Source organism: Streptomyces sp. B15, assembly GCF_018070605.1.
Classification (GTDB): Bacteria; Actinomycetota; Actinomycetes; order Streptomycetales; family Streptomycetaceae; genus Streptomyces; species Streptomyces smyrnaeus.
In genome coordinates this window covers 1-49123 of record NZ_JAGPXJ010000057.1, presented here as the reverse complement: position 1 = coordinate 49123, position 49123 = coordinate 1, and the positions used below count along the sequence as shown (strand labels likewise).

The following is a 49123-nucleotide window of genomic DNA, read 5'->3' as shown; positions in this document are numbered from 1 at the left end:
TGGCCGTGCTGTCTGCTCTCCGCGGTGAGGGCGGCCAGCAGCGCGGTCAGCTTCTCCTCGGTGCAGCCGGGGAACCCGGCCGCCCGAACCGTCTCGGCGGCCGTCTCGCGCGCGGCGCGCGCGTCCGAGCCGCCCGCGGCCAGTACGGCGAGCGCCACGCTGTGCACCGCCTCGCGCAGCATGCCGGCCAGCCGGGAGGTGGTGGGCCGGTCCAGGGTGTCGGCGCCGAAGTGGCCGCGGCAGGCGACGCATTCGACGACGGGCCCGGCCGGACCGCGCGGGAGCAACGGGACGCCCAGAACGACGAAGCGGCGCCGCCCGGTCCGTCTGCGGTAGCGGCGGTCGCCTCCGCAGTCGGGGCAGAAGAAGTCGCCGTCATCGAGGGTGCGCCAGCTCGTGCGGACCCCTGCGAGACGTACACGGAAGGGTCGTTGGCGCATGACCTCGCACCTCCATCACGATTCGGCAACGTCGCCGGGTGACGTGATATTAACCACAGCCGGGCGTCGGAGACAGCCCCTGGAGAGTTTTTCGGCCTCTCGCAAGTCGCGTGTCGCCGACGCCCGGTGAGTGGTTTCGGTACGGAAATCCGTTACCTGTCCGTACGGAACCGCCTACCGCGGGCGCTGTTCACCGCCGTGGACGCGGTTCACCACCGGTGGGCGGCTCATGGCCGGTAGGCGCGGTTCACCGCCGAGACCGCCGCCTTGATGGAGGCCCGGACGATGTTGGCGTCGATGCCCACGCCCCACAGCACCTGCCCGCCGATGGCGCACTCGATGTAGGCGGCGGCCTGGGCGCCGACGCCCTCGCTCATGGTGTGCTCCACGTAGTCGAGCAGCCGTACGTCCACGTCGATGGCGTGCAGCGCGTCGAAGAAGGCCGCCAGCGGACCGTTCCCGGTGCCGCTGAGCACCACCGGCTCGCCGTCGACCACGGCCTCGACGGTCAGCGCGTCGGCGCCGTCGCTGGTGGTGGAGGTCTGCGCGCCGCGCAGCGCGATGCGGCCCCAGCTCTTCTCGGGGGTCGGCAGATACTCGTCCTGGAAGGCGGCCCAGATGTCGGCGGGCGTGACCTCGCCGCCCTCCGCGTCCGTCTTCTCCTGAATGATCTTGGAGAACTCCACCTGCATCCGGCGGGGCAGGTCCAGGCTGTGCTCGCCCTTGAGGACGTAGGCGATGCCGCCCTTGCCGGACTGCGAGTTGACGCGGATGACGGCCTCGTAGGAGCGGCCCACGTCCTTGGGGTCGATCGGCAGGTAGGGGACGGCCCACTCGACGTCGTCCACGCTCTTGCCGGCCTCGGCCGCGCGGGCCTCCATGGCGTCGAAGCCCTTCTTGATGGCGTCCTGGTGGGAGCCGGAGAAGGCGGTGTAGACCAGGTCGCCCACGTACGGGTGGCGCGGGTGGACCTCCATCTGGTTGCAGTACTCGTAGGTGCGGCGGATCTCGTCGATCTGCGAGAAGTCGATCATCGGATCCACGCCCTGGCTGAACAGATTCATGCCCAGCGTCACCAGGTCGACGTTGCCGGTGCGCTCGCCCTGCCCGAACAGACAGCCCTCGACACGGTCGGCGCCCGCCATCACGGCCAGCTCGGCGGCGGCCACCGCGGTGCCGCGGTCGTTGTGCGGGTGCACGGACAGACACACGTGCTCCCGGCGGGACAGCTGGCGGCCCATCCACTCGAACCGGTCGGCGTGGGTGCTGGGCGTGGAGCGCTCCACGGTCGCGGGCAGATTGAGGATGATCTCGCGGCCGTCCTCGGGCTGCCATACGTCCATGACGCCCTCGCAGACCTCCAGCGCGAAGTCCAGCTCGGTGTCGGTGAAGATCTCCGGGCTGTACTGGTAGCCGAAGACGGTGCGGTCGTCCAGCAGCTTCTCGGCGTACTCCAGCACCAGCCGGGTGCCGTCGACCGCGATCTGCTTGACCTGGTCGCGGGTGCCGCGGAAGACGACCTCACGGAAGACGGGGGCCGTCGCGTTGTACAGGTGCACCGTGGCGTGGTGGGCGCCCTTCAGCGACTCGACGGTCCGCTCGATCAGCTCCTCGCGGGCCTGGGTGAGGACGGAGATCGTCACGTCCTCGGGGATCGCGTCCTGCTCGATGATGGAGCGCACGAAGTCGAAGTCGGTCTGGCCGGAGGAGGGGAATCCGACCTCGATCTCCTTGTAGCCCATCCGGACCAGCAGGTCGAACATCTCCCGCTTGCGGGCCGGGGACATCGGGTCGATCAGCGCCTGGTTGCCGTCCCGCAGATCGGTCGACAGCCAGCGCGGCGCCTTGGTGATCCGGTTGTCCGGCCAGGTGCGGTCGGGCAGGTCGACGGCCTCGTACTGCCCGTACCGGTGGACCGGCATACCGGAGGGGCGCTGGCGTACCGAGGCGGCGGTCAGCGGGGTGGCGCGCCCGATGGGGGCCTGCGTCGAGCGGGCAGGCCGGGTGGGCTGCTGGGATGTCATGGCGTTCAGGCTCCTGGTGAGGTGGCTGTTCCAAGACCGACGACAGCACCGAACTCCGCGGGGAGGGGGTCGGCCTTGCGGTGGCTACAGACCCTCGCCGCGGCAGCTAAGAAGAAGCAGCCCGAAACGCATGATGTTCGCAGCATAACGGAGGCCCGGCGGGCTCTCAGTGGCGTATCACCATGCGGGATGCCCGAAGGCGGCAGCGGGACACGGGTGCCGGGCGCCGGAACGCGCGGGAGGGAGCGGGCGAGGGCGGGGCCGGTGGCGGAGGTGACAGCGGAGCGTGACGGCGAAGTCCGACGGCTGATGACGGTCACCGCGCGTGACCGGGGGTGCACGACGATAACGGAGAAGTGGGCGAAAAAGGACATCACACTACCCGGTTCAACACCGTTTTGCGCGAATCATCTCCGCAACCGGTGACAGGCCGGTAACGGAGTGCCACATTGCTCTGTATGAACGCACATCGCGCGCACTCACCGCAGACCCATCCCGTCTTCTGCACGATCGTGCCTCCACACCTCCTCGACCAGGTATCCAGGAACAGCGACGAGGTCCTCTCCCGGCCCGCCCGGCGCACGTTGGAGCGGGACGCGACCCAGCGCACCCGCCGCCAGATCACCACTGTGCGTCACGGCCTGCTCTCCGCAGCCCCCGTGGCGCCGGACATCGACCCCGCGGACCGCAAACCGCAGCGCACCATCTCCGACGCGGAGAACAAGGAGACGCTGCCCGGCAAGACGGTGCGGGAGGAGGGCAGCGAGCCCGTCCAGGACGCCTCGGTCAACCGCGCCTACGCGGGCCTGGGCGCGACCTTCGAGCTGTTCCTGAGCGTCTACGACCGCTACTCGATCGACGGCGCGGGGCTGGCCCTGGACGCGACGGTGCACTATGGCGAGGAGTACGCCAACGCCTTCTGGGACGGCGAGCGCATGGTGTTCGGCGACGGCGACGGCGAACTCTTCCGGGATTTCACCCTGCCGGTGGACGTCATCGGCCATGAGCTGACCCACGGCGTGACCCAGTACAGCGCCAATCTGGAGTACCAGGGCCAGTCCGGGGCGCTCAACGAGTCGGTCTCCGACGTCTTCGGCGCCCTGATCAAGCAGCACAGCCTGGGCCAGAGCGCACAGGACGCGGACTGGCTGATCGGCTCCGGGCTGTTCACCGACCGGGTGGAGGGCCAGGCGCTGCGCTCCATGAAGGCCCCCGGCACGGCCTACCACGACGACGTGCTCGGCAAGGACCCGCAGCCGGCGAAGATGGAGGACTACGTCAACACCGGCGCCGACAACGGCGGGGTGCACATCAACTCCGGCATCCCCAACCATGCCTTCTACACCCTCGCCATGGAGCTGGGCGGCAACGCCTGGGAGCGCGCCGGCCAGATCTGGTACGACACCCTCACCGGCGGTTCGCTGCAGCCGGACACGGACTTCGCGACCTTCGCCACGGCGACCACCGAGGCCGCCAAGTCCCGCTACGGCGACGGCAGCGACGAGCACGAGGCGGTACGCAAGTGCTGGTCCGAGGTGGGTGTGACCGCGAGGTGACAGCTCGCTGACGGCCTCGCTGACGGCCTCGCTGACGGCCTCGCTGACGGCCTCGCTGACGTCCTCGGCCCGATGCAGCCCCTGCGGTACTTAACGTGCGGCCGGATTGCCGGGAAGATGGACGTATGCGTATCACTGTCATCCGCACGGGTGGCTTCGGCGGGCTCACCCGCCGCGCCACCCTTCAGACCGCGGGCCGGCCCGACGCCGAGGAACTCGCGCACCTGGCCGACCAGGCGGTGCGCGAGGGCCTCGGCGCAGCGCCGATGGGCGTGCCCGACGGGTTCCACTACGAGGTCAGGGTGGAGACCGAAGGCTCCGCCACCACCGCCCACTGCGCCGACCCCAAACTCACCGAGGCGCAGTCGGCGCTGGTGAGAAAGGTGCTCAAGGAAGGAGCGTGAGCGGCCTGCCCCGGCCCCGTGCCCCGCTTCCGGCAGCCGTGCGGGCAGCGGCCCGAGCAACCGGCGCGGGCAACGGCCCGAGCCGGTGCGGGCAGGTGGTACCCGGTCAGGGCAGGTAGTACATGGGGTTGGGCAGCTTGACCTTCCGGTCGGCGTGCCCGCCCTTGAGATCGCTGTACTGGTCGCCGAAGTTGGCGAGGATGTCGTAGCCCTGCTCCTCGATGTGCTCGCGGGTGCCCGACTTGTACTCCACGGTCGTGCAGTCGCTGCCGCAGTCGAGGTAGGGGGGCGGGTGCTCCTCGTTCTTGAGGAAGAAGTGCTTCTTGTCGACCGGGTTCCTGTAGCCGACCTTCTTGAGGTTCCGCACGCTCCAGTCGCGCTGGTACTCCTTGCGCCCGGTCACCAGGAACACCGTGATGCCCTTGCTGTCCGCCCAGTTGACGAGCTTGCGCATCCCGAAGACCGGCTCCATGTTCTCGGTGCGCAGATAGTCGTCCTGCGCCTCGGGGGTGAAGTGGTAGCCGATCTTCCGCTCGAAGTTGTAGGTCAGCAGCGTGGTGTCGTCCACGTCGAACACGACGGCGGGCTTGTTCTTCGAGCCGCCCCCTGAGCGGTGTGCGCGCAGGTCCCGTTCGAGGTTCTTGCGGGCCTTGGCCGCGATGCGGCGCGTCTGCTGGGCGTAGTTGCTGTGCGGTGAGGCGTGGTGCTCGCCGTCCGAGGTCTCGATGTCGCCGTAGTACGCCTCGATTCTGGTCTTCACCTGGTCGAGGTTGGGAATCTCCTTGTCGGTCCTGGGCACCGCGTGGTCGGCCGTCGCCTGGCCGACCCCGAAGAGTGCCGAGCCCGCCACGGCGGCGACGGCCACCAGGGGCAGAGCGGAACGGAGAGAACGGGGCATGGCGCGGCTCCTCGCGGCGAGTTGGCAGGGGCATGAGAACCCGGAGAAGGTCCCCGGGAACGTAGCAGCGCAGCCAACCGCACATCTACGCGCGGAGATTCAACGATGGGCAAAACCTGCGACGCGGACTCGGCACTCTTGACCCTGCTTCGTTCAGCTCCTTAATCTCCGTACGCATACATAAACATCAGTGGGACCGGACGGCACCGGGCCGGAAGCGGGAGCAGCATGAGCACGCGCGTGAAGGACCTGACCATCACCGGCGTACGTCTCACCCCCGTGCTCGTCGCCGACCCGCCGCTGCTCAACACCCAGGGCGTGCATCAGCCGTACACGCCACGGCTGATCGTCCAGATCGAGACGGCGGGCGGGGTCACCGGAGTCGGCGAAACCTACGGCGACACCAAGTACCTCGATCTGGCACGGCCGCTGGCCGCGGCACTCCCCGGGACGTCGGTCAGCAACCTGAACGGACTCGCGTTGCGGGCCGGTCAGGTGGCGGTCGCCGAGGAACGGATCGAGGACGGTGTCGACGTCGGCGGCCTGCGCGGCACCCAGACCGCCGAGAAACTGCGGCTGTCGGTGCTGTCCGGCTTCGAGGTCGCCTGCCTGGACGCGCTCGGCCAAGCGCTCGGCCTGCCCGTGCACGCGCTCCTGGGCGGGCGGGTACGCGAGCGTGTCGAATACAGCGCCTACCTCTTCTACCGCTGGGCGGACCACCCCGCCCGCGCCCGCCGACCCGGCGCCGCGCCGAAACCCGCGGGCGAGCCCGACGACTGGCAGGCCGCGCTCGATCCGGCGGGCATCGTCGCGCAGGCCCGTCGGTTCGTGGACGAGTACGGCTTCGGCTCCTTCAAGCTCAAGGGCGGCGTCTTCCCGCCCGAGGAGGAGATCGCCGCCGTCCGCGCCCTCGCCGACGCCTTCCCCGACCGGCCGCTGCGGCTGGACCCCAACGGCGCCTGGTCGGTGGAGACCTCGCTGCACGTGGCGCACGAACTGCGCGACGTGCTGGAGTACCTGGAGGACCCGGCGAGCGGCACCCGGGCGATGGCGCGGATCGCCGCACACGCCGACGTGCCGCTGGCGACCAACATGTGCGTCACCACCCTCGAAGAGATCCCCGAGGCGTTCACCAGCGGCGCCGTCCAAGTGGTGCTCAGCGACCACCACTACTGGGGCGGGCTGCGCGCCACCCGCGAACTGGCCGCGTTCTGCCGCACCTTCGGCGTCGCCCTGTCCATGCACTCCAACACCCACCTGGGCATCAGCCTCGCCGCCATGACCCACGTCGCGGCCACCGTGCCCGACCTCGACCACGCCTGCGACAGCCACTACCCCTGGCAGACCGAGGACGTCCTCACCGAGCGGCTCGTCTTCCGCGACGGCTGTGTGGACGTCTCCGACGCCCCCGGCCTCGGCGTCCAGCTCGACCCCGACCGGCTCGCCGCCCTGCACGAGCGCTGGCTGGCCGACGACGGCACGCTGCGCGACCGCGACGACGCGGCAGCCATGCGAGTGGCCGACCCGGAGTGGGTCACACCCTCCGTGCCCCGCTGGTGACAGTCCGCGCCCGGCAGCCGCCAAGGGCGTGCGCCGGGGGCCTGGCCCGCCGTTCACCCCGCCGTCCCGCTCACCGTTCTCCTCACCGCTCGCGCCCGTGATCCCGTGCGGTGGAACACCGCCGCACGGGCCCCGTCCCCGACCCGGGAGGCACTATGGTCGGTGGCACGCCGCACGGTTGGTGGCAACCGCCGGTGGTACGCCGCGCCGGGCACCCCGCCGTGGCGGAACGGGGACAGCACATCGACGGGGAAGGCACGGTGAGCACGGTGAGCACGCGCGAAAACCCCCAGGCCGGTTCGCCGCCGGTCTCCGGCCAGGGGTGTTCCCAGCCCGGCCGACCGGGACGCGGCCCCATGGCTCCCCCGCACCCGGCGCACCCCGCGCACCCCCGGCAGGCGCACCGCGCCGCCCTCTCCCGCCCGCTCTTCGACCCGCTGACGGCGGTCCGCGCATCCGATGCCCCCCGCTGGGACGTCTATCTGACCGGCACCGTCTTCCTCGACATCATCTTCACCGGGCTGGACTCGGCGCCGGTACGCGGCACCGAGTCGTGGGCCCGCGGCATGGGCTCCTCCCCCGGCGGCATCGCCAACATGGCCACCGCGCTCGCCCGCCTCGGCCTGCGCACCTCGCTCGCCGCCGCGTTCGGCGACGACATGTACGGCGACTACTGCCGTGAGGAGTTGGAGGCGGGCGAGGGCATCGACCTCTCCCTCTCCCACACCGTCCCCGGCTGGCACTCCCCCGTGACCGTCTCGATGGCGTACGAGGGCGAACGCACGATGATCTCCCACGGGCACGAGGCACCGCCCAAGAACGCCGCCACCGCCTACGACCCGGACGCTCCCGAGTGCCCGCCCCCCGCCACCGCGTGCGTCTCCTCGCTGGTGCCGGGCCGCGCCCAGGAGTGGATCGCGACCGCCGCACGGCGCGGCAGCCGCATCTTCGCCGACGTCGGCTGGGACGAGACCGGCCGCTGGGACCTCGCGGCGCTGGCCGAACTGCCCGACTGCGAGGCGTTCTTGCCCAACGCCGCCGAGGCGATGCGCTACACCCGCGCCGACACCCCGTACGCCGCCGCGCACGCCCTGGCCGAACAGGTACCGGTCGCCGTGGTCACCATGGGAGCGGACGGTGCCTACGCCGTGGACGCCCGCACCGGGGAGACCGCCACCGTGCCGGGCATCGCCGTGGAGGCCCTGGACACCACGGGCGCCGGTGACGTGTTCGTCGCGGGATTCGTCACCGGCAGCCTCGCCGGGTGGCCGCTGGCCGACCGCCTCGCCTTCGCCGGGCTCACCGCCGCGCTGTCCGTCCAGGAGTTCGGCGGCTCCCTCTCGGCCCCCGGCTGGCCCGAGATCGCCGCCTGGTGGCGCCGGGTGGGCTCCCAGGAGCCCAGCTGCGGCCACTACGCCTTCCTCAGCCGCATCCTCACCGACTGCGCCGCCTCGTCGCCGCCCCGCCGCGCCGTCCCCACGCTCGGCTTCCGCGACCGCGAGGGCTGACACCCACCGCTCGGCCCCCGGCTCGTCTCCGCCTGAGGGAGCGGGCGGCGCCCCGGCCCGCCGTCCTGGCGCCGGTGCCCGCCCCGCACAAAACCGGTGAGCGGTCCTGAAGCCTCGTCGTACCCTGGAGGCGTAGTGGACGTACGCCGCAGCGAGGGAGATGAGCAGGCCCCAGAGGCCGCCCATGACGCAGACAACCCCATCCCAGGCCGGATCCGGGCAGGAGACAGCCCGCTTCACCGTGCCACCCAGCCACCCCATGGTGACGGTGCTGGGCTCCGGAGACTCTCTGCTGCGCGTGATCGAGGACGCGTTTCCCGGTACGGACATCCATGTCCGGGGCAACGAGATCAGCGCGACGGGTAACCCCGCGGAGGTCGCCCTGGTCCAGCGCCTTTTCGACGAGATGATGCTGGTGCTGCGCGCCGGCCAGCCGATGACGGAGGACGCGGTGGAGCGCTCGATCTCCATGCTGCGCGCACAGGAGAACGGCACAGGCGCCGTCGACGAGACGCCCGCCGAGGTGCTCACCCAGAACATCCTCTCCAACCGAGGCCGCACGATCCGTCCCAAGACGCTCAACCAGAAGCGCTATGTGGACGCGATCGACCAGCACACGGTCGTCTTCGGTATCGGCCCGGCCGGCACCGGAAAGACGTATCTCGCGATGGCCAAGGCGGTTCAGGCGCTCCAGGCCAAGCAGGTCACGCGCATCATCCTCACCCGGCCCGCGGTCGAGGCCGGTGAGCGGCTCGGCTTTCTGCCGGGCACGCTCTACGAGAAGATCGACCCGTATCTGCGGCCGCTGTACGACGCGCTGCACGACATGCTCGACCCCGACTCGATCCCCCGTCTGATGGCGGCCGGGACGATCGAGGTGGCGCCACTGGCCTACATGCGGGGCAGAACGTTGAATGATGCATTCATCATCCTGGACGAGGCGCAGAACACGAACCCCGAGCAGATGAAGATGTTCCTCACCCGGCTCGGTTTCGACTCGAAGATAGTGATCACGGGCGATGTGACCCAGGTCGACCTGCCCGGCGGGACGAAGAGCGGGCTGCGCCAGGTGCGGGAGATCCTGCAAGACGTGGAAGACGTCCACTTCTCGCAGCTGACCAGCACAGACGTGGTCCGGCACAAGCTGGTGGGCCGTATTGTCGACGCGTACGACCGCTACGACAACGCCCAGCAGGCCGCTCCGGCCCAGGGCGACAGCGCGGGCGCCGATGCGCACGCGAACCGTGGCCACCGCAAGAGGAAGTAGTCGGCACCACCATGTCGATCGACGTCAACAACGAGTCCGGCCGCCGGGTCGACGAGGAAGCGGTGCTCGACATCGCCCGCTACGCCCTGGCCCGAATGCGGATCCATCCGCTGTCCGAGCTGTCGGTGATCGCGGTCGACGCCGCCACCATGGAGCAGCTGCACAAGCAGTGGATGGAACTGCCGGGGCCCACCGACGTGATGTCCTTCCCGATGGACGAGCTGCGCCCGCCGTCCCGGGACGAGGAGGAGCCCCCGCAGGGCCTGCTCGGTGACATCGTGCTGTGCCCCGAGGTGGCCGAGAAGCAGGGTGCCGACGCACCGACGCAGCACTCCATGGACGAGGAGCTGCAACTGCTCACCGTGCACGGCGTGCTGCATCTGCTGGGCTACGACCACGAGGAGCCCGGCGAGCGGGCCGAGATGTTCGGACTGCAGTCCGCGATCGTCGACGGCTGGCGCGCCGAGCGCGGACTGGCCGGGCCCTCTCCCGCACCCACGACGACATCGTGAGCACGCCGCTTCTCGCCGCCGTCGTCCTACTGGTCATCGTGGCGTGGCTGGCCGCCTGCGCCGAGGCGGGGCTGGCCCGCACGACCAGCTACCGGGCCGAGGAGGCGGTGCGCCAGGGCCGGCGCGGCGGCGCCAAGCTGGCCGCGGTGGCCGCCGACCCGACGCGCTACCTCAACCTGGCCCTGCTGCTGCGGGTCGCCTGCGAGGTGGCGGCCGGTGCGCTGGTGACGTACGCCTGTCTGCGCGCCATCGACGGGACGTGGCAGGCGCTGGCCGTCGCCATAGGTGTGATGGTCTTCGTCTCCTATGTCGCCATCGGGGTGTCGCCGCGCACCATCGGCCGCCAGCACCCGCTGAACACGGCGACGGCCGCCTCCTATGTACTGCTGCCGCTGGCCCGCATCCTGGGCCCGGTGCCGCAGCTGCTGATCCTGCTCGGCAACGCGCTCACCCCGGGGAAGGGATTCCGCAAGGGACCGTTCGCCAGCGAGGCGGAGCTGCGCGCGATGGTGGATCTCGCGGAGCAGGAGTCGCTGATCGAGGCGGAGGAGCGGAAGATGGTGCACTCCGTCTTCCAGCTCGGTGACCGGCTGGTACGCGAGGTGATGGTCCCGCGTACGGACCTGATCACGATCGAACGGTTCAAGACGATCCGGCAGGGGCTGACGCTGGCGCTGCGCTCGGGTTTCTCGCGGATCCCGGTGGTCGGGGAGAGCGAGGACGACGTGGTGGGCATCGTCTACCTCAAGGACCTGGCCCGGAAGGTGCACGTCAGCCGGGACGCGGAGACGGAGCTGGTCTCCACCGCGATGCGGCCCGCCACCTTCGTGCCGGACACCAAGAACGCGGGCGATCTCCTGCGGGAGATGCAGAAGGACCGCATCCATGTCTCCGTGGTGATCGACGAGTACGGCGGCACCGCCGGGATCGTGACCATCGAGGACATCCTGGAGGAGATCGTCGGGGAGATCGCCGACGAGTACGACCGGGAGCTGCCGCCCGTGGAGGAACTGGGCGAGGGCCGCTACCGGGTCACGGCCCGGCTGGACATCGGCGACCTGGGCGAGCTGTTCGGGCTGACGGGGCTGGACGACGAGGACGTGGAGACGGTCGGCGGGCTGCTCGCCAAGTCGCTGGGCCGGGTACCGATCGCCGGCGCGACCACCACGGTCGATGTCTCCCAGGACCACTCCGACCCCACCCTGACGGGCCTGCGGTTGACGGCCGAGTCCCCGGCGGGCCGCCGCAACAAGATCGTGACGGTGCTCGTCGAGCCGGTCCGGGAGCCGGCCGCGGCGGACGGCGAGGAGAGTACGGCGCTCACCGAGAGCTGACGGAGCCGGCCTTGGTCCGCCGGGGCGAGGGGCCGCAGCAGCCCCTCGCCCCGGCGGTCGCTGTCACAGGCGGCACCTACGCTGTGGCCATGACGCCGGACGAGCTCAAAGCCTGCTGCCTGGAGCAGAACGAGGCGTGGGAGGACTTTCCGTTTCCCACCTACCCGGGGCTGTCCACCTTCAAGGTCAGCGGGAAGATCTTCGCCCTCAGCGCCCTGGGCGAGACGCCGCTGAGCGTGAGCCTCAAGTGCGATCCGGAGATCGCGGTGCGGCTGCGCGCGTCGTATCCGGCGGTGCGGCCCGGCTGGCACCTCAACAAGCGCCACTGGAACACGGTGACCCTCGACGGAAGCCTGTCGGACCGGACCGTACGGGAGATGGTCGAGGACTCCTACGACCTGGTGGTCGCCGGGCTGCCCCGGTGGGAGCGGCTGCGGCTGGGGCAGGGCTGACGCCTCGGGCGCACCCGGCCGCCACCACCTGTTCGGGGCCCCCGCTCGCGCTCCGGGGCGGCGACGGCTCCAAGCGGGCGCTGAGCAGCTTCGAGAGCGTCCGCGAGAGCTGCAGGAAGTTCACCACCGAGTACAACGCGGTCACCGTCGGGTTCACCGTCTCCCGGCTGAAGGTGCGAACCGGCGCCGACAGCGCGAGCGCCCGGCTGCGCGGCACCGCCCGGGGCGGCCCGGCCGACGGCAAGCAGCTCACCCTCGACCTGGTGCTGACGCCGGGCATGCCCGGCGTGCGCGGGGCTGCGCCCCGAAGGGGTGCGGGGAACTGCGCGAGCGGCCACACCGCTCCCGCAGCCCGCAGACGTCGGGCAGGGGCAGGCACTCTCCCGGCTACGGCCGCTCCGCAGGCCGGCGACGGCCCACCGTGAGGGCCACCAGGGCGCCGGTGGCGAGCAGGACGACGACATCGGCACCGAGACCCAGCTTGATCCCTCCCAGGGTGGCGGCATCGGCTGAGGTGCCGCCACTGCGCAGGACACCCGCCCAGCCGACGGACAGGGCGCTCAGCAGCGGGATGCCGAGCGCCAGGCCGAGTTGCATGGCGCTGGTGACCAGCGAGGTGGCGCGGCCCTGGTCGGTGTCGTCGAGCCCGGAGGTGGCGGTGACGCCGTAGGTGACGACGGCCACCAGATGCAGCCCGCTGGCCAGTGAGATGGCCACCACGACCAGCCACAGCCCGCTCCCGGCGCCCAGCCCCAGCAGCGCCGCCGTCAGCGCCCCCTGGCCGATCAGGGCGAGCGCCAGGGTGCGCGGGGCGCCGATCCGGCGGGCCACCCGGGGTGCGACGGCGCCACCCGCGACGGAGGCGAGCCCCTGCACGCCGAAGACCAGGCCGGAGACGAGTGCGGAGACACCCAGCAGGTCCTGGAGGTAGAGCGTCATCAAGAAGACCACGGCGGTCATCATCGAGACGGTGACGAGCCCGGCCAGGTTGCCGAAGGCGACATTGGGGCGGCGCAGCATCCACAGCGGCAGCAGCGGCTCGGCGCTGCGGGCCTCCACCCGGACGAACAGGACGAGCAGCGCCAGTCCGGCGACGATGGCGATCAGCACATCGGGGCGGGAGAAACCCTCCTCGGCTGCGGTGGACAGCCCGTAGACGACGCCGAAGAGCCCCCCGGTGACGGTCAGCGCGCCGGGCACGTCCAACCGGGTGCGCGGCCCCCGGCTCTCGCTCAGCAGCCGGGGCGCGGCCAGCAGCACCAGCACCCCGCCCACTCCGAGCAGCCCCATGGTGGAGCGCCAGCCGAGGGTGTCGGTGAGGATGCCGCCGACGACCATGCCGACGGTGAAGCCCAGCGCCATCAGGGAGCCGTTGATGCTCAGCGCCTTGGTCCGCTTGGGGCCCTCGGCGAACGAGGTGGTGATCAGGGCCATGCCGGTGGGAACCAGCGCGGCGGCACCGAGCCCTTGGAGTGCGCGGCCGGCCAGGAAGAGCGGCGCGGTGGGTGCGACGGCGGCCAGCACCGAGGCTCCCGTGAAGAGGGCCAGCCCGGTCAGGAACGTACGGCGGCGGCCCAACTGGTCGCCCAGGCGGCCGAAGAGCAGCAGGAAACTGCCGGTGGGGAGCGCGAAAGCGGTCACGGCCCACTGCAGCCCGGCCTCGCCCATCCCCAGGTCCGGGCCGAGGACGGGCAGCGCGACGTTCAGTACGGAGAAGTCGAGCGCGACGAGGAACTGCGAGGCGCACAGCACCACGAGGAGCAGGATCTCGCGCGGGGTGAAGCGCTGGGACGGCCGGGAGCCGGCCGGGCGGCCGGACGGTGCCGGGTGGTCGTGGTCGGGGACCGGCGTGGGCGCGGTCGTATCCGGTACGGAAGCGGTCGTTGGCATGATCACAGCCTGCTGGCGCGGAACATCCCGTGGGGAGCTGCTGTTTATGGTGGTGCCCGCACCACCAGTCAGGGAGGGGATCAGGTGGCCAGTGCTTCGAGGAGCCGACCGGAGACAGCCCGGCGCGGCGCGGAGCTGCGCACGTTTCTGCGCTCCCGCCGGGCCCGCGTCTCACCCGCCGAGGCGGGGCTGCCCGACGGCGGCCCCCGGCGCCGGACACCGGGGCTGCGCCGCGAGGAGGTGGCCGTGCTCGCTGGGGTGGGCGCCTCCTGGTACCAGTGGCTGGAGCAGGGCCGGGACATCACCGTCTCCCCGCAGGTGCTCGACGCGGTGGCGCGGGTGCTGCGGATGAGCGCTGCCGAGCGGCGGCATCTGTACGTCCTGGCGGGCCTCAACCCGCCGCTGCCCGAGTCCGAGTACGACCGCGACTATCTGTGCGACGGGTTGCAGCGGCTCATCGACACCTGGATGCCGTATCCGGCACACATCATGGACCCGTACTACAGCGCCGTCGGGCTCAACGAGTCGGCTCGGCTGGTGATGGGCATGGACGCGCAGGAGAACTGCATCATCAACTTCTTCTGCGACGAGCGCTACCGCGCCCGTTCGGTCAGCTGGGAGCAGAACGCGCCGGGCGTGGTCGCCGAACTGCGCGCCTCTCTGGCGGAGTGGCCCCAGGACGAGGGGTTCCAGCTGCTGCTGGAGGAGCTGCTGGCCAACAGCGACGACTTCCGCCGGCTGTGGGAGCTGGGCGATGTCTGCCGCCCCGGTCAGCGGCGCAAGGAGCTGCACCATCCGGTGGTGGGCGCGCTGCACTTCGAGTCGACGACGCTCCAGGTGCCGGCCCGGCCCGATCTCAGGCTCATCCTGCACAACCCGGTCGCGGGCACCGGCACCGCCGAGAGACTGCAGCGGCTGGCCGAGCCGGAGGTGCGCCGCGCCACCCTCCACCAGGTCGCGGGGTGAGGCACCCGGTAGGTGAGGCACCTGGTGGGCGTGGTGCGGGCACCGCATATGCTCGCGGTCATGAGTGACCAGAGCACCGGGGGGCCGAACCCGGAAGACCGCAAGATCGTCACCTTGGCGCGCAGCGCGCGTGCCCGCAACGCCGTCCCGGAGGGCGCCGCCGTGCGGGACGAGACGGGACGCACCTATGTGGCGGGGTCGGTCACGCTGCCCTCGCTGGAGCTTTCGGCGCTGCGTACGGCCGTGGCGATGGCGGTGGCCTCGGGAGCCACCTCGCTGGAGGCGGCGGCCGTGGTCTCGGAGGCCGAGCAGGTGCCGGCCGAGGATCTGGCGGCCGTACGGGACCTGGGCGGGCCCGCCACCCCGGTGCTGCTGGCCGGGCCGGACGGCGAGGTGCGCTCGACGGTGACGGCGGGCTGAGCCGAGGGCTCGGCCGAAAGCTCCCCGTCCATCGGGGAGAATGGTCGTCATGAACGCATCTTCCGCCACCGCCGGCGACACCGAAGGCCGCGCCCGGGACGAGGCAGAGCACCGCTCGGGATTCGCCTGCTTCGTCGGCCGCCCGAACGCGGGCAAGTCGACGCTGACCAATGCGCTGGTGGGCACGAAGGTCGCGATCACCTCCACCCGCCCGCAGACGACCCGGCACACGGTGCGCGGCATCGTGCACCGCCCGGAAGCCCAGCTCGTCCTGGTGGACACCCCCGGCCTGCACAAGCCCCGCACCCTGCTCGGCGAGCGCCTCAACGACGTGGTGCGCACCACCTGGGCGGAGGTCGACGTCATCGGCTTCTGTCTGCCCGCCGACCAGAAGATCGGCCCGGGCGACCGGTTCATCGCCGGGGAGCTGGCCGAGCTGAAGAAGCGGACGCCGAAGGTCGCCGTGGTCACCAAGACCGACCTGGTCTCCAGCAAGGCGCTCGCGGAGCAGCTCCTCGCCGTCGACCAGCTCGGCCGGGAGCTGGGCATCGAGTGGGCGGAGATCGTTCCGGTCTCCGCCACCGAGGGCTCCCAGGTGGACCTGCTGGCCGATCTGCTGGTGCCGCTGCTGCCGCAGGGGCCGCCGCTGTACCCGGACGGCGATCTGACGGACGAGCCCGAGCAGGTCATGGTCGCCGAGCTGATCCGCGAGGCGGCGCTGGAGGGCGTACGGGACGAGCTGCCGCACTCGATCGCGGTGGTGGTCGAGGAGATGGTGCCCCGCGAGGACCGCCCCGCCGACCGTCCACTGCTGGACGTACACGCGAACATCTACATCGAGCGCCCCAGCCAGAAGGGCATCGTCATCGGCCCCAAGGGCAAGCGTCTCAAGGAGGTCGGCAGCAGCTCGCGCCGGCACATCGAGGCGCTGCTGGGCACCCCCGTCTACCTCGATCTGCACGTCAAGGTCGCCAAGGACTGGCAGCGCGACCCCAAGCAGCTGCGCCGGCTCGGCTTCTGACTCCGCGGGCCGGTCAGGCCCGTTTGGGCACCGGGACGCGCATCAGGTCCCGCGCCGCCGTCAGTTCGCCCTCGAACCCGGCGGCGCGTGCCTCCGCGGCGAACACATCGGTGTCCTGGTAGCGCTGCGAGAAGTGCGTCAGCACCAGATGCCGTACGCCCGACTCGGCAGCGACCCGGCCCGCCTGGAAGGCCGTCAGATGCCCGGAGACCTCGGCCAGCTCCGCGTCGGCCTGCAGGAACGTCGACTCGATGACGAGCATGTCGCAGCCCTCGGCCAGCTCGTGGACCCCGTCGCACAGCCGGGTGTCCATGACGAAGGCGAAGCGTTGTCCCCGCCGCGGCTCGCTGACCTCTTCCAGACGTACACCACGCAGTTCCCCCTCCCGCTGGAGGCGGCCCACGTCCGGACCGGTGATTCCGCGCTCCGCCAGCAGGCCGGGCAGCATACGGCGCGCGTCCGGTTCGGTGAGCCGGTAGCCGAAGGTGTCGATACGGTGCGAGAGCCGACGCGCCTCCAGGGTGAACGGCACCTGGGGCCGCGCCGGGCCCCCGGCCAGCACCCCCGGTGCGGTGACGGGCTCCTCGCGCAGCCGTACCGTGTCGTGGAACGGCGTGGCGTGCCGCAACCGTTCGAAGTAGTGGTGCCCGCTCGCCGGAAAGTACGCCGTCACCTCGTGCGGCACCCCGTCGAGACTCATGTGCTGGATGACGCCGGGCAGACCGAGGGTGTGGTCGCCGTGGAAGTGCGTCAGGCAGATACGGGTCAGATCGTGCGCGGCGACGGAGGTGTGCAGCATCTGCCGCTGGGTGCCCTCACCCGGGTCGAACAGGATGCCCTCGCCGTCCCACAACAGGATGTATCCGTTGTGGTTGCGCTGCCGGGTGGGCACTTGGCTGGCGGTACCCAGTACGACCAGTTCTCGCACCGACAACGCGCCTCACCGCCTCACTTGCGTGGCTCTCATCCGGGCGGCCATTCCAGACCGCGGCCCCCGAGCACATGGGCGTGCGCGTGGAAGACCGTCTGCCCCGCGCCCGAACCGGTGTTGAAGACCACCCGGTACCCGGTGCCCGGACCGCCGTGCGGCACGGCGATCTTCTCCATCGCCGCCACCTCGCCGGCCTCCCGCACCACGTCGGCGATCAGCTGCGGAGAGGCCGCCGCGAGCGAGGCCGCGTCCGGATAGTGCGCTTTGGGGATCACCAGCACATGGGTGGGCGCCTGCGGGTTGATGTCGCGGAACGCGACGGTCGTGTCGGTCTCCCGCACCAGCGTCGCGGGCACCTCGCCGGCGACAATCTTGCAGAACAGACAGTCCTGCTGCGGTTCTCCGTTGGAAGCCATGCCGGGATGTTACCCGAGGGGTGTCGTGGCCCCCGGCGATCGGACAGCCCCTCAGTTCCAGCGACCGCAACGGGCGAGAACGACGGCGGCGGCGGCTGTCCCGGCCGTGGAGGTCCGCAGCACGGACGGCCCCAGCCGGAACGGGGCGGCCCCGGCGGCGGCGAACAGCTCCAGCTCCTCGGGGGCGACGCCGCCCTCGGGCCCCACCACCAACACGATCTCCCCCACCGCGGGCAACTCGGCGGTGGCCAGCGGAGTGCTGCCCTCCTCGTGCAGCACCCCGGCCAAGTCGGCCGACCGCAGCAGCTGTGCGACCTCGGCGGTGGAGGCGAGGTCGGCGACCTGGGGGAACCGCAGCCGACGCGCCTGCTTGCCGGCCTCCCGCGCGGTGTTCCGCCACTTGGCGAGCGACTTGGCCGCCCGCTCCCCCTTCCACCGGGTCACGGCGCGCGACGCCGCCCACGGCACGACGGCGTCCACGCCCGTCTCCGTCATCGTCTCCACCGCCAGCTCCCCCCGGTCCCCCTTGGGCAGCGCCTGTACGACGGTGAGCCGCGGCCGCGGTTCCGGCTCCGTACGGACCTCGCGGACGGCGATCTCCAGCCGGTCCTTGCCCTCGGCGGCGGTCACGCTCCCGTACGCGCCCGCTCCGGCGCCGTCCGTCAGGACGATCTCCTCGCCGGGGCGCAGCCGTCGCACCGAGACGGCGTGCCGCCCCTCCGGCCCGTCCAGTACCACCGTGCCGGGGCGCAGCAGCCCGGAGTCGGCGAGGAAGACCGGCGCGCTCACGAGGGCGACCCCGCAAGTGCCGTACGCGCCTCGGCGAGCTCCGCCGCCAGCACCTCCACCAGCTGCCCGGCGGGCAACTCCCGCGCCAGCCGGTGCCCCTGACCCGCCCACAGGGCCATCGCCTGCGGGTCCTTCGCTTTGGCGGCGGCCTTGCGCAGCCCGGCCGTCAGATAGTGCAGCTGCGGGTAGGCAGCGGGCGCGTACGGGCCGTGTTCCCGCACGAAGCGGTTGACCAGTCCGCGCGCCGGGCGCCCCGAGAAGGCCCGGGTCAGCTCGGTGCGGGTGAACAGCGGATCGGTCAGCGCCTGCTTGTGCAGCGGGTGGGCGCCCGACTCCTCGGTGGGCACAAAGGCGGTGCCCAACTGCCCGGCCACCGCGCCCGCGGCGAGCACGGCGGCGATCTGCTGCCCGCGCATCAGTCCCCCCGCCGCGATCAGGGGCAGCGCCACCGCCTCCTTGACCTGCGTGATCAGCGACAGCAGCCCGATACCGGCGCTCCCGCGGTCACCCTGCGCGTCATCGCGGTGCGTGCCCTGGTGGCCGCCCGCCTCTATGCCCTGCAAGCACACGGCGTGCGCACCGGCCGCCTGCACCGCGCGCGCCTCCGCGACCGAGGTCGCGGTCACCACGGTGCAGGTGCCCAGCTCGGCGAAGCGCGCCAGCACCCGGCGGGTGGGGCAGCCGAAGTGGAAGGAGACGACCGGGACCGGATCGTCGTAGAGGATCGCCAGCTTCGCCTCGTACGCGTCGTCCGTCGTGACGTCGGTGTCGCCCAGCTCCGTCTCGTACCAGGTGGCCTCGCCCGCGAGTTGTTCGCGGTAGACGTCGACCGCGGACGGGTCGGTGGTGCGCGGCTGCGGCATGAACAGATTGACGCCGAACGGGCGCCCCGTCTGCTGCCGCAGCTGTCTGATCTCCTCGTACATCGCCTCGGGCGTCTTGTACCCGGCGGCCAGAAAGCCCAGGCCACCCGCCTCGCTCACCGCCGCGGCCAGCTCGGGGCGGGAGACCCCACCTGCCATCGGGGCCTGGATGACGGGGTGCGCAGTCAGCTCGGAGAGCGAAGGCGACGAGGTGGACATGGCCACATCCTGTCACGCCCCCACCGCACACCCCCGTGCACCCTCGGTGTCCGCCACCGCGCCCCCGGCGCCCGCTTCGGCGCCGGGGCCGAGCCCCGGCCGCCGGCCCTCAACGCCCGTTGAAAGCGTCCTTCAGCCGGGAGAACAGCCCCTGCTGACCGGGCTGACCCATCCACCCGGAGGACAACCCCCGAACCCCCGGCCGCCGGCCCTCAACGCCCGTTGAAAGCGTCCTTCAGCCGGGAGAACAGCCCCTGCTGACCGGGCTGGAACTGGCCGGTAGGCCGTTCCTCGCCGCGGAGTTTGGCCAGGCGGCGGAGGAGTTCCTCCTGCTCGGGCTCCAGCTTCATCGGGGTCGTCACCTCGACATGGACGATGAGCTGTCCGCGGCCACCGCCGCGCAGATGGGTGATACCGCGCTCGTGCAGCGGGATCGACTGGCCGGACTGGGTACCGGGCCGGATGTCGATCTCCTCCATGCCGTCCAGCGTCTCCAGCGGCACCTTCGTACCGAGAGCAGCGGCGGTCATGGGGATGGTGACGGTGCAGTGCAGGTCGTCACCGCGGCGCTGGAAGGCCGGGTGCGCGTTCTCGTGGATCTCCACGTACAGGTCACCGGCCGGCCCGCCGCCCGGGCCGACCTCGCCCTCGCCCGCGAGCTGGATGCGGGTGCCGTTGTCGACACCGGCCGGGATCTTCACGGTGAGGCTGCGCCGCGAGCGCACCCGTCCGTCGCCCGCGCACTCCGGGCAGGGAGTGGGCACCACGGTGCCGAAGCCCTGGCACTGGGGGCAGGGCCGGGATGTCATGACCTGGCCCAGGAAGGACCGGGTGACCTGCGAGACCTCGCCACGGCCCCGGCACATGTCGCAGGTCTGCGCCGAGGTGCCGGGTGCGGCACCGTCGCCGCTGCAGCTGCCGCAGACGATGGCGGTGTCGACCTGGATGTCCTTGGTGGTGCCGAACGCGGCCTCGTCCAGGTCGATGTCCAGCCGGATCATGGCGTCCTGGCCCCGGCGGGTGCGCGAGCGCGGGCCGCGCTGCGCCGCCGTGCCGAAGAAGGCGTCCATGATGTCGCTGAAGTTGCCGAAGCCCGCGCCGAAACCGCCGGCGCCGGCACCCGCGGCGCCGGAGGCCGGGTCCCCGCCCAGGTCGTAGACCTGCTTCTTCTGCGGGTCCGAGAGCACTTCGTAAGCGGTGTTGATCTCCTTGAACCGCTCCTGGGTCTTCGGGTCCGGATTGACGTCCGGGTGCAGCTCGCGCGCGAGTCTGCGGAACGCCTTCTTGATCTCGTCCTGCGAGGCGTCACGTTGCACACCGAGGACCGCGTAGTAGTCCGTCGCCACTTATGACTCCGCCAGGATCTGTCCGACGTACCGTGCCACTGCGCGTACAGCTCCCATCGTTCCGGGGTAGTCCATGCGGGTCGGTCCGACCACGCCGAGTTTGGCGACTGCTTCGTCGCCCGAACCGTAACCGACCGAGACGACCGATGTGGAACTCAGTCCCTCGTGCTGGTTCTCATGCCCGATTCGTACGGTCATACCCGGGTCCTTGGCCTCTCCGAGCAGCTTCAGCAGGACGACCTGCTCCTCCAGCGCCTCCAGAACGGGCCGGATGGTGAGCGGGAAGTCGTGCCCGAAGCGGGTCAGATTGGCGGTGCCGCCGATCATCAGCCGCTCCTCGGTCTCCTCGACCAGGGTCTCCAGCAAGGTGGCCAGCACCGTCTGGATCGTGCCCCGGTCGTCGGCGTCGAACGCCTCCGGCAGGTCCTGCACCAGGGAGGGGACCTCGGTGAAGCGTTCGCCGACCACCCGGCTCAACAGCCGGGCCCGCAGATCCGCCAGGACCGTCTCGCCGATCGGCGCCGGGCAGTCGATCAGCCGCTGCTCGACCCGGCCGGTGTCGGTGATCAGCACCAGCATCAGCCGCGCGGGCGCCAGCCCCAGCAGCTCCACGTGCCGCACCGTCGAACGGGTCAGCGACGGATACTGCACCACGGCGACCTGCCGGGTGAGCTGGGCCAGCAGCCGGACCGTACGGCCGACGACGTCGTCGAGGTCGACGGCTCCTTCGAGGAAGTTCTGGATGGCGCGCCGCTCGGGGGACGACAGCGGCTTGACCCCGGCGAGCTTGTCGACGAAGAGGCGGTACCCCTTGTCGGTGGGGATACGGCCCGCACTGGTGTGCGGCTGGGCGATGTACCCCTCGTCCTCCAGTGCCGCCATGTCGTTGCGGACAGTGGCCGGCGACACCTTCAGGTTGTGGCGCTCCGTGAGCGCCTTGGAGCCCACCGGTTCCTCCGTGCCGACGTAGTCCTGGACGATGGCGCGGAGGACTTCAAGTCGACGCTCGCTGAGCACGGCGCACACCTCCCGTCCGGCCGTTGGTCCGAAGTCCGTTCCCTCGGCGATCCCCTCTGGCACTCTTCCTGCCGGAGTGCCAAGTCCCTGAGCCAGTGTACGGCCGGTCACCACGGCCAGGGCAAGGGCCGTCCGTCGGCAGACCGCGGCCGGGACCGGGACCGCCTGCCGGCAGGCCCGACGGTACCGCGCCACCGTGGTGCGATCCTCGCTCCCGGTGCGGCCCAGAGCGTCGTGACCGGACTGCGGTTAGCGTCGTGGCATGCAGCCGTTTGGGGAAGACGCCGGACACCATCAGTCGGCCGACGACCACAGCTGGGAGCGGGTCGCGCCCGGTGTGCTGCGGCGCAGACTGCCGCAGTGGGACGCGACGGTGGGCGCCGTCGGCGGTGACCACTGCGCCCTGGTGATCGACACCGGATCCTCGCTGCGCGAGGGCGCTGTGATCCGCGCCGAGGCGACCGCGCTGCTGGGGCGCCGGGTGACGCGGGTGGTCCTCACCCATCCGCACTTCGACCACGTCTTCGGTGCCGCCGTCTTCGCCGGCGCGGAGGTGTACGCGGCAGTCGGCGCCGGCGAGCTGCTGGCCCGCAGCGCCGAGCTGCTGCGGGACGACGCCGTGGCCCACGGTCTGCTGGAGGACGAGGCCGGGGAGGCGGCCGACGTCCTGGTGCGCCCGCACCATCCGGTCAGCGGACAGCTCACCCTCGACCTGGGCGGACGCGAGGCCGTACTGGTCAACGTCGGCCCGGCGCACACCGAGCACGACCTGGCCGTCCTGGTGCCCGGCTCCCCCGACGTCGTCTTCTGCGGCGACCTGGTGGAGGAGTCCGGCGCGCCCCAGGCCGGGGCCGACGCCCATCCGGCCCACTGGCCGGCCGCGCTGGACCGGCTGCTGGCGCTGGGCGGCGAGGACGCCGTGTACGTACCGGGACACGGAGCCCTGGTGGACGCGGCCTATGTGCGGGCCCAACGGGACGAGCTGGCGCGCCGGTTCGCCTCCCAGGGCACCTGGGCACCTGGCGGCCCGAGCCGCGACACGTAGCACAATGAGCGGCATGCGCAGCCGAAACGACCGCTATGACAACCCGGATCTGACTCCCCCGTGGAAGCGGGCGCGCACCGTGCCCGAGGTGGCCGCCGAGCGGGATCTGGTGGTGGAGGAGGTCGGTACCGGGTTCTGCGGGGCGGTCGTACGGTGCGAGAAGACCGCGGAGGGCCCGACCGTCACCCTTGAGGACCGCTTCGGCAAGCACCGGGTCTTCCCGATGACCGCCGCGGGCTTCCTGCTGGAAGGCAGGACCGTCACGCTGGTGCGTCCCCGCGCGAAGGCGGGCGCGGGCGCCGGGGGCGGCGCCCCGGCGGCCGGGCGGCGGCTGACGGCCTCCGGTTCCCTCGCCGTGCCCGGCGCACGCGCCCGCGTCGCACGGGCAGGGCGGATCTATGTCGAGGGGCGGCACGACGCCGAGCTGGTCGAGAAGGTGTGGGGCGACGACCTGCGGATCGAGGGGGTGGTCGTGGAATACCTGGAGGGCGTCGACGACCTGCCCGCCGTCGTGGACGCGTTCGCACCCGGGCCCGAAGCCCGGCTCGGGGTACTGGTGGACCACCTGGTGCCCGGCTCGAAGGAATCGCGGATCGCCGAGCAGGTGAGCGGGGACCATGTGCTGGTGGTGGGGCACCCGTACATCGACATCTGGGAGGCCGTGAAGCCCGCCTCGGCAGGCATCCGGGCCTGGCCGCGCGTTCCGCACGGCCAGGACTGGAAGACCGGGGTGTGCGCCGCCCTGGGGTGGCCGCAGAACACGGGCGCGGCCTGGCAGCAGCTGCTCGGCCGCGTCCGCTCCTACAAGGACCTGGAGCCCGCCCTGCTGGGCCGGGTCGAAGAGCTCATCGACTTCGTCACTGCTCCGGCTTCTCCGACTGCTTGACGGGAAGGGTCTGGAACTCCTCGGTCTCCAGCTTCACTCCGAGGAGGTCGAGCGGGAGGGACTCGCCGAACCGCGCCCGGCGCTCCACCCGGTAGTCGGCCTCCTCGCCCTTGCCTGCCGGTTCGGTGAGCAGGACGCACTCACCCGTGAAAGGATCGATGATCAAATATCCGGGGACGCCGCCCGCCGCGTAGAGCGTGCGCTTGGTGACGTAGTCCCGGTGCTTGCTCGTCTTGGAGACAACCTCCAGGAGGAGGGTGATCTCCTCGGGGGGCATCAGCCTGCCCGAGGCAGGGCCCGCGTCACGCGGGAGCACCACGAGATCCGGCTGGGGTTCGCTGGTCTGGGCGAGGAGGGCGACGTCCTGGGTCTGGAGACGGTCCCAGCGCTTGCGGGGGATCTGGTCCGCCACGGCCTGCACGATCCGGTTGTGGACCAGATCCGGCCCCGCCATCATCACGATTTCCCCCCACAGCAGTTCCGCCTTGAAGCCCTCCGGTACGTCGAGACCCTCGAAGACCTCTATCGCGCGGGAGTCGGTCATCCTGGTATCCATCCGTTCTGGTGCGATGGTCATTCCAGCCCCCTTGCGGCCCTGCGTTCATGTACGCACTCAGCGTAGCCACCAGATGTGACAGTGCGCACGCCGTCGGCCGTCGTCCGAACGGTGCCGGACAATGGAGAGCATGCCCTCCGCACTTCCCGACGGCGAGCCCGTGCCCCGCGACGGTTCGCTGCCCCCGCACGCACTCGACGGTGCGGCCGACCGCCCGCTCGGCTTCTACCTCCACGTGCCGTACTGCGCCACCCGCTGCGGCTACTGCGACTTCAACACCTACACCGCCACCGAGCTGGGCGGCAGCTCCCGCGAGGGCTACGCGGAGCAGGCCGTCGAGGAGATCCGGCTGGCCCGTCGCGTACTCGGCGACGACCCGCGCCCGGTCGAGACGGTGTTCGTCGGCGGCGGCACCCCCACGCTGCTCCCCGCCGCCGACCTGGGCCGCATGCTCGCGGCCGTCAGGGACGAGTTCGGGCTGGCGCGGAACGCCGAGGTCACCACCGAGGCCAACCCGGAGTCGGTGGACCCCGCCTACCTCGCCGAACTGCGGGAGGCGGGCTTCAACCGCGTCTCCTTCGGCATGCAGAGCACCCGCCCGCACATCCTGCGCGTCCTGGACCGCACACACACCCCCGGACGGCCCGAGGAGTGCGTCGGGGAGGCCCGCAAGGCGGGTTTCTCCCATGTGAACCTCGATCTGATCTACGGCACGCCGGGCGAGTCGGACGAGGACTGGCGCGCCTCCCTGGACGCCGCCCTCGCCGCGGGCCCCGACCACATCTCGGCGTACGCGCTCATCGTGGAGGAAGGCACCCGGCTCGCCCGCCGCATCCGGCGCGGCGAAGTGCCGATGACCGACGACGATGTGCACGCGGACCGCTATCTGATCGCCGAGGAGCGGCTGACGGCGGCCGGTATGGAGTGGTACGAGGTCTCCAACTGGGCGGTGACCGGTGACGAGGCGGCCCGCTGCCGGCACAACGAGCTGTACTGGACCGGTGCCGACTGGTGGGGCGCCGGACCGGGTGCGCACAGCCATATCGGCGGCGTCCGCTGGTGGAACGTCAAGCACCCCGCTGCCTACGCGAAGGCGCTGGCCGAGGGCCGCTCACCCGGCGCCGGCCGCGAACTGCTCACCGCGGAGGACAGGCGCGTCGAACGGATCCTGCTGGAGCTGAGGCTCAGCCAGGGCTGCCCGCTGTCACTGCTCGCGCCGCAGGGTGCGCGGGCCGCCGAGCGGGCCCGGGACGAGGGCCTGCTGGAGGGGGAGCCGTACGAGGAGGGCCGCGCGGTGCTGACCCTGCGGGGCCGGCTGCTGGCCGACGCGGTGGTCAGGGACCTGGTGGACTGAGGCGGCGGGCCTTACGGCTGGCGCGGCAGGCCGGTCCGGCCGTCGGATGCCGTTCCGGTCTGCTCCGGCACCCGCAGCACCAGCATGGCCAGGTCGTCGGCGGGCAGGTCGGGCGCGAAGGCGTACACCGCGCGGCGCACATGCTCGGCCGTGCCGTCGGCGTCCAGCCCCGCGCCGGCGGCGAAGCAGGTCGCCAGGCCGTCGCCGTCGTCGAACAGGCGGCGCCCGCAGCGGCGTTCGGTCACTCCGTCAGTGACGCACAGCAGGGTGTCGCCGGGGTGCAGCGAGAAGGAGTGGCACTCGTAGCCGACCCGCGGTGCGACCCCGAGGAGCAACTGGGGCTGTGCGGCGGTACGCACCGTCCCGAAGGCGTCGCGCACGAGCGGCAGCGGATGGCCAGCGCAGCTGAGCGTGCACTCCACGAGCCCGTCCCGGAAGGCGAGTTCGCCGTAGACGACGGACAGGAACCGCGCCTGCTCCCCCACCTCCCGGTTGAGCCGCTCCAGGGTCTCGGGCACGGAGTGGCCCTCCCTGGCGAGCAGTCGCAGCACGGGGCGGGCCAGCCCGGTCACCACGGCCGCCTCCGGGCCGTTGCCGCACACATCGCCCAGTGCGAAGCGCCAGCGGCCGTCGGGCAGCCGCAGCAGGTCGTAGAAGTCACCACCCGCCCAGGCGCCCTCGCCGGCGGGTTCGTAGACGAGCGCGGTGTCGAGACCGGGGACGTGCATCTCCTCGCTGGGCAGCAGGCCGCGCTGCAGGATCTGGCTGATGTTCGCCTGGAGGGCGTAGCGACGCGCGGAGAGTACGGCGAGCGCCACCCGGCGTGCGAAGTCCTCCACCAGCCCCAGCACTTCGTCCGGTATCCGCAGCAGACCGGCGCGCCCGATCACCAGCGCCCCGACCGAACGGCCACCGACGACCAGGTCGCACACGACCGAGGCCCCGTCGGTGCCGGTCGAGGCGGCGCCACCGCTCGACGCGGCGCCGCCGGGCCGGCGCCAAGGGGCGGCCTGACCGGGCAGCACCCGGGGCGCGGGGACGGGCGGCTCCTCGGGGAGTTCGGCACGCAACTCCTCGATGCGGCTCTCCTGCGCGTGCCAGACCCGGGCCAGCCGGGGCCGGCGCGAGCGTTCGTCGTCCCGCAGCCATACGGCACACCAGTCGGCGAAGCGCGGCACCATCAACTGCCCGGCGAGCGAGGCGACCTTGTCCTCGTCGGTGTGCCCGGACAGCAGGTCCGACGCCTCGGCGAGGAAGGAGAGCGCACCGTTGTCCGTCCACTCGCGGTCCCGGAACGGATGGGACACGCTGGAGACGGCGGGAAGGGCGGCGGCAGGGGAGGCGGAGGCGGACCCCGGGTCGTCGGGCGGGGTCTCGCCCAGCCCGGCACCGAGGATGTGCGGTGCGGGGCCGAGTTGGAACCACACGGCCTTGCGGTCCCTGCGGTAACTGATGCCCCACTCCTTGGCGAGCGCGCCGACCAGCCGCAGGCCGTGGCCCTCCTCGCCCTGTGCGGCCACCCGGCGCGCGGGATGGCGGTCGGCGACCTCCGCGTAGACGACTCCGGCGGCGTAGCGGCACTCCACCTCGACCGAGGTACCGGCGTGCACGACGGCGTTGGTGACCAGTTCGCTGACCAGCAGCACCGCGTCCTCGGCCGCCGTACCGCGCACTCCCCACCGGCCGAGCGCCGCGCGGGCGAAGCCGCGCGCCGCCCCTGCCGCGAGCGCGTTGCCCGGCAGTTCGGTACGGACCGCGTGCGGCATCTCGCCCCCGCGCCCTCCCGCCCCTGACGGTGGCGCTGTAATGGCATTCGACGGTGGCATCGTGGTCGGCCTCTCCGCCCCCGTGGTGTCCGCCTCATCCCCGCTGTCCATCGCACCCCTCCCCGGGCGACTACCCCGGGTACTCCCCCGGTCGTTCCCTCACCGCGCTCGGCACGGTAGAGAGCAAGGGTGACAGAAGGGGCTCGGTCATACGCGTGGAGTCACGGAAATCGTGGCCGAACACCGCCGTTCCCGACCTTGAGCCCTTGACACCGGTCCGCGGCCCGGTACTCTTCTCGCTTTCCTCGGGCTCTTTCCCGCGCGGTGCGAGCGGACGCGGGATGTCCCGATCATCTTTCTGACCGGCCCCCGACGGCGGGAACGCAGATCACGCCTACCGGGGCGATGCGACGGGAGCCGTGGGCTGTCTGACGAAGCCGTTCGACCCATGGGTGCTGCGCACCAAGGTGGCGGTCTTCCTCGATCTGTACCGCAAGAACCGTCAGTCGAGCCGGCTGCTGGAGGAGGAGCAGCGCCGACTGGACGACTTCGCCGACCGCCTGGCAGCGATCGAGAGCCGACTGGCAGCCGACGGCACGGCCGACACCGCACGGCTCGCCCGTGACGTCGCCGCCCTGGCCGACGCCCTGGACGAGCTACGCGGCTCCTGACCGCCGAGGTCCCGGGGCCGAGCCCTCTCAAGGAGCGTCCGGCGACCGGACCCCACGGGGGTCACCGCTCGCGGGCGCCCTCGTACATCTCCTCGATCAGCCCGCTGAACTCCTTCTCCACCACCGGCCGCTTCATCTTGAGGCTGGGTGTCAGTTCGCCGTGCTCGATGTCCAGGTCACGCGGCAGGATCCGGAACTTCTTGATCGTCTGCCAGCGCTGGAGCCCGGCGTTGAGCTGCTCGACGTAGCCGTCCACCAGGCTGCGCACCTGCTCGGAGCCGACCACCTCGGCGTAGGGCTTGCCCTTGAGGTCCTCGTGGTCGGCCGCCCAGGCAGTGATGGCCGGCTCGTCCAGCGAGATGAGCGCGGTGCAGTAGTTCCGTCCCGCGCCGTGCACCAGGATGTTGGAGACGTACGGGCAGATCGCCTTGAACTGGCCCTCCACCTCGGCAGGGGCGATGTACTTGCCGCCGGAGGTCTTGATCAGGTCCTTCTTGCGGTCGGTGATCCGCAGATATCCGTCGTCGGACAGTTCGCCGATGTCGCCGGTGTGGAACCAGCCGTCCTCCTCCAGCACCTCGGCGGTCTTCTCCGGCAGCCCGTGGTAGCCCTGCATGATGCCGGGGCCGCGCAGCAGGATCTCGCCGTCGTCCGCGATCCGCACCTCGGTGCCGGGCATCGGCTTGCCGACGGTGCCGGTGCGGAAGTTGTCGCTGCGGTTGCAGAAGCTGGCGGCCGACGACTCGGTGAGTCCGTAGCCCTCCAGCACCGGGATGCCGGCGCCCGCGAAGAAGTAGCCCAGGTCCGGGGCGAGCGCGGCCGAACCGGAGACGCAGCCGACCATCCGGCCGCCGAACGCGTCCCGCAGCTTGCTGTAGACGAGCCGGTCGGCGATGGCGTGCTTGACCTTGAGACCGGTGGGTGCGTCGCCGACCCCGGTACGGCGCTGGTTGTCCTGCGTCGTACGCGCGTACTCACGGGCGACCTCGGCCGCCCACTGGAAGATCTTGTACTTGGCCGCGCCCCCGGCACGGGCCTTCTGCGCGACACCGTTGTAGACCTTCTCGAAGATCCGCGGCACCGCACACATCTTCGTCGGCTGGACGACCGGCAGATTCTCGATGATCTTGTCGACTCTGCCGTCCACCGCGATGACGTGTCCGGAGTCGATCTGCACGGAAATCAGCATCTTGCCGAAGACGTGCGCCAGCGGCAGCCACAGGTACTGCACGTCGTCACTGTTCAGCAGGCCCGTCGGCGGGACCGCGCGGGCCATGTACGACCAGGCGTCCTGTGCCAGCCGGACACCCTTCGGCTTTCCTGTCGTACCGGAGGTGTAGATGAGGGTGGCCAACTGGTCGGAACGCAGCCCGCGCACCGTCTCGGTGACGGCGTCGGGGTGCTTCTCCCGGTAGGCGGCGCCGCGCCGCTCCAGCTCGGCGAAGCTCAGCGCCCAGTCGCCCTCGGCGTCCTCGGCGGTGGGCTCGCCGTCGATGAGGATCACATGCGCCAGATCGGGCAGCTCGTCGCGGTGCTCGCGAACCTTCGCCAGCTGGGTGGCGTCCTCGGCGATCAGCACCCGGCTGTCGGAGTCGGCGAGGATGTAGGCCGTCTCGGCGGCGTTGGTGCTGGGGTAGACGGTGGTGGTGGCGGCGCCCGCACACAGAATGCCCAGGTCGGAGAGGATCCACTCGATCCGCGTGCCGGAGGCGATGCCGACGCGCTCCTCGGGGCGCACGCCCAGGTCCATGAGCCCCGCCGCGATCGAGAACACCCGCTCCGCGGCCTCGCCCCAGCTGTAGGAGCGCCACTCGTCGGGTCCCTCGCTCTCGCCCGCGGGCCGGATCACCGGATAGCGGTACGCCTCCGCGTCGGGGGTGGCCTCGACCCGCTCCAGGAAGAGCGTGGCCACGGAAGGCGGCCGATTCTCGATCAGGGACTGTGTGTCGCTCACGACATCCTCCGGGACCCGCGTCCTGCTCGTCGTCCTGCTTGTCGTCCTGCTGTGTGTCGGCTCGCGCTTATTGACTCACGAGTAACTACTGAGCAGTGATCAGAGTAAAGGCAGCAGCCCCCTTACGTAAGGGGTCTGCCACTACGTAAGGGGGCTGCCACCCACAGCTCCCGCCCGCCGAGCCGGAGGCGCCGGGGCCCGGGGCTACTTCTTGGCCTTGGCCTTGGCGTCACCGGAGGAGTCGTCGCTGGACAGCGCCGCGATGAACGCCTCCTGCGGCACCTCCACACGCCCCACGACCTTCATCCGCTTCTTGCCTTCCTTCTGCTTCTCCAGCAGCTTCCGCTTACGGGAGATGTCACCGCCGTAACACTTGGCGAGCACGTCCTTGCGGATGGCGCGGATCGTCTCGCGGGCGATGACCCGCGCACCGATGGCGGCCTGGATGGGCACCTCGAACTGCTGCCGGGGGATCAGCTCACGCAGCTTGTTGGCCATCCGGGTGCCGTACGCGTACGCCTTCTCCTTGTGGACGATCGCGGAGAACGCGTCCACCTTGTCGCCCTGGAGGAGGATGTCGACCTTGACCAGATCGGCCGTCTGCTCGCCCGTGGGCTCGTAGTCCAGCGAGGCGTAGCCGCGGGTTTTGGACTTCAGCGCGTCGAAGAAGTCGAAGACGATCTCCGCCAGCGGCAGCGTGTAGCGCAGCTCCACCCGGTCCTCGGACAGATAGTCCATCCCCTGCAGGCTGCCGCGCCGCGACTGGCACAGCTCCATGATCGCGCCGATGAACTCACTGGGCGCGATCAGCGTGGCCCGCACCACCGGCTCGTGCACCGTGGCGAGCTTCCCGGTGGGGAACTCGCTCGGGTTGGTCACCACGTGCTCGGTGCCGTCCTCCATCTCCACGCGGTAGATCACGTTGGGCGCCGTGGCGATCAGATCGAGGCCGAACTCGCGCTCCAGCCGCTCACGGATCACCTCCAGGTGCAGCAGTCCCAGGAAGCCCACCCGGAAGCCGAAGCCCAGCGCCGCCGAGGTCTCCGGCTCGTAGGTGAGCGCGGCGTCGTTGAGCAGCAGCTTGTCCAGCGCGTCACGCAACTCGGGGTAGTCGGAGCCGTCCAGCGGATACAGCCCCGAGAACACCATGGGCTTGGGGTCCTTGTAGCCGGGCAGCGGCTCCTCGGCACCCTTGGTGAGCTGGGTGACCGTGTCACCGACCTTGGACTGGCGTACATCCTTCACGCCGGTGATCAGATAGCCGACCTCGCCCACGCCCAGCCCGTCGGCAGGCGTCATCTCCGGCGAGTTCGCGCCGATCTCCAGCAGCTCGTGGGTGGCCCCGGTGGACATCATCCGGATGCGCTCGCGCTTGCTGAGCATCCCGTCGACGACCTTGATGTAGGTGACCACACCACGGTAGGCGTCGTAGACCGAGTCGAAGATCATCGCGCGAGCGGGCGCGTCCGCGTTCCCGACCGGCGGGGTGACCTGGCGGACGACCTGGTCCAGCAGCTCCTCGACACCCTCACCGGTCTTGGCGGAGACCCGTAGCACGTCCTCCGGCTCGCAGCCGATGAGATGCGCCAGCTCGGCCGCGAACTTGTCGGGCTGGGCAGCGGGCAGGTCGATCTTGTTGAGCACGGGGATGATCGTGAGGTCGTGCTCCATCGCCAGGTAGAGGTTGGCGAGGGTCTGCGCCTCGATCCCCTGCGCGGCGTCGACCAGCAGGATGCAGCCCTCGCAGGCCGCCAGCGAACGGGAGACCTCGTAGGTGAAGTCGACGTGCCCCGGGGTGTCGATCATGTTCAGGACGTACGGGGTTCCCGGGTCGTCCGTGGGCGCCCAGGGCATCCGCACGGCCTGGGACTTGATCGTGATGCCCCGCTCGCGCTCGATGTCCATACGGTCGAGGTACTGCGCACGCATCTGCCTCTTGTCCACGACGCCGGTCAGCTGGAGCATCCGGTCGGCAAGCGTGGACTTGCCGTGGTCGATGTGCGCGATGATGCAGAAGTTACGGATCAGCGCCGGGTCGGTACGGCTCGGCTCCGGCGCGTTCGTTGGGGTCGCGGGCACGCAGTGTCCTGTCGGTTCTGGCCTGTCGGTTTCGGGCTGTCGGGTCGTGCGGCTTCGGGCTGTACGGTCTCGCGGCGAGGTCTCGGACGCCTTCCGGGGCGCCTTTTCGGAGCGTCTTCGGGACGGCCCGGGCGCCTCCGGGGGCGCTACGCGGCCCCGTCGAGACGGTGTGTCGCATCCCATGGTCCCATGCGCGCGGGGCACCGACCGGATTGGGAGGCCCGCTGCCCCGGCTGGTAACCTGAGCGACTGTGCCTTATGGCACTGGACGGTGCCTGCTGGCACCGGCGTTTGAAACTCCGAACCGCAAAGGCTCATTCGTGGCGAACATCAAGTCCCAGATCAAGCGGATCAAGACCAACGAGAAGGCACGGCAGCGCAACAAGGCCGTGAAGTCCGAGCTGAAGACCGCGATCCGTCGCACCCGCGAGGCCGTGGCCGCCGGTGACGCCGCCAAGGCGATCGAGGCCCAGAAGCAGGCCGCCCGGAAGCTCGACAAGGCCACCAGCAAGGGTGTGCTGCACAAGAACAACGCCGCCAACAAGAAGGCGGCGCTGGCCAAGCACGTGGCCTCCCTCAAGGGCTGACCTCACCTTCTCGGAGCTGTTCCCAGCTCCTCGGTCTCCCGACCGCTCGGACGTTGTGAGGCGGGCCCTCTCTCATCCGCCGTACGCCCGGGCAACCGCTTGAGACAGCGCGCCGCACGCGGCCTGCGTTCGCCACGCGGGTGCGGCGCACCACGCAGTACGAGGCGAAGGCCCCGTCCGAAGCCCCTCCCCAGGGCTCCAGGACGGGGCCTTCGCCATGCGCGGCCCCCAGCGGCGGCGCCGCCCGGGGCCGCCCGGCGGCGGACCGCCCGGGGGCCCGAAGCTTCGGGGTGCGGGGCGGTGGCTCGCTCAGCGGGAGCGGGCGGCGCCGGCGATGGTGACGACGGCCTTCTCCAGCGCGTACTCCGGGTCCATCCCGCCGCCCTTGACGGCCGCGTCCGCCTCGGCGACGGCCCGCAGGGCTGCGGCCACCCCGTCCGGCGTCCAGCCGCGCATCTGCTGCCGCACCCGGTCGATCTTCCACGGGGGCATGCCCAGCTCCCGCGCCAGGTCGCCCGCCCGCGCCCCGCGCGGGGCGCCCGCCAGCTTGCCGATGGCCCGCACCCCCTGCGCCAGCGCGCTGGTGATCAGCACCGGAGCGACCCCCGTGGCGACCGCCCAGCGCAGCGTCTCCAGTGCCTCGGCCGCCTTCCCCTCGACCGCCCGGTCGGCGACGGTGAAGCTGGAGGCCTCGGCGCGGCCCGTGTAGTAGCGCCCGACCACGGCCTCGTCGATGGTGCCCTCGACGTCGGCGGTCAGTTGCGTGCACGCCGAGGCCAGCTCGCGCAGATCGCTGCCGATGGCGTCCACCAGCGCCTGACACGCCTCGGCCGTCGCCGCCCGCCCCAGCGAACGGAACTCCCCGCGGACGAACGCCAGCCGGTCGGCGGGCTTGGTCATCTTCGGGCACTCGACCTCGCGCGCACCCGCCTTCCGCGCGGCGTCCAGCAGCCCCTTGCCCTTGGCACCGCCCGCGTGCACCAGAACGAGTGTGATCTCCTCCGCCGGGGCCGTCAGATACGCCTTCACGTCCTTGACCGTGTCCGCCCCCAGGTCCTGCGCCGCCCGAACGACGACGACCTTGCGCTCGGCGAAGAGCGAGGGGCTGGTCAGCTCGGCCAGCGTGCCGGGCTGCAGATCCCCCGGCGCCAGGTCCCGCACATCCGTGTCCGCGTCGGCGGCGCGCGCGGCATCGATCACGGCGCGTACGGCACGTTCGATGAGCAGCTCTTCCTGCCCCACCGCCACGGTCAGCGGGGCGAGCGGATCGTCCGAGGTCTTCTTACGCGTACCAGCCATCGCGACCAGCATCCCACGCCGCACCGACACCCCGGCCCCGGAGCATCCCTCCCCTCGCAGCCTCCCACCGGGGCGCCGTCGGGGGCCGGGGCGCCGTCGGGGGCCGGGGCGCCGTCGGGGGCCGGGGCGCCGTCGGGAGCCGGGGCGCCGTTGAGAGAATGCCCCGGTGAACGACGTACGGCATGTGCTGGTGCTGCCCGACCGGGAGGCGGCCGAGGAGGTCGCCGCGCAGCTGGAACTGCGGCTCGGGCTCACCGAGGAACCCGAGCTCGTCCGCGAAGCGCTCGCCGGCGAGGACGACGCCGAGGACGCCCAGTGGCTGGTGATCCTCGAAGACCCGCACGCCACCTACGACCCCGCCCTGCTGAACTCCCTCGCCGCGGCGCACGAGGGCTGGCTGGAAGGCGACTGACCCGGCCGAGCGCGAGAGGGCTGTGGCGGTCCACACCGGAGGAGGGCGGCGCGTTCCCGCCCGTGCCGGGGCTGCCCCGCTGGGTCACCACGGCGGGGCTGCCGTCCGGGCGGCGCGTCAGCGCCAGCGCCCCGTGCCGGTCCGTCCGGGCCACCAGGGCTCCGGCGGCGGCCAGCTCGTGCAGCGTCTCGGGCGCCGGGTGTCCGTACGGGTTCTCCCGTCCCGCCGACACCAGCGCCACCCGCGGTCGCAGCCGCCGCAGCAGCTGCGGATCCTGGTAGCGCGAGCCGTGGTGCGCCACCTTGAGCACATCGACCCGCGGCAGATCGGGCCGCAGCGCCAACAGCGCCTGCTGCGCTCGCGGTTCGAGATCCCCCGCCAGGAACAGCCGCAGTCCCGACGTACTGACGAGCAGCGTGACGCTCGCGTCGTTGGCACCCTCGCCTTCCTCCTCTCCGCCGCCTGTGCCGACGCTGCCGCCGGGGCCGGGGCCCGAGCCGCCCGCCGCGCCGCCGCCCGCCTGCGTCGGTGGCGGCCACACCACCTCCCAGCGCAGATCACCGGCCTGCCGCCGCTCCCCCGCGTGTGAGCCGAGCACCGGCACCCCCGCCCGCCGTGCCGTTCTGCGCACGAACTCCGCCTGGTCGCGCGGCCGAGCCAGCCCGGTCGTCCGGATCGCCCCCACGCTCCGCCCCCGCAGCAGCCCGGGGAGCCCCGCCACATGGTCGGCGTGGAAGTGGGTCAGCACGACCAGCGGGACCGTGCTCACCCCCAACTCGCGCAGACACCGGTCGACGGCCGCCGGCTCGGGCCCCGCGTCCACCACGACCGCGCCACCCGCACCGCCCCGCTTTCCGTCCACAGCCAGCACCAGCGCATCACCCTGCCCCACGTCGCAGGCCACCATCCGCCAGCCGGTGGGCGGCCACCCGGTGAACGGCCGCACCAGTGGCACCGGGCGCACAATCACCACCAGCAGCCCCAGCACACAGGCGGCAGCAAGCCACGGCCGGTACGGCAACGACAACCGCACCGCCACGACCACCCCGACCAGAACGACCGCCAGCCCCAGTGCCCCCAGCCACGTACCGGGCCAGCTGATCTCCCCGCCCGGCAGCCCGGCACCCGTCCGCGCGATCCCGGCGATGGCCTCCACCGGCCAACCCGCCAGCCACGCGAGCCCCTTCGCCACGGGCATCGCCGCCGGCGCCGCCGCCAGCGCCGCGAACCCCAGCACCGTCGCGGGTGCGACCGCGAACTCCGCCAGCAGATTGCACGGCACCGACACCAGACTCACATGCGCCGCCAGCACCACGACGACCGGCGCACACGCCAACTGAGCCGCAGCCGCGACCGCCAGCGCCTCCGCCGCCCTCCCCGGGCAGCCCTGCCGCCGCAGCGCCCCCGACCAGCGCGGCGCCACCGTCAGCAGCGAAGCCGTGGCCAGCACCGAGAGCAGGAAGCCGAAGTCCCGCGCCAGCCAGGGGTCGTAGAACACCAGCGCCAACACCGCTGCCGCCAGCGCCGGCAGCAGCGACCGCCGCCGTCCGGTGCCGATCGCCCATACCGTGATCAGCCCGCACGCCGCCGCCCGCAGCACGCTCGGCTCCGGTCTGCACACCACCACGAAACCCAGCGTCAGCAGCGCCGCCGCCATGGCGGTCGCCCGCAGCGGAAGGCCGAGCCGAGGTGCCAGCCCTCGCCGCTCCGCCCGGTGGGCAAGACCGGGCGGTCCGATGAGCACGACCAGCAGGATGGACAGATTCGCCCCGCTCACCGCGAGCAGATGCGACATGTCGGTTGCCCGGAAGGCTTCGGCGAGCTCCGGGCTCAGTCGTGAGGTGTCCCCGACCACCAGCCCTGGCAGCAGCCCGCGCGCGTCGGCACCGAGGCCCGCGGATGCCTCGCGCAGCCCCGCCCGCAGCTCACCCGCCGCCCGCTGCACGGCCGTCGGTCCCGCGACGATCTCGGGCGGGCCGGGCCCCACCCGCAGTACCGCCGCGACGTCCCGGCCACCTTGCCGGTCGCCGGCCGGCGGCATCAAAGCGGCCCGCACTCGGAGCCGGGTGGAGGGGAGCAGCCGCAGCCACGCGGCCCGGACCCCGTCGGCCGCCGTCTCCGCCCGCCCGCTTCCGACCTTCTGCTGCTCCAGCCGGACCAGGAGCAGCACCGGGGTGCGCAGCCGGGTCCTGGCACCGTCCTCGGCCACCAGCGCGACCGCCTCCGCACGCATCACCACCAGCCCGGCCGGCTGCCGTGCGCCCTGCGGTTCGGGCCGCGCGAGCCGCGGGTCCTTGATGACGGTGGCCTCGACGGTGGCTCGGGCGTGGTTGTCCGCCAGCCCGGGCAACGGCCCGGTGCGCACATCGGCCGCGTGCAACGCCGCGCTTCCGCCCGCCGCCGCGGCGCACAGCAGGGTGACTGCCGCCCCCACCAACAGGGTCCGGCCTCCTCGCCAGGGCCCGCCGTCGACCGCGACCGGCGTCCCGCCCCTGGGCCTTCCTCCCGAGGGCCGTTCTTCTCTCCTTCCGCTGCGCGGCACCGTGGCCGGAGGGGTCGTCGGGGCCGAAGGGACTGTCGGAGTCGGCGGGGTGATCCTCGGGGTTGTCGGGGCGGACCGAGCAGCCGGGGCGCCCCGGAGCGACCAGGCCAGCAGCGCCAGCCCGGCGATGCCACAGAGGGCGACGCCGAGGACGGCACGCTCCGCCGAAGCGCCCAGCGCCAGGGCGGCTGCCGCCCAGGCCGCCAGCGCGGGAGGCACCAGCCGCAGGTCGGAAGGCTCTTCCCGCACCGACCACTCGTCCCCGGCGGGTTCCGGCCCGGGCGTCCCGGCCCCGGTCCCCGCCCTGGCCCTGGACCCGGCCCTGGACCCGGCCCTGAGCCCGGGGTCCGGCGTACCGCCCGGCCGACGCGGTCCGGCGCGTGGTACGGCGGCCGGTGGGGGGCCGTTCACGGCACCACCTGCGGCTTGATGTCCGCGAACCGCTTCTCCCCGATGCCATTGACCTCCTGGAGCTGGTCGACCGACCGGAAGCCACCGTGCTGAGTGCGGTAGTCGACGATGTGCTGGGCCAGCACCGGGCCGACCCCCGGCAAGGTCTCCAGCTGCTCCTGGGTGGCCGAGTTGAGGCTGATGGGAGCACCCGACGCACCGCTCGCTCCGCTCGGTCCCGGCGCGCCGCCCGGTGCGGCTCCGGCCCGGCCCGGCGCCCCCACCACGATCTGCTCGCCGTCCACCAACAGCCGCGCCCTGTTCAGTCCGCTGGTGTCCGCTCCTTTGCGCAGCCCGCCCGCGGCCTTCAGCGCGTCGGCCACCCGGGATCCCGCGGGCAGCCGCAGCACGCCCGGGTCGCGAACCTTCCCCGAGACGTCCACCACCAGCCGCTTGCCCTGTGCCCCGTCGGCGGTGGGAGCGGCCCCGCCCGCAGCCGGTGCCGCAGGCGTCCCGTCCTTTTGAGAGGCCGGGGCACTCGGCGAGCCAGGGGCACTCGGGACCGCCACGCCCTGCGGCCGTCCGGTCCAGAAGTGGTGCACGGCGAACCCGACCGCGACGAGCAGCACCAGACAGAGCGCCACCAGCGTCTTGAGCTCCATCCCGCACCGCACCCGCAGCCACACCGGCAGCCGCTCCTCCAGAGCGAGCCGCCAGCGCTCCTTCAGCGGGAGCCGGCGTGATTCCTCGTAGCGCCCGTCCGGCTCCGGGAGCTCCTGTCGTTCCTCCCGCTCGGTGAAGAACCCGCCACCCACCCGCCCGGGCTCGGAGCCGTCCCCGGGCCCGGGCTCCGACAGCGGCTCGCACCCGGGTGGCTCCCGCTGCGGCGGTGGCACCGGTCCGGGAACCGGCGGGCCGCCGGGCGCGCGGGTGTCACCGCTCTGCTGATGCCTGCGCTCCCTGCTGCGGCGTACGGCGGAACGCGCGGCCGCGAGCGCCTCGGCGCGCGACATGAGGGGGACGGGGGCATCCGGTCCGCTGACGGGCGGCTCGGCAGGTGGCGGCTCGGTCGGTGGCCGCGCGACGGTCGGCCGTTCGGCAGGTGGCCGCGCGACGGAGGGGCGCACCGGGGCGGGCGGGTCGGCCATCGGACGCGCCCTGGTGCGGGGCTGTGGCAACGGGGCCGCACTGCGCGTCTCCTCTGCCAACAGGGACCGGGCGCGGGCCGCCGCGCGAGGCTCCGGCGCCGACGGCCGCACGCGCCGTGGCAGGCGGTGGGCGCCGCGTCGGCCCGGTCCCGTGCCGGGGGCCGCCCGGGGACCCCGGGGCGGCCGACGGCGCGCAGACCGGCGGGTCCGGCCACCGGTGCCCGGCTCGTCGGCACCCCTGCCGGTCGGGAGTTCTCCGGGGCTTCGGCCGTGCCCGGCGTCCCCGTCGGCCCTGTCCCACTCCCGGTCCCGGCCCCGGCCGTCCCCGCTCCTGTCCCTGGCCACGGCTCCGTCATAGGCCCTGGGCTCGTCGCTGGCGCCGGCTCCCTCACCGGCCCCGGGCTCGTGCGCGTCCGAGGGCTCGGCCGGCGGCAGGCCGTGAGCTGATCGGGGGCGTGCTGTGTGTGCCGTACGTGCTGCTCGTTCGCTCATGCCCACCGACGCTAGGCAGCCAGGACACAGCGCGGTGATCTTGCTCGATTCCGGTGGATAACCAGTGAGTTGTGGACAACTCGCTCACTCATCTGAGTGAGAGCACGGCCCCCAGCAGTCCCGGACCGGTGTGGGCGCCGATGACCGCGCCCACCTCGCTCACATGCAGCTCGCGCAGGCCCGGCACCCGGTCACGGAAGCGCTCCGCCAGCTGCTCGGCGCGTTCGGCGGCGGCGAGATGGTGCACGGCGATGTCCACCCGCTGGTCCCCGGCCCGCTCCACCACGATCTCCTCCAGCCGCGCGATGGCCTTGGAGGCGGTCCTGACCTTCTCCAGCATCCCGATCCGGCCGTCAGCCACCTCCAGCAGCGGTTTGACGGCGAGCGCGGAGCCCAGCAGCGCCTGGGCGGCACCGATGCGACCGCCCCGGCGCAGATAGTCCAGGGTGTCGACGTAGAAGACGGCGGAGGTGCCCTCGGCGCGCTTCTCGGCCGCAGCCACCGCCTCGTCCAGGGACGCTCCCGCCTCGGCCGCCTCCGCGGCCGCCAGGGCGCAGAAGCCCAGCGCCATGGCCACCACACCGGTGTCCACCACGCGCACGGGCACGGGCGCCTCCTTGGCGGCCAGCAGCGCCGCGTCGTAGGTGCCGGAGAACTCGGCCGACAGATGCAGCGAAACGATCCCCGCCGCCCCCGCCTCGGCGGCGGCGCGGAAGGTGCGGGCGAAGGTCTCGGGGCTGGGCCGGGAGGTGGTGACCGGGCGTCGCTCGCGCAGCGCGGCGGCCAGCGATCGGGCGGAGATCTCCGTGCCCTCCTCCAGCGCCTCCTTGCCGAGGACGACGGTCAGCGGCACGGCTTCGATCCCGTAGCGCCGCAGCGCCTCGGGCGGCAGATAGGCGGTGGAATCCGTGACGATGGCGAGGGGGCCGTGCATGGAACGGAGGGTATCGGGCGAGGGAACGCAGCGGTTCAGGAGGCGTTCCGCGGGTGGCGCTTCTCGAACGCCGGCGTCGATTTCCTCCGGTCGGCGGTCGGGTCGGTCAGATCGGCCAGCGACGGGTCCATGCCCTGGCTGGAGGGGCCCAGCGCGGGCCGTGCGGACTGCTCGCCCTGCCGCTGTCCGTCCTCCCGCTGCTCGCCCTGCCTGCCGGCGGCGCCGGTTCCGGCCGGGTGGCCGTCGGCACTCGGAGCGGCGGCCGACGGGTCGTCGCCCGGCCGGACAGGAGTCCAGTGCCGGAGGGCGCCGGACTCGATGTCGATCTGCTCGCGCAGGGCGTTCAGCCCTTCGGCGTCGAACTGCCGTGCCCGGTCCTGTGCCGCGAAACGCAGCGAGTCGGCGGACTCCTTGATGTGCCGCACACGTTCCCGCGCATCGGGCAGCCGGGCAGCGATCCTGCTGTGGTCCGGCTCGCGCTCCATCAGCATCCGCAGTTCGCCGTCCAGACTGCGGGCGTGTTCGTGCAGCTTGTCCAGGAGGTCGACGGCTTCGGACAGACCGGGGTCGTTCTGCGCGCCCGCTTCCAGCGCGGCACGGGTGCTGTCGATCGAGGAGCGCAACTGCAGGCGGATACGGGCTGCTTCGCCTACCGGTCCCGGCTGTGCGGAGCGCGCCTTGAGCATCGTCTCCTCCGCTGTGCGGCGCACCTGTGCACCGGTGCGCTCGACGCCGCGCTTGACGGCCCGTACGGCCCGCAGCGTGACCATCGTGCCGAAGATGAGGACGGCCAGCACGAACACCAGTCCGATGACGACTCCCACGTCCACAGGTCGCTCCTTAGTCGTCCGTCATCCCGTCTCCTCGTTCAGCGTAAACGGGCGAGGGCGGTTACGGGTTCCACAGAGCCCGGAACCGCCCCTGTGACGTCCCGTAGGGGACGCTCACCGGCAGCTGCCCTCGACCGCCGTCCCCGTCGGGACGAGGCGGACCGCGGCCCTACGCCGGGACGATGTTGACCAGCTTCGGCGCGCGCACGATCACCTTGCGGACGTCGGCACCGCCCAGCGCCTTCACGATCAGGGGCTCGGCCAGTGCCAGGGTCTCCAGCTCGGACTCGGAGACCGAGGGCGAGACCTCCAGCCGGGCCTTGACCTTGCCCTTGACCTGCACGACGCAGGTCACCGTCTCGTCCACCAGATAGGCCGGGTCGGCGACGGGGAAGTCGTGGTGGACGACCGACTCCTCGTGGCCCAGCTTGCGCCACAGTTCCTCGGCGATGTGCGGAGCCAGTGGAGCGATCAGCAGCACCATGGTCTCGACCACGGAGCGGGGCACCTCGCGCAGCTTGGTGACGTGGTTGTTCAGCTCCGTGATCTTGGCGATAGCCGTGTTGAAGCGCAGCCCGGCCATGTCCTGGGTGACGCCGTCGATCGCCTTGTGCAGCGCACGCAGGGTGGCCTCGTCCGGCTCGGTGTCGGCAACGGTGACCTCGCCCGTCGCCTCGTCCACGGCGTTGCGCCACAGCCGCTGCAGCAGCCGGAACTGGCCCACTACGGCGCGGGTGTCCCAGGGACGGGAGACATCCAGCGGGCCCATGGCCATCTCGTACAGCCGCAGCGTGTCGGCGCCGTAGTCGATGCAGATCTCGTCCGGGGTGACGGCGTTCCTCAGGGACTTGCCCATCTTGCCCAGCAGGCGGCTGACCTTCTCGCCCTGGTAGTAGTACGCGCCGTCGCGCTCCTCCACCTCGGCGGCCGGTACGGCGATACCACGCGCGTCCCGGTAGACGTACGCCTGGATCATGCCCTGGTTGTACAGCTTGTGGAACGGCTCGGCGGACGAGATGTGGCCCAGGTCGTGCAGGACCTTCGACCAGAAACGCGCGTACAGCAGATGCAGCACGGCGTGCTCGGCGCCGCCCACGTACAGGTCGACGCCGCCCTTGGGCTGCCCCTGGCGCGGGCCCATCCAGTAGCGCTCGACCTCGGGGTCGACCAGCTTCTCGTCGTTGCGCGGGTCCAGATAGCGCAGCTCGTACCAGCACGACCCCGCCCAGTTGGGCATGGTGTTGGTCTCCCGGCGGAAGCGGCGCGGGCCCTTGCCGTCGCCCAGGTCCAGGGTGACGTTGGTCCACTCCTGGTTGCGGGACAGCGGGGTCTCCGGCGAGGTGTTCGCATCGTCGGGGTCGAAGGTGCGCGGGGAGTAGTCCTCGACCTCCGGCAGCTCCAGCGGCAGCATCGACTCGGGCAGCGGGTGCGCGATGCCGTCCTCGTCGTAGACGATCGGGAACGGCTCACCCCAGTAGCGCTGCCTGCTGAACAGCCAGTCGCGCAGCCGGTAGTTGACGGTGCCCTCTCCCAGACCGTGCTCCTCCAGCCACTTGCGCATCCGCTCCTTGGCCTCGTTCACACCCAGGCCGTCCAGGGAGATGTCGTGGTCGCTGGAGTTGACGATGGTCGCGTCGTAGGAGCTGAACGCGTTCTCCCAGGTCGCGGGGTCCGCCTCGCGACCGTCGGTGGGCTCGACGACACAGCGCATGGGCAGCTCGAAGGCGCGTGCGAACTCGAAGTCACGCTGGTCGTGCGCGGGCACCGCCATGATGGCGCCGGTGCCGTAACCCATCAGCACGTAGTCGGCGATGAAGACCGGGACCTTCTCCTGGCTGACCGGGTTGGTCGCATAAGCGCCGGTGAAGACGCCGGTCTTGTCCTTGGCCTCCGCCTGGCGCTCCACGTCCGACTTGGCCTCCGCCTGCGCCCGGTAGGCGGCCACGGCCTCGGCCGGCGTCGCATGGCCACCGGTCCACACCTGGTGGGTGTCCTCGGGCCAGGCCTCGGGGACGATGGACTCGACCAGCGGGTGCTCGGGGGCCAGCACCAGGTAGGTGGCGCCGAACAGGGTGTCCTGGCGGGTGGTGAAGACATCGATGTACGCGTCCTGGACGGGGAAGCTGATCCGGGCGCCCTCGCTGCGGCCGATCCAGTTGCGCTGCTGCAGCTTGATCGCCTCGGGCCAGTCCAGGTCGTCCAGGTCGTCCAGCAGGCGGTCGGCGTAGGCGGTGATCCGCATGTTCCACTGCCGCAGCTTGGCCTTGAAGACGGGGAAGTTGCCGCGCTCGGAGCGGCCGTCGGCGGTGACCTCCTCGTTGGCCAGCACGGTGCCCAGGCCGGGGCTCCAGTTGACCGGCGCGTCGGAGGCGTAGGCCAGCCGGTACTCGCCCAGCAGGTCGGCCCGCTCCCGCTCACTCAGCTCGCTCCACGCTCCCCACCCCTCGGGCGTCTCACGGGTGCCGGAGGCGAACTGCTCCACCAGCTCCTCGATGGGGCGGGCCTTGTCGGCTTCGGTGTCGTACCAGGAGTTGAAGATCTGCAGGAAGATCCACTGGGTCCAGCGGTAGTACGAGGGGTCGATCGTCGCGAACGACCTGCGCTGGTCGTGCCCCAGCCCCAGGCGGCGCAGCTGGGCCGTCATCTGGACGATGTTGGCCTCGGTCGAGGTGCGCGGGTGGGTGCCCGTCTGGACGGCGTACTGCTCGGCGGGCAGGCCGAAGGCGTCGAAGCCCAGGGTGTGCAGCACGTTGTGCCCGGTCATCCGCGCGTAGCGGGCGTAGACGTCCGTGGCGATGTAGCCCAGGGGGTGGCCGACGTGCAGCCCCGCACCCGAGGGGTACGGGAACATGTCCATGATGAATTTCTTGGGCTTGGCGGCCTGCTCCGGCTCCCCGCCCAGCGAGCCCTCGCCGGGGTTGGGCGCCTCGTAGGTGCCGTGCTTCTCCCAGAAATCCTGCCAGCGTGCCTCGATGTCGGCGGCCAGGGCCGCCGTGTAGCGATAAGGGGCCGCGGTCTCGGCGGCGGTGGTCGTCTCGCTCATCGTCCTCAAAGCTCCATCGGTCGTGACTGCCCAGCGCTCCTGAAACGAAAAAACCCCTCGCACAGGAGGGGGAGCCGCGCCGATTCCGGTCCGCGGGAGGGGGACCGGCAGTGATTCAGCGCGGCTCGCTAAGCAGAAGGCGTACGGCACGCATAGCGCTCAGGGTACCGCACCGGGCGAGCCCCCCGCCTGGAGCCCGCCTACAGCTCACGTACAGCTCACGAAGAGCGGGACCGCCGGAACGAGCGGGAGCACCCCTCCCAAAGGTGTGGGTGGCGAAGCCCCCACACCGCGCGGCGAAGCCGCGCAAAAACAAAAGAAGCGAGACGGCCCGCGCATTCCGCAGGCACACCTCGCCCCTCGCTTCTGTGGAGCTAAGGAGAATCGAACTCCTGACCTCTTGCATGCCATGCAAGCGCTCTACCAACTGAGCTATAGCCCCAGATCCCTGGTCCGCCGGGGTTTCCCCGCGGCGGCTCCGCCAGCTTACACGGGGTGCACCGCCTAGTGCCAAATCGCTTTCCGGGACGCCGACCGGGCCGGGCGATCCGGCCCCACCGGTGACCACCGCCGATCACTCGATACTGTCGCCCCGTGAGCACGTTGCACCAGGTCGCCGAAAGCAAGTGGTCGCCGGCGCTCAGGGGGTTCCTTGGGCTCAAGAGATATCTGCTGCGGCGACCGGTCACCCTGGCACTCGCACTGTCCATGGTCTCCTTCGCCGCCTTCTGGGCCGCCCAGCGCACGGCGAACGTCTCGATGATCGATCTGATGGTCTACCGGGCCGAGGGCTGGACCGTACGCAACGGCTACGACCTGTACTCGATGCGTGCCACCTACGCCGACCTGCCCGCCACCTACCCGCCCTTCGCCGCGCTGCTGTTTCTCCCGCTGACGCTGCTGGACGTGGCCGATATGCGCGGGGCCGCGACGTTCGTCAATCTCGGACTGCTGGTCGTGCTCGCCCATCTGTCCCTGCGGCTGCTGGGACGGCCGCGGCACGTCCCGCGCGGAGCGGCGGCGCTGGGCATCGCCTCGTTCGTGGTGTGGTGCGAGCCGGTGTGGACGACACTGCGCTACGGGCAGATCAACCTACTGCTGGCCGCGCTGGTGCTGTGGGACCTGACCCGCCGGGCGGGGCACCGCTGGGCGGGGGTGGGAATCGGCGTCGCGGCAGGGATCAAGCTGACACCCGCGCTGTTCGCCGTTTTCCTCGCGCTGTACGGACTGGTCCATGGCTGGCGGCGGCTGCGGCGCACAGGACGTACGAGAGAGCTGTGGAACCCGTGGCTGCGGCAGGCCACGGTCGCGACAGTGACGTTCCTGGCGACCGCGCTGCTGTCCGCACTGGTGTTGCCGCACGACTCCCGGCGCTTCTGGGGCGGGACCGTCTTCCAGTCCGGCCGGGTCGGGCGGACGGAGATCACCGACAACCAGTCGCTGAGCGGTGTGGCCGCCCGTCTGCTGCACACCGGCGAACCGAGCTGGCTGTGGATGGGGCTGGCCTTCCTGGTGGCCGTAGTCGGCCTGGGCACGGCCGTGACGGCAGCACTCGCCGGAGAGCGCGGCCTGCCGCACGCGACCGCCTGGGCCGCCGTCGCCTGTGCCGTCACCACCCTGCTGATCAGCCCGATCTCCTGGTCCCACCACTGGGTGTGGTGCCTGCCGCTGTTGCTGCTGATGGGCGCGGAGGCGCAGCGCCGCGGCAGCCGCCGCTGGCTGGCCGTGACGCTGCTGACGGGCCTGGTGTTCTGCTCGTACGCGCTGTGGTGGGTGCCCCGCGACGCGAACGCGTCCCATCCACCCGAACTGCACCAGAACGGTGCCCAGATGCTGCTGTCGGCCTGCTACCCGCTCGTGGGTACGGCGTTCTTGGTGCTGGCAGCGGTGGTGGCGCTGCGGACGCTGCGCGTACCGCGGTAAGAGGGGAGGTCAGGCCGTCGCGAAGGAGTAGAAACGCTTCAGCGTGCAGTGGGCCTCCAGCAGACGGCCGTAGATCGGCTCGCCGTCCAGCTCCCGATAGGTCTCGATCGGGTCGCCTTTTATGATCAGCGCTCGGGCGCAGTCCTCGCACCAGTACTGGTAGGCGCTGTTGACCGGCTCCATGTCACGGACGATCGGGGTGCCGCTGCCGCACCAGTCGCACTTCCTGCTGTGGGCGCCCATCGCTCAGTCAGCTCCAGATGTGGCCGCAAGCCGTGCACACGTAGGACACTCCTCCATTGTCGCCGAGCACTTGGGCGACGTTCGCCGAACCGCAGGACGGGCACTGCAAGTTGCACGAAGCATCCCGCGGGTGCTCCGCCCGGGGCGGGGGCCACGTGGGCGCGGACCCGGAACCGTCCTCGTCGAGGACCGTTGCCGACATCGCACTCGTCCCTCCCCTTCCCCCTTGGCCTTCCCCCTTCCAGCCGTCACGATTCTGCCACGTACCGGCTGCTGGACTAAGGGCCGGTCAGCGATCCTTGGCCAATCCCCTCACCCGGCGCACCAGTCCGTTCAGCGGTCCCGCCGCCGCTCCGACGAGCATTCCGGCGACCAGCGCCGCACAGGTGACGGTGAGCGCGTGGGCCGAGGTGGCGGCGGACGGCGCCGTACGTTCCGCGTGCTCCAGATAGATGGCGCCGAACAGCGCGACACCGCTCAGCAGTCCGAGCTGCGCCGTGGTGACCAGCAGACCGCTGGCATCGGCTGCCTCGCTCTGCCGCACACCGGCCAGCGTGCGCGACAGTACGGGGTTGTAGGCCAGTGACAGCCCGAAACCGCTGGCAGCCAGGCAGACGTAGAGCGGGACTCCACCGTCACCGCCGTCCGACAGCAGCACGCCCAGCCAGCCGAACGAGGCGGCGGCGATCAGGAACCCGGCGAAGGACAGCCGCGGATGCCACGACTGCGGCAGCCGCCGCCAGTTCGTGCCGACCACGGCGAACAGTCCGGCCGTCGGCACCATCGACAACCCCGCCAGCAGCGCGCTCTCCCCCAGGCCGCTCTGCAGATGCAGCATCAGCACCAGGACGAATCCGGCGTTGCCGGCCATCATGCAGAAGATGCGTACGACGGCCAGCGGCACGCCCGGCGCCCGCAGCACCAGCGGTGAGATCAGGGGCCTGCCGCCGCGCCGGGCGAGCAGCACCTCGTAGCGTCCGAAGACCGGGACGATCGCGGCGCACAGCGCAAGGGATATCCACCCCCACAGCGGCCAGCCCTGTTCCCGTCCGAGCACCACCGGGACGGTGAAAAGGAGCAGCACCGCGCCGAGCAGGGCCAGCCCCGGCAGATCCAGGGCGCGCCGCTCCTCGTCGCCGCCCCTGGCCTCACCGCGCACGCCCATCAGCCAGGGGCCGAGGCACAGCAGTGCGAGGCCCACCGGGACGTTGATCAGGAAGATCGGGCGCCAGCCCAGGCCGAACAGGTCGGCAGTGACCAGCACTCCGCCCAGCAGCTGGCCCGCCGCGGCGCCGACGCCGAGCACGGCGGCGTAGGCGCCCAGCGCGCGGGTGCGGGCGAGCCCGGTGAAGGTGCGCTGGATCAGGCTGAGCACCTGAGGGAGCATCGCGGCACCGGCCGCGCCCTGCACCAGCCGGAAGGCGATGAGCTGGCCCGTGCCGGCGGCCAGACCGCAGGCGAGCGAGGCGGCGGTGAACAGGGCGAGACCCCCCAGGAAGACCCTGCTGTGGCCCAGCAGTGCCCCCAGCCGGGCCCCGGTGATCAGCAGTACCGCGTAGGCGATGGTGTAACCGGCGACCACCAGTTGGAGCCCCGCGCCCGAGGCGTGCAGGTCCGCCCGCAGGTCGGAGGCGGCCACGTTGACGATGAAGGTGTCCAGCAGCGCCATGAACTGGCCCGTGAGCACGATGGCGAGGAGCCACCCGGGGCGCGGGCCAGGACGCGCGGACCCCGTGCCACTGTCAGTGGCGTGCTCTTCACTGGGATACCGAACGGCGGGACGCCCGGTGCCACGGGTCCGACCGCCGGGGGTGGGGCTGCCGGGGGTCCCCGGTGTCCCGGCAGCCGGCCGTGGAGAAGCGGAAGACGAAGGAGCGAAGGTCATGCACAGAGCCTGGCCGGGCCGGGTCGAAGATCCCGAGAGCCCGGCAATGCTGGTACTGACAGCACCTGGCAGCCGATGTGCGCTGCCCCGAAGATGGGGGATGTGACAGTCATCGCCGAGACAGGAACGGAGCCGAGGGCCGCACGCAGTGCTGCCGGAACGCCACGCCCTACCGCCCGGCGCCGCAGGTCCGAGCTGGCCACGTTCCTGCGCAGTCGCCGCGCCCGGGTCTCACCCGCCGATGTCGGGATGCCGGCGGGCCCGCGCCGCCGCACCCCTGGGCTGCGCCGGGAGGAGGTCGCCCAGCTCTCGGGGGTGGGCGTGACGTGGTACACCTGGCTGGAGCAGGGCCGTCCGATCAACGCGAGCGCGCAGGTCCTGGACGCGGTGGCCCGCACGCTGCGGCTGGACGAAGCCGAGCGCGAGCATCTGTACCACCTGGCCGAGGTTCCGCATCCAGCGTCCCCGGAGCGGATCGCCGAGGCGGTCGACCCGGAAGTCCACCGCATCCTCGACGCGATGGACCCGATGCCCGCCGTGGTCTACAACGGCCGGTACGACGTGCTGGCCGCCAACGCCGGCTACCGGCATCTCTTCCCGATCCTCGATCTGATGGGACAGCCCGAACGCAATGTGCTGTGGCAGCAGTTCGTGGTGATGCCGCCGTGCTGCTGCGCGCTCCTCAACCGCGAGGCCGAACTGTCGTTGATGGTGGCCACGCTCCGCGGTACCTACGGCCGCCATGTCGGAGAGGCTGCCTGGGAGGAGTTCGTCGGCCGTATGTGCGAGGCGAGCGCGGAGTTCGCCCAGCTGTGGCACAGCGGCGATGTGGCCCCGCCGGGAGCCCGGGTCAAGCTGGTGCAGCATGCCTCGGTCGGCCAGTTGCGGCTCAGTTCGACCTCGCTGCAGATCAGTGGCGCCGCCGAGACCCGGATCGTGGCCTATGTACCGCACGACGACGAGACCGGGCAGCTGCTGGAGCGGCTGCGGACGATAGACGACCCGTTGATCGGCTGTCCTGAGCACGCCGAGCCGCTGTCCCGGACACATGAGCGGCTGCTGCGCGCGAGCCGCCGGGTGGCGCGGGAGATGAGCGCCACGGACCCTGCCCGACCGCGCACGGATCCGGGCTGAGCGCCCAGGCGTCCGGGGTCGGCGCCTGTGCCTTCCGGGGTCGGCGCCTGGGCGTCGGCCGGGCACACAGCAAAGATCCCGCCCTCCGGGAGGAGGACGGGATCCGAGAGGTCCGCG

42 protein-coding genes, 1 tRNA gene and 1 pseudogene are annotated in these 49123 nt (G+C 71.7%); 20 read left to right on the top strand and 24 right to left on the bottom strand.

The window, feature by feature from the left end:
• Both KBY19_RS23700 and leuA read right to left on the bottom strand, forming a co-directional pair.
• Nucleotides 1-440: TerB family tellurite resistance protein (locus KBY19_RS23700; protein WP_210966649.1), on the bottom strand; the 440-nt coding region annotated here is incomplete at its 3' end.
• A 227-nt stretch (nucleotides 441-667) separates the two neighbouring features.
• A complete protein-coding gene (leuA, locus tag KBY19_RS23695) occupies nucleotides 668-2464 on the bottom strand; it encodes a 2-isopropylmalate synthase (protein WP_099880671.1) in 1797 nt (598 codons plus the stop codon).
• A gap of 458 nt (nucleotides 2465-2922) precedes the next feature.
• Between leuA and KBY19_RS23690 the strand changes: the two genes are divergently transcribed.
• Entirely contained in the window at nucleotides 2923-4020 is a 1098-nt protein-coding gene (locus tag KBY19_RS23690; RefSeq protein WP_185016816.1) for a M4 family metallopeptidase, read from the top strand.
• 125 nt (nucleotides 4021-4145) lie between these two features.
• The gene (locus KBY19_RS23685) at nucleotides 4146-4424 is read left to right on the top strand and encodes a protealysin inhibitor emfourin (RefSeq protein WP_210966648.1); all 279 of its coding nucleotides are present in this window, start codon (nucleotides 4146-4148) and stop codon (nucleotides 4422-4424) included.
• A gap of 106 nt (nucleotides 4425-4530) precedes the next feature.
• Here KBY19_RS23685 and KBY19_RS23680 read toward each other — a convergent pair whose 3' ends face one another.
• A complete protein-coding gene (locus tag KBY19_RS23680; RefSeq protein ID WP_099880678.1) occupies nucleotides 4531-5322 on the bottom strand; it encodes an HAD family acid phosphatase in 792 nt (263 codons plus the stop codon).
• Between the two features lie 228 nt (nucleotides 5323-5550).
• Between KBY19_RS23680 and KBY19_RS23675 the strand changes: the two genes are divergently transcribed.
• The 7 genes from KBY19_RS23675 (at nucleotide 5551) to KBY19_RS23645 (ending at nucleotide 12380) form a co-directional block, all read left to right on the top strand.
• Nucleotides 5551-6882 carry a glucarate dehydratase family protein gene (locus KBY19_RS23675; RefSeq protein WP_210966647.1) on the top strand — a complete coding sequence of 444 codons (1332 nt, stop codon included), beginning with the start codon at nucleotides 5551-5553 and terminating at the stop codon, nucleotides 6880-6882.
• 260 nt (nucleotides 6883-7142) lie between these two features.
• Entirely contained in the window at nucleotides 7143-8390 is a 1248-nt protein-coding gene (locus KBY19_RS23670) for a PfkB family carbohydrate kinase (protein WP_099886479.1), read from the top strand.
• Nucleotides 8391-8574: 184 nt separating this feature from the next.
• A complete protein-coding gene (locus KBY19_RS23665) occupies nucleotides 8575-9657 on the top strand; it encodes a PhoH family protein (protein ID WP_099880684.1) in 1083 nt (360 codons plus the stop codon).
• A gap of 11 nt (nucleotides 9658-9668) precedes the next feature.
• Nucleotides 9669-10169 (top strand): rRNA maturation RNase YbeY, encoded by a 501-nt coding sequence (gene ybeY, locus KBY19_RS23660; RefSeq protein WP_099880686.1) that lies wholly within the window; start codon nucleotides 9669-9671, stop codon nucleotides 10167-10169.
• Nucleotides 10166-11503, top strand: coding sequence for a hemolysin family protein (locus KBY19_RS23655; RefSeq protein WP_210955346.1), 1338 nt, complete (start codon nucleotides 10166-10168; stop codon nucleotides 11501-11503). Before ybeY ends, KBY19_RS23655 begins: the two co-directional genes overlap by 4 nt.
• A gap of 89 nt (nucleotides 11504-11592) precedes the next feature.
• The gene (locus tag KBY19_RS23650; RefSeq protein ID WP_099886480.1) at nucleotides 11593-11955 is read left to right on the top strand and encodes an MmcQ/YjbR family DNA-binding protein; all 363 of its coding nucleotides are present in this window, start codon (nucleotides 11593-11595) and stop codon (nucleotides 11953-11955) included.
• Complete coding sequence (locus KBY19_RS23645; RefSeq protein ID WP_210966646.1) at nucleotides 11925-12380, top strand: hypothetical protein; 456 nt, start codon at nucleotides 11925-11927, stop codon at nucleotides 12378-12380. Before KBY19_RS23650 ends, KBY19_RS23645 begins: the two co-directional genes overlap by 31 nt.
• On the opposite strand, the gene KBY19_RS23640 is transcribed toward KBY19_RS23645, so the two are convergent.
• A complete protein-coding gene (locus KBY19_RS23640; protein WP_210966645.1) occupies nucleotides 12343-13845 on the bottom strand; it encodes an MFS transporter in 1503 nt (500 codons plus the stop codon). The genes KBY19_RS23645 and KBY19_RS23640 overlap by 38 nt on opposite strands.
• Before the next feature lie 84 nt (nucleotides 13846-13929).
• Here KBY19_RS23640 and KBY19_RS23635 point away from each other — a divergent pair, with 84 nt between their 5' ends.
• Genes KBY19_RS23635 through era form a run of 3 tightly spaced genes read left to right on the top strand, consistent with a single transcriptional unit; the run spans nucleotide 13930 to nucleotide 16252 of the window.
• Nucleotides 13930-14811 (top strand): helix-turn-helix transcriptional regulator, encoded by an 882-nt coding sequence (locus KBY19_RS23635; RefSeq protein WP_099880693.1) that lies wholly within the window; start codon nucleotides 13930-13932, stop codon nucleotides 14809-14811.
• A gap of 60 nt (nucleotides 14812-14871) precedes the next feature.
• Entirely contained in the window at nucleotides 14872-15231 is a 360-nt protein-coding gene (locus KBY19_RS23630) for a cytidine deaminase (protein WP_099886482.1), read from the top strand.
• Nucleotides 15232-15280: 49 nt separating this feature from the next.
• Nucleotides 15281-16252 (top strand): GTPase Era, encoded by a 972-nt coding sequence (gene era, locus KBY19_RS23625; protein ID WP_099886483.1) that lies wholly within the window; start codon nucleotides 15281-15283, stop codon nucleotides 16250-16252.
• A 13-nt stretch (nucleotides 16253-16265) separates the two neighbouring features.
• Here the strand turns inward: era and KBY19_RS23620 are convergent, their stop codons facing one another.
• The 6 genes from KBY19_RS23620 to hrcA form a co-directional block, all read right to left on the bottom strand.
• Entirely contained in the window at nucleotides 16266-17186 is a 921-nt protein-coding gene (locus KBY19_RS23620; protein WP_210966644.1) for a ribonuclease Z, read from the bottom strand.
• A gap of 29 nt (nucleotides 17187-17215) precedes the next feature.
• Nucleotides 17216-17599 (bottom strand): histidine triad nucleotide-binding protein, encoded by a 384-nt coding sequence (locus tag KBY19_RS23615; RefSeq protein WP_099880698.1) that lies wholly within the window; start codon nucleotides 17597-17599, stop codon nucleotides 17216-17218.
• A gap of 51 nt (nucleotides 17600-17650) precedes the next feature.
• Complete coding sequence (locus KBY19_RS23610) at nucleotides 17651-18388, bottom strand: 16S rRNA (uracil(1498)-N(3))-methyltransferase (RefSeq protein ID WP_210966643.1); 738 nt, start codon at nucleotides 18386-18388, stop codon at nucleotides 17651-17653.
• On the bottom strand, nucleotides 18385-19470 hold the full coding sequence (locus tag KBY19_RS23605; protein ID WP_099880700.1) for a nitronate monooxygenase: 1086 nt from the start codon (nucleotides 19468-19470) through the stop codon (nucleotides 18385-18387). Before KBY19_RS23605 ends, KBY19_RS23610 begins: the two co-directional genes overlap by 4 nt.
• A 212-nt stretch (nucleotides 19471-19682) precedes the next feature.
• Nucleotides 19683-20816 (bottom strand): molecular chaperone DnaJ, encoded by a 1134-nt coding sequence (gene dnaJ, locus KBY19_RS23600; protein WP_099880702.1) that lies wholly within the window; start codon nucleotides 20814-20816, stop codon nucleotides 19683-19685.
• The gene (gene hrcA / locus KBY19_RS23595) at nucleotides 20817-21833 is read right to left on the bottom strand and encodes a heat-inducible transcriptional repressor HrcA (protein WP_210966642.1); all 1017 of its coding nucleotides are present in this window, start codon (nucleotides 21831-21833) and stop codon (nucleotides 20817-20819) included.
• Between the two features lie 262 nt (nucleotides 21834-22095).
• Between hrcA and KBY19_RS23590 the strand changes: the two genes are divergently transcribed.
• Nucleotides 22096-22878, top strand: coding sequence for an MBL fold metallo-hydrolase (locus KBY19_RS23590; RefSeq protein ID WP_185016823.1), 783 nt, complete (start codon nucleotides 22096-22098; stop codon nucleotides 22876-22878).
• A gap of 13 nt (nucleotides 22879-22891) precedes the next feature.
• Nucleotides 22892-23764, top strand: coding sequence for a DUF3097 domain-containing protein (locus tag KBY19_RS23585; protein ID WP_210966641.1), 873 nt, complete (start codon nucleotides 22892-22894; stop codon nucleotides 23762-23764).
• Here the strand turns inward: KBY19_RS23585 and KBY19_RS23580 are convergent.
• Nucleotides 23736-24341: a Uma2 family endonuclease gene (locus KBY19_RS23580; RefSeq protein WP_099880709.1), complete on the bottom strand. Its 606-nt coding sequence runs from the start codon at nucleotides 24339-24341 to the stop codon at nucleotides 23736-23738. The two genes, KBY19_RS23585 and KBY19_RS23580, sit on opposite strands and share 29 nt — an antisense overlap.
• A gap of 109 nt (nucleotides 24342-24450) precedes the next feature.
• Between KBY19_RS23580 and hemW the strand changes: the two genes are divergently transcribed.
• Nucleotides 24451-25674 carry a radical SAM family heme chaperone HemW gene (gene hemW, locus KBY19_RS23575; protein WP_099886485.1) on the top strand — a complete coding sequence of 408 codons (1224 nt, stop codon included), beginning with the start codon at nucleotides 24451-24453 and terminating at the stop codon, nucleotides 25672-25674.
• Nucleotides 25675-25685: 11 nt separating this feature from the next.
• Here hemW and KBY19_RS23570 read toward each other — a convergent pair whose 3' ends face one another.
• On the bottom strand, nucleotides 25686-27440 hold the full coding sequence (locus KBY19_RS23570) for a SpoIIE family protein phosphatase (RefSeq protein ID WP_247691334.1): 1755 nt from the start codon (nucleotides 27438-27440) through the stop codon (nucleotides 25686-25688).
• Nucleotides 27441-27859: 419 nt separating this feature from the next.
• Here KBY19_RS23570 and KBY19_RS23565 point away from each other — a divergent pair, with 419 nt between their 5' ends.
• Nucleotides 27860-28111, top strand: a complete 252-nt coding sequence (locus tag KBY19_RS23565) for a hypothetical protein (protein WP_210966640.1) — start codon at nucleotides 27860-27862, stop codon at nucleotides 28109-28111.
• 61 nt (nucleotides 28112-28172) lie between these two features.
• Here the strand turns inward: KBY19_RS23565 and KBY19_RS23560 are convergent, their stop codons facing one another.
• Nucleotides 28173-30065 (bottom strand): long-chain fatty acid--CoA ligase, encoded by a 1893-nt coding sequence (locus KBY19_RS23560; protein ID WP_210966639.1) that lies wholly within the window; start codon nucleotides 30063-30065, stop codon nucleotides 28173-28175.
• A 204-nt stretch (nucleotides 30066-30269) separates the two neighbouring features.
• The gene (gene lepA / locus KBY19_RS23555; protein WP_099880715.1) at nucleotides 30270-32144 is read right to left on the bottom strand and encodes a translation elongation factor 4; all 1875 of its coding nucleotides are present in this window, start codon (nucleotides 32142-32144) and stop codon (nucleotides 30270-30272) included.
• A 320-nt stretch (nucleotides 32145-32464) separates the two neighbouring features.
• Here lepA and rpsT point away from each other — a divergent pair, with 320 nt between their 5' ends.
• Nucleotides 32465-32731, top strand: coding sequence for a 30S ribosomal protein S20 (gene rpsT, locus KBY19_RS23550; RefSeq protein ID WP_099880717.1), 267 nt, complete (start codon nucleotides 32465-32467; stop codon nucleotides 32729-32731).
• A 309-nt stretch (nucleotides 32732-33040) separates the two neighbouring features.
• Here the strand turns inward: rpsT and holA are convergent, their stop codons facing one another.
• On the bottom strand, nucleotides 33041-34030 hold the full coding sequence (gene holA / locus KBY19_RS23545; RefSeq protein ID WP_218967857.1) for a DNA polymerase III subunit delta: 990 nt from the start codon (nucleotides 34028-34030) through the stop codon (nucleotides 33041-33043).
• A 166-nt stretch (nucleotides 34031-34196) separates the two neighbouring features.
• Between holA and KBY19_RS37585 the strand changes: the two genes are divergently transcribed.
• The gene (locus KBY19_RS37585; protein WP_307843597.1) at nucleotides 34197-34442 is read left to right on the top strand and encodes a hypothetical protein; all 246 of its coding nucleotides are present in this window, start codon (nucleotides 34197-34199) and stop codon (nucleotides 34440-34442) included.
• A gap of 310 nt (nucleotides 34443-34752) precedes the next feature.
• Here the strand turns inward: KBY19_RS37585 and KBY19_RS37580 are convergent.
• The 6 genes and pseudogenes from KBY19_RS37580 to KBY19_RS23515 form a co-directional block, all read right to left on the bottom strand.
• Nucleotides 34753-36483: pseudogene (locus tag KBY19_RS37580) on the bottom strand (ComEC/Rec2 family competence protein); the annotation flags it as partial.
• Between the two features lie 908 nt (nucleotides 36484-37391).
• Complete coding sequence (locus tag KBY19_RS23535; RefSeq protein ID WP_247691333.1) at nucleotides 37392-38522, bottom strand: ComEA family DNA-binding protein; 1131 nt, start codon at nucleotides 38520-38522, stop codon at nucleotides 37392-37394.
• A gap of 580 nt (nucleotides 38523-39102) precedes the next feature.
• Nucleotides 39103-39948 (bottom strand): DegV family protein, encoded by an 846-nt coding sequence (locus KBY19_RS23530; protein WP_185016826.1) that lies wholly within the window; start codon nucleotides 39946-39948, stop codon nucleotides 39103-39105.
• Between the two features lie 35 nt (nucleotides 39949-39983).
• Nucleotides 39984-40778, bottom strand: coding sequence for a hypothetical protein (locus KBY19_RS23525; RefSeq protein ID WP_099880723.1), 795 nt, complete (start codon nucleotides 40776-40778; stop codon nucleotides 39984-39986).
• 169 nt (nucleotides 40779-40947) lie between these two features.
• On the bottom strand, nucleotides 40948-43821 hold the full coding sequence (gene leuS, locus KBY19_RS23520) for a leucine--tRNA ligase (protein WP_099880725.1): 2874 nt from the start codon (nucleotides 43819-43821) through the stop codon (nucleotides 40948-40950).
• 369 nt (nucleotides 43822-44190) lie between these two features.
• Nucleotides 44191-44263, bottom strand: a tRNA-Ala gene (locus KBY19_RS23515).
• Between the two features lie 227 nt (nucleotides 44264-44490).
• Here KBY19_RS23515 and KBY19_RS23510 point away from each other — a divergent pair.
• Nucleotides 44491-45744, top strand: a complete 1254-nt coding sequence (locus tag KBY19_RS23510) for a glycosyltransferase 87 family protein (protein ID WP_247691335.1) — start codon at nucleotides 44491-44493, stop codon at nucleotides 45742-45744.
• A gap of 9 nt (nucleotides 45745-45753) precedes the next feature.
• Here the strand turns inward: KBY19_RS23510 and KBY19_RS23505 are convergent, their stop codons facing one another.
• The 3 genes from KBY19_RS23505 to KBY19_RS23495 all read right to left on the bottom strand — a co-directional run bounded on the left by KBY19_RS23505 (nucleotide 45754) and on the right by KBY19_RS23495 (nucleotide 47674).
• Nucleotides 45754-45987, bottom strand: coding sequence for a hypothetical protein (locus KBY19_RS23505; RefSeq protein WP_019358162.1), 234 nt, complete (start codon nucleotides 45985-45987; stop codon nucleotides 45754-45756).
• Nucleotides 45988-45994: 7 nt separating this feature from the next.
• Nucleotides 45995-46189: a hypothetical protein gene (locus KBY19_RS23500; protein WP_185016828.1), complete on the bottom strand. Its 195-nt coding sequence runs from the start codon at nucleotides 46187-46189 to the stop codon at nucleotides 45995-45997.
• A gap of 87 nt (nucleotides 46190-46276) precedes the next feature.
• Complete coding sequence (locus KBY19_RS23495) at nucleotides 46277-47674, bottom strand: MFS transporter (RefSeq protein ID WP_307843596.1); 1398 nt, start codon at nucleotides 47672-47674, stop codon at nucleotides 46277-46279.
• 291 nt (nucleotides 47675-47965) lie between these two features.
• Here KBY19_RS23495 and KBY19_RS23490 point away from each other — a divergent pair, with 291 nt between their 5' ends.
• Nucleotides 47966-49006 (top strand): helix-turn-helix transcriptional regulator, encoded by a 1041-nt coding sequence (locus KBY19_RS23490; RefSeq protein ID WP_099880728.1) that lies wholly within the window; start codon nucleotides 47966-47968, stop codon nucleotides 49004-49006.
• Nucleotides 49007-49123: the final 117 nt, after the last annotated feature.

What these genes read in the sequence shown, in the direction of transcription:
- leuA (WP_099880671.1), bottom strand. Translation starts at nt 2,464, where the DNA reads ATGACATCCCAGCAGCCCACCCGGCCTGCCCGCTCGACGCAGGCCCCC.
- KBY19_RS23690 (WP_185016816.1), top strand. Translation starts at nt 2,923, where the DNA reads ATGAACGCACATCGCGCGCACTCACCGCAGACCCATCCCGTCTTCTGC.
- KBY19_RS23685 (WP_210966648.1), top strand. Translation starts at nt 4,146, where the DNA reads ATGCGTATCACTGTCATCCGCACGGGTGGCTTCGGCGGGCTCACCCGC.
- KBY19_RS23680 (WP_099880678.1), bottom strand. Translation starts at nt 5,322, where the DNA reads ATGCCCCGTTCTCTCCGTTCCGCTCTGCCCCTGGTGGCCGTCGCCGCC.
- KBY19_RS23675 (WP_210966647.1), top strand. Translation starts at nt 5,551, where the DNA reads ATGAGCACGCGCGTGAAGGACCTGACCATCACCGGCGTACGTCTCACC.
- KBY19_RS23665 (WP_099880684.1), top strand. Translation starts at nt 8,575, where the DNA reads ATGACGCAGACAACCCCATCCCAGGCCGGATCCGGGCAGGAGACAGCC.
- ybeY (WP_099880686.1), top strand. Translation starts at nt 9,669, where the DNA reads ATGTCGATCGACGTCAACAACGAGTCCGGCCGCCGGGTCGACGAGGAA.
- KBY19_RS23650 (WP_099886480.1), top strand. Translation starts at nt 11,593, where the DNA reads ATGACGCCGGACGAGCTCAAAGCCTGCTGCCTGGAGCAGAACGAGGCG.
- KBY19_RS23640 (WP_210966645.1), bottom strand. Translation starts at nt 13,845, where the DNA reads ATGCCAACGACCGCTTCCGTACCGGATACGACCGCGCCCACGCCGGTC.
- KBY19_RS23630 (WP_099886482.1), top strand. Translation starts at nt 14,872, where the DNA reads ATGAGTGACCAGAGCACCGGGGGGCCGAACCCGGAAGACCGCAAGATC.
- era (WP_099886483.1), top strand. Translation starts at nt 15,281, where the DNA reads ATGAACGCATCTTCCGCCACCGCCGGCGACACCGAAGGCCGCGCCCGG.
- KBY19_RS23615 (WP_099880698.1), bottom strand. Translation starts at nt 17,599, where the DNA reads ATGGCTTCCAACGGAGAACCGCAGCAGGACTGTCTGTTCTGCAAGATT.
- KBY19_RS23605 (WP_099880700.1), bottom strand. Translation starts at nt 19,470, where the DNA reads ATGTCCACCTCGTCGCCTTCGCTCTCCGAGCTGACTGCGCACCCCGTC.
- KBY19_RS23590 (WP_185016823.1), top strand. Translation starts at nt 22,096, where the DNA reads ATGCAGCCGTTTGGGGAAGACGCCGGACACCATCAGTCGGCCGACGAC.
- KBY19_RS23585 (WP_210966641.1), top strand. Translation starts at nt 22,892, where the DNA reads ATGCGCAGCCGAAACGACCGCTATGACAACCCGGATCTGACTCCCCCG.
- KBY19_RS23580 (WP_099880709.1), bottom strand. Translation starts at nt 24,341, where the DNA reads ATGACCATCGCACCAGAACGGATGGATACCAGGATGACCGACTCCCGC.
- hemW (WP_099886485.1), top strand. Translation starts at nt 24,451, where the DNA reads ATGCCCTCCGCACTTCCCGACGGCGAGCCCGTGCCCCGCGACGGTTCG.
- KBY19_RS23570 (WP_247691334.1), bottom strand. Translation starts at nt 27,440, where the DNA reads ATGCCGCACGCGGTCCGTACCGAACTGCCGGGCAACGCGCTCGCGGCA.
- holA (WP_218967857.1), bottom strand. Translation starts at nt 34,030, where the DNA reads ATGGCTGGTACGCGTAAGAAGACCTCGGACGATCCGCTCGCCCCGCTG.
- KBY19_RS23535 (WP_247691333.1), bottom strand. Translation starts at nt 38,522, where the DNA reads ATGGCCGACCCGCCCGCCCCGGTGCGCCCCTCCGTCGCGCGGCCACCT.
- KBY19_RS23530 (WP_185016826.1), bottom strand. Translation starts at nt 39,948, where the DNA reads ATGCACGGCCCCCTCGCCATCGTCACGGATTCCACCGCCTATCTGCCG.
- leuS (WP_099880725.1), bottom strand. Translation starts at nt 43,821, where the DNA reads ATGAGCGAGACGACCACCGCCGCCGAGACCGCGGCCCCTTATCGCTAC.
- KBY19_RS23505 (WP_019358162.1), bottom strand. Translation starts at nt 45,987, where the DNA reads ATGGGCGCCCACAGCAGGAAGTGCGACTGGTGCGGCAGCGGCACCCCG.
- KBY19_RS23500 (WP_185016828.1), bottom strand. Translation starts at nt 46,189, where the DNA reads ATGTCGGCAACGGTCCTCGACGAGGACGGTTCCGGGTCCGCGCCCACG.
- KBY19_RS23490 (WP_099880728.1), top strand. Translation starts at nt 47,966, where the DNA reads ATGGGGGATGTGACAGTCATCGCCGAGACAGGAACGGAGCCGAGGGCC.